Origin of the sequence: Rhizorhapis suberifaciens, from assembly GCF_014200045.1 — a bacterium.
Lineage (GTDB): Bacteria > Pseudomonadota > Alphaproteobacteria > Sphingomonadales > Sphingomonadaceae > Rhizorhapis > Rhizorhapis suberifaciens.
Genome location: NZ_JACHOV010000008.1, coordinates 57,672 through 114,813, shown reverse-complemented (window position 1 = coordinate 114,813; position 57,142 = coordinate 57,672). Strand labels below are relative to the sequence as shown.

Annotated in this window: 52 protein-coding genes and 1 tRNA gene (2 of these 53 only partly in view); 26 read left to right on the top strand and 27 right to left on the bottom strand. The window is 58.9% G+C overall.

Annotated elements, in window-relative coordinates; all coding sequences use genetic code 11:
* The 3 genes in view from HNQ99_RS11270 to nadC are tightly spaced (at most 54 nt apart) and all read left to right on the top strand, a layout consistent with a single transcriptional unit that may run on beyond the window.
* A protein-coding gene (locus HNQ99_RS11270) for an MBL fold metallo-hydrolase (RefSeq protein WP_184475753.1) crosses the window boundary here: on the top strand, positions 1–654 show its 3' portion. It extends 213 nt beyond the left edge of the window; 654 of the gene's 867 nt are visible here — the last part of the coding sequence; its start codon lies off the left edge, out of view; it ends in the stop codon at positions 652–654.
* Between the two features lie 48 nt (positions 655–702).
* Positions 703–1,713 carry a quinolinate synthase NadA gene (gene nadA, locus HNQ99_RS11265; protein ID WP_184475752.1) on the top strand — a complete coding sequence of 337 codons (1,011 nt, stop codon included), beginning with the start codon at positions 703–705 and terminating at the stop codon, positions 1,711–1,713.
* 54 nt (positions 1,714–1,767) lie between these two features.
* Positions 1,768–2,613 (top strand): carboxylating nicotinate-nucleotide diphosphorylase, encoded by an 846-nt coding sequence (gene nadC, locus HNQ99_RS11260; RefSeq protein ID WP_184475751.1) that lies wholly within the window; start codon positions 1,768–1,770, stop codon positions 2,611–2,613.
* A 3-nt stretch (positions 2,614–2,616) separates the two neighbouring features.
* On the opposite strand, the gene HNQ99_RS11255 is transcribed toward nadC, so the two are convergent.
* The 4 genes from HNQ99_RS11255 to HNQ99_RS11240 all read right to left on the bottom strand — a co-directional run bounded on the left by HNQ99_RS11255 (position 2,617) and on the right by HNQ99_RS11240 (position 7,908).
* Entirely contained in the window at positions 2,617–3,039 is a 423-nt protein-coding gene (locus HNQ99_RS11255) for a DUF4112 domain-containing protein (RefSeq protein WP_184475750.1), read from the bottom strand.
* A 17-nt stretch (positions 3,040–3,056) separates the two neighbouring features.
* A complete protein-coding gene (locus HNQ99_RS11250) occupies positions 3,057–4,532 on the bottom strand; it encodes an ABC transporter substrate-binding protein (protein ID WP_184475749.1) in 1,476 nt (491 codons plus the stop codon).
* A complete protein-coding gene (locus HNQ99_RS11245) occupies positions 4,532–6,004 on the bottom strand; it encodes a peptide ABC transporter substrate-binding protein (RefSeq protein WP_246414913.1) in 1,473 nt (490 codons plus the stop codon). The genes HNQ99_RS11250 and HNQ99_RS11245 overlap by 1 nt, the downstream gene beginning before the upstream one ends.
* Positions 6,005–6,159: 155 nt before the next feature.
* Positions 6,160–7,908 (bottom strand): tetratricopeptide repeat protein, encoded by a 1,749-nt coding sequence (locus HNQ99_RS11240; protein ID WP_184475747.1) that lies wholly within the window; start codon positions 7,906–7,908, stop codon positions 6,160–6,162.
* A 794-nt stretch (positions 7,909–8,702) separates the two neighbouring features.
* Between HNQ99_RS11240 and HNQ99_RS11235 the strand changes: the two genes are divergently transcribed.
* The 4 genes from HNQ99_RS11235 to HNQ99_RS11220 all read left to right on the top strand — a co-directional run bounded on the left by HNQ99_RS11235 (position 8,703) and on the right by HNQ99_RS11220 (position 15,106).
* On the top strand, positions 8,703–10,508 hold the full coding sequence (locus tag HNQ99_RS11235; protein WP_184475842.1) for an ABCB family ABC transporter ATP-binding protein/permease: 1,806 nt from the start codon (positions 8,703–8,705) through the stop codon (positions 10,506–10,508).
* Positions 10,509–10,583: 75 nt separating this feature from the next.
* Positions 10,584–12,350: a DNA helicase RecQ gene (gene recQ, locus HNQ99_RS11230; protein ID WP_184475746.1), complete on the top strand. Its 1,767-nt coding sequence runs from the start codon at positions 10,584–10,586 to the stop codon at positions 12,348–12,350.
* 63 nt (positions 12,351–12,413) lie between these two features.
* Positions 12,414–12,842 (top strand): TIGR01244 family sulfur transferase, encoded by a 429-nt coding sequence (locus HNQ99_RS11225; protein WP_184475745.1) that lies wholly within the window; start codon positions 12,414–12,416, stop codon positions 12,840–12,842.
* A gap of 269 nt (positions 12,843–13,111) precedes the next feature.
* Positions 13,112–15,106: a TonB-dependent receptor plug domain-containing protein gene (locus HNQ99_RS11220; RefSeq protein ID WP_184475744.1), complete on the top strand. Its 1,995-nt coding sequence runs from the start codon at positions 13,112–13,114 to the stop codon at positions 15,104–15,106.
* A gap of 119 nt (positions 15,107–15,225) precedes the next feature.
* Here the strand turns inward: HNQ99_RS11220 and HNQ99_RS11215 are convergent, their stop codons facing one another.
* A complete protein-coding gene (locus HNQ99_RS11215) occupies positions 15,226–15,582 on the bottom strand; it encodes a hypothetical protein (protein ID WP_407692316.1) in 357 nt (118 codons plus the stop codon).
* Positions 15,583–15,849: 267 nt separating this feature from the next.
* On the opposite strand from HNQ99_RS11215, the gene HNQ99_RS11210 reads away from it, so the two are divergent.
* The 3 genes from HNQ99_RS11210 to HNQ99_RS11200 are packed head-to-tail and all read left to right on the top strand — an operon-like array spanning position 15,850 to position 17,879.
* Positions 15,850–16,341, top strand: coding sequence for a hypothetical protein (locus HNQ99_RS11210; protein WP_184475743.1), 492 nt, complete (start codon positions 15,850–15,852; stop codon positions 16,339–16,341).
* A complete protein-coding gene (locus HNQ99_RS16970) occupies positions 16,338–16,817 on the top strand; it encodes an ImmA/IrrE family metallo-endopeptidase (RefSeq protein ID WP_184475742.1) in 480 nt (159 codons plus the stop codon). Before HNQ99_RS11210 ends, HNQ99_RS16970 begins: the two co-directional genes overlap by 4 nt.
* Positions 16,818–17,879 (top strand): beta family protein, encoded by a 1,062-nt coding sequence (locus tag HNQ99_RS11200; protein WP_184475741.1) that lies wholly within the window; start codon positions 16,818–16,820, stop codon positions 17,877–17,879. It abuts the gene before it with no gap.
* Positions 17,880–17,995: 116 nt separating this feature from the next.
* On the opposite strand, the gene HNQ99_RS11195 is transcribed toward HNQ99_RS11200, so the two are convergent.
* The 3 genes from HNQ99_RS11195 to uvrA form a co-directional block, all read right to left on the bottom strand.
* The gene (locus tag HNQ99_RS11195; protein WP_184475740.1) at positions 17,996–18,178 is read right to left on the bottom strand and encodes a hypothetical protein; all 183 of its coding nucleotides are present in this window, start codon (positions 18,176–18,178) and stop codon (positions 17,996–17,998) included.
* A gap of 135 nt (positions 18,179–18,313) precedes the next feature.
* A complete protein-coding gene (locus tag HNQ99_RS16665) occupies positions 18,314–18,958 on the bottom strand; it encodes a helix-turn-helix domain-containing protein (RefSeq protein ID WP_246414912.1) in 645 nt (214 codons plus the stop codon).
* 169 nt (positions 18,959–19,127) lie between these two features.
* Positions 19,128–22,097, bottom strand: a complete 2,970-nt coding sequence (gene uvrA, locus HNQ99_RS11180) for an excinuclease ABC subunit UvrA (RefSeq protein WP_184475739.1) — start codon at positions 22,095–22,097, stop codon at positions 19,128–19,130.
* A gap of 140 nt (positions 22,098–22,237) precedes the next feature.
* Between uvrA and HNQ99_RS11175 the strand changes: the two genes are divergently transcribed.
* Complete coding sequence (locus HNQ99_RS11175) at positions 22,238–22,432, top strand: hypothetical protein (protein ID WP_184475738.1); 195 nt, start codon at positions 22,238–22,240, stop codon at positions 22,430–22,432.
* A gap of 101 nt (positions 22,433–22,533) precedes the next feature.
* Here the strand turns inward: HNQ99_RS11175 and HNQ99_RS11170 are convergent, their stop codons facing one another.
* A complete protein-coding gene (locus HNQ99_RS11170; RefSeq protein WP_184475840.1) occupies positions 22,534–24,312 on the bottom strand; it encodes an ABC-F family ATP-binding cassette domain-containing protein in 1,779 nt (592 codons plus the stop codon).
* Between the two features lie 113 nt (positions 24,313–24,425).
* Here HNQ99_RS11170 and HNQ99_RS11165 point away from each other — a divergent pair, with 113 nt between their 5' ends.
* Positions 24,426–25,577: a cupin domain-containing protein gene (locus HNQ99_RS11165; RefSeq protein WP_184475737.1), complete on the top strand. Its 1,152-nt coding sequence runs from the start codon at positions 24,426–24,428 to the stop codon at positions 25,575–25,577.
* Positions 25,578–25,593: 16 nt separating this feature from the next.
* Here the strand turns inward: HNQ99_RS11165 and HNQ99_RS11160 are convergent, their stop codons facing one another.
* The gene (locus HNQ99_RS11160; RefSeq protein WP_184475736.1) at positions 25,594–26,157 is read right to left on the bottom strand and encodes a pseudouridine synthase; all 564 of its coding nucleotides are present in this window, start codon (positions 26,155–26,157) and stop codon (positions 25,594–25,596) included.
* A 201-nt stretch (positions 26,158–26,358) separates the two neighbouring features.
* On the opposite strand from HNQ99_RS11160, the gene HNQ99_RS11155 reads away from it, so the two are divergent.
* From HNQ99_RS11155 to HNQ99_RS11145, 3 genes are all read left to right on the top strand, one after another.
* A complete protein-coding gene (locus HNQ99_RS11155) occupies positions 26,359–26,748 on the top strand; it encodes a hypothetical protein (protein ID WP_246414911.1) in 390 nt (129 codons plus the stop codon).
* A 26-nt stretch (positions 26,749–26,774) separates the two neighbouring features.
* Positions 26,775–27,443: a response regulator transcription factor gene (locus HNQ99_RS11150; protein ID WP_184475734.1), complete on the top strand. Its 669-nt coding sequence runs from the start codon at positions 26,775–26,777 to the stop codon at positions 27,441–27,443.
* A 123-nt stretch (positions 27,444–27,566) separates the two neighbouring features.
* Entirely contained in the window at positions 27,567–28,874 is a 1,308-nt protein-coding gene (locus HNQ99_RS11145) for a sensor histidine kinase (RefSeq protein WP_184475839.1), read from the top strand.
* A 17-nt stretch (positions 28,875–28,891) separates the two neighbouring features.
* Here HNQ99_RS11145 and aroB read toward each other — a convergent pair whose 3' ends face one another.
* Entirely contained in the window at positions 28,892–29,995 is a 1,104-nt protein-coding gene (gene aroB / locus HNQ99_RS11140; protein ID WP_184475733.1) for a 3-dehydroquinate synthase, read from the bottom strand.
* The gene (locus tag HNQ99_RS11135) at positions 29,986–30,531 is read right to left on the bottom strand and encodes a shikimate kinase (protein ID WP_184475732.1); all 546 of its coding nucleotides are present in this window, start codon (positions 30,529–30,531) and stop codon (positions 29,986–29,988) included. Before HNQ99_RS11135 ends, aroB begins: the two co-directional genes overlap by 10 nt.
* 110 nt (positions 30,532–30,641) lie before the next feature.
* Here HNQ99_RS11135 and HNQ99_RS11130 point away from each other — a divergent pair, with 110 nt between their 5' ends.
* From HNQ99_RS11130 to HNQ99_RS11120, 3 genes are all read left to right on the top strand, one after another.
* On the top strand, positions 30,642–30,803 hold the full coding sequence (locus HNQ99_RS11130; protein WP_184475731.1) for an LptA/OstA family protein: 162 nt from the start codon (positions 30,642–30,644) through the stop codon (positions 30,801–30,803).
* A 1-nt stretch (position 30,804) separates the two neighbouring features.
* A complete protein-coding gene (locus HNQ99_RS11125) occupies positions 30,805–32,634 on the top strand; it encodes a hypothetical protein (protein WP_184475730.1) in 1,830 nt (609 codons plus the stop codon).
* Positions 32,635–32,749: 115 nt separating this feature from the next.
* A tRNA-Arg gene (locus HNQ99_RS11120) sits at positions 32,750–32,826 on the top strand.
* Between the two features lie 75 nt (positions 32,827–32,901).
* Here HNQ99_RS11120 and HNQ99_RS11115 read toward each other — a convergent pair.
* The 3 genes from HNQ99_RS11115 to HNQ99_RS11105 form a co-directional block, all read right to left on the bottom strand.
* Positions 32,902–33,345, bottom strand: coding sequence for a cupin domain-containing protein (locus tag HNQ99_RS11115; RefSeq protein WP_184475729.1), 444 nt, complete (start codon positions 33,343–33,345; stop codon positions 32,902–32,904).
* Positions 33,346–33,469: 124 nt separating this feature from the next.
* On the bottom strand, positions 33,470–33,856 hold the full coding sequence (locus HNQ99_RS11110) for a hypothetical protein (protein WP_184475728.1): 387 nt from the start codon (positions 33,854–33,856) through the stop codon (positions 33,470–33,472).
* A 153-nt stretch (positions 33,857–34,009) separates the two neighbouring features.
* The gene (locus HNQ99_RS11105) at positions 34,010–34,711 is read right to left on the bottom strand and encodes an outer membrane protein (RefSeq protein ID WP_184475727.1); all 702 of its coding nucleotides are present in this window, start codon (positions 34,709–34,711) and stop codon (positions 34,010–34,012) included.
* 789 nt (positions 34,712–35,500) lie between these two features.
* Here HNQ99_RS11105 and HNQ99_RS11100 point away from each other — a divergent pair.
* Complete coding sequence (locus HNQ99_RS11100; RefSeq protein WP_184475726.1) at positions 35,501–35,710, top strand: dodecin; 210 nt, start codon at positions 35,501–35,503, stop codon at positions 35,708–35,710.
* Positions 35,711–35,776: 66 nt separating this feature from the next.
* Here HNQ99_RS11100 and HNQ99_RS11095 read toward each other — a convergent pair whose 3' ends face one another.
* A complete protein-coding gene (locus HNQ99_RS11095; protein ID WP_184475725.1) occupies positions 35,777–35,920 on the bottom strand; it encodes a hypothetical protein in 144 nt (47 codons plus the stop codon).
* 147 nt (positions 35,921–36,067) lie between these two features.
* On the opposite strand from HNQ99_RS11095, the gene HNQ99_RS11090 reads away from it, so the two are divergent.
* From HNQ99_RS11090 to fixJ, 4 genes are all read left to right on the top strand, one after another.
* Positions 36,068–36,694, top strand: a complete 627-nt coding sequence (locus HNQ99_RS11090) for a glutathione S-transferase family protein (RefSeq protein WP_184475724.1) — start codon at positions 36,068–36,070, stop codon at positions 36,692–36,694.
* 81 nt (positions 36,695–36,775) lie between these two features.
* Positions 36,776–39,424, top strand: coding sequence for an alanine--tRNA ligase (gene alaS / locus HNQ99_RS11085; protein ID WP_184475723.1), 2,649 nt, complete (start codon positions 36,776–36,778; stop codon positions 39,422–39,424).
* Between the two features lie 150 nt (positions 39,425–39,574).
* Positions 39,575–40,387, top strand: a complete 813-nt coding sequence (locus HNQ99_RS11080) for a universal stress protein (protein ID WP_184475722.1) — start codon at positions 39,575–39,577, stop codon at positions 40,385–40,387.
* A gap of 185 nt (positions 40,388–40,572) precedes the next feature.
* Positions 40,573–41,226, top strand: a complete 654-nt coding sequence (gene fixJ, locus HNQ99_RS11075; RefSeq protein WP_184475721.1) for a response regulator FixJ — start codon at positions 40,573–40,575, stop codon at positions 41,224–41,226.
* 40 nt (positions 41,227–41,266) lie between these two features.
* On the opposite strand, the gene HNQ99_RS11070 is transcribed toward fixJ, so the two are convergent.
* From HNQ99_RS11070 to HNQ99_RS11060, 3 genes are read right to left on the bottom strand one after another with little or no spacing between them, the layout of a single operon-like run.
* Positions 41,267–41,956 (bottom strand): ABC transporter ATP-binding protein, encoded by a 690-nt coding sequence (locus HNQ99_RS11070; protein WP_184475720.1) that lies wholly within the window; start codon positions 41,954–41,956, stop codon positions 41,267–41,269.
* Positions 41,953–43,203, bottom strand: a complete 1,251-nt coding sequence (locus HNQ99_RS11065) for an ABC transporter permease (protein ID WP_184475719.1) — start codon at positions 43,201–43,203, stop codon at positions 41,953–41,955. Before HNQ99_RS11065 ends, HNQ99_RS11070 begins: the two co-directional genes overlap by 4 nt.
* Positions 43,200–44,210 (bottom strand): efflux RND transporter periplasmic adaptor subunit, encoded by a 1,011-nt coding sequence (locus HNQ99_RS11060; RefSeq protein ID WP_184475718.1) that lies wholly within the window; start codon positions 44,208–44,210, stop codon positions 43,200–43,202. Before HNQ99_RS11060 ends, HNQ99_RS11065 begins: the two co-directional genes overlap by 4 nt.
* 155 nt (positions 44,211–44,365) lie before the next feature.
* On the opposite strand from HNQ99_RS11060, the gene HNQ99_RS11055 reads away from it, so the two are divergent.
* The 3 genes from HNQ99_RS11055 to HNQ99_RS11045 all read left to right on the top strand — a co-directional run bounded on the left by HNQ99_RS11055 (position 44,366) and on the right by HNQ99_RS11045 (position 48,837).
* Positions 44,366–47,239: a M16 family metallopeptidase gene (locus HNQ99_RS11055; RefSeq protein ID WP_184475717.1), complete on the top strand. Its 2,874-nt coding sequence runs from the start codon at positions 44,366–44,368 to the stop codon at positions 47,237–47,239.
* 286 nt (positions 47,240–47,525) lie between these two features.
* The gene (locus tag HNQ99_RS11050; protein WP_184475716.1) at positions 47,526–48,275 is read left to right on the top strand and encodes a hypothetical protein; all 750 of its coding nucleotides are present in this window, start codon (positions 47,526–47,528) and stop codon (positions 48,273–48,275) included.
* A gap of 76 nt (positions 48,276–48,351) precedes the next feature.
* Positions 48,352–48,837 (top strand): AHH domain-containing protein, encoded by a 486-nt coding sequence (locus tag HNQ99_RS11045; RefSeq protein WP_184475715.1) that lies wholly within the window; start codon positions 48,352–48,354, stop codon positions 48,835–48,837.
* Here the strand turns inward: HNQ99_RS11045 and HNQ99_RS11040 are convergent.
* The 8 genes from HNQ99_RS11040 to miaA form a co-directional block, all read right to left on the bottom strand.
* Positions 48,834–49,805 (bottom strand): NAD(P)H-dependent flavin oxidoreductase, encoded by a 972-nt coding sequence (locus HNQ99_RS11040; RefSeq protein ID WP_184475714.1) that lies wholly within the window; start codon positions 49,803–49,805, stop codon positions 48,834–48,836. The two genes, HNQ99_RS11045 and HNQ99_RS11040, sit on opposite strands and share 4 nt — an antisense overlap.
* 135 nt (positions 49,806–49,940) lie before the next feature.
* Positions 49,941–51,626: a 2-isopropylmalate synthase gene (gene leuA / locus HNQ99_RS11035; protein ID WP_184475713.1), complete on the bottom strand. Its 1,686-nt coding sequence runs from the start codon at positions 51,624–51,626 to the stop codon at positions 49,941–49,943.
* Between the two features lie 284 nt (positions 51,627–51,910).
* Positions 51,911–52,528: a YceI family protein gene (locus HNQ99_RS11030; RefSeq protein WP_184475712.1), complete on the bottom strand. Its 618-nt coding sequence runs from the start codon at positions 52,526–52,528 to the stop codon at positions 51,911–51,913.
* Between the two features lie 115 nt (positions 52,529–52,643).
* Positions 52,644–53,663 (bottom strand): ketol-acid reductoisomerase, encoded by a 1,020-nt coding sequence (ilvC, locus tag HNQ99_RS11025; RefSeq protein WP_184475711.1) that lies wholly within the window; start codon positions 53,661–53,663, stop codon positions 52,644–52,646.
* A 94-nt stretch (positions 53,664–53,757) separates the two neighbouring features.
* A complete protein-coding gene (gene ilvN, locus HNQ99_RS11020; protein WP_184475710.1) occupies positions 53,758–54,273 on the bottom strand; it encodes an acetolactate synthase small subunit in 516 nt (171 codons plus the stop codon).
* A complete protein-coding gene (locus tag HNQ99_RS11015) occupies positions 54,274–54,597 on the bottom strand; it encodes a hypothetical protein (protein WP_184475709.1) in 324 nt (107 codons plus the stop codon).
* On the bottom strand, positions 54,594–56,339 hold the full coding sequence (locus HNQ99_RS11010) for an acetolactate synthase 3 large subunit (protein WP_184475708.1): 1,746 nt from the start codon (positions 56,337–56,339) through the stop codon (positions 54,594–54,596). The genes HNQ99_RS11015 and HNQ99_RS11010 overlap by 4 nt, the downstream gene beginning before the upstream one ends.
* Positions 56,340–56,432: 93 nt before the next feature.
* Positions 56,433–57,142 carry the 3' portion of a tRNA (adenosine(37)-N6)-dimethylallyltransferase MiaA gene (gene miaA / locus HNQ99_RS11005; protein WP_184475707.1) on the bottom strand. It continues 250 nt past the right edge of the window, so only the last 710 of its 960 coding nucleotides appear in the window; its start codon lies beyond the right edge, outside the window; its stop codon occupies positions 56,433–56,435.

The window sequence follows — 57,142 nt, the reverse complement described above, 5'->3', positions numbered from 1 at the left end:
ATCATGACCACCCACACCCATAGGGATCACAGTCCTGCCAGCCGTCCTCTGGCAGAAGCTACAGGCGCTGGCGTCATCGGCTGTGCGCCGCTTGCCATTGAAGATGACGGCCCGCGTGCTGATGCGGCCTTCGACAGCGACTATGCCCCTCACAGGGTACTGCTGGATGGTGAGTGTATCGAAGGGACAGGATGGACCCTTCAGGCCGTGGGCACGCCGGGCCATACCTCCAACCATCTCTGCTTCGCTTTGCTGGAGGAAAAGGCATTATTTACCGGCGACCACGTGATGGGCTGGTCGACCAGTGTCATTTCTCCCCCCGATGGCGACATGGCGGCTTATATGGCGAGCATGCAAAAGCTACTGGGCCGTGACGATGCGATCTATTATCCGGCTCATGGCGAGCCTGTAAATCATCCGCAGCGCTGGGTTCGCTCGATGATGGGCCATCGCAAGCACCGCGAAGGGCAGATTCTGCGGCATTTGCGCAACCATGAAGCTGCGTCCATCGTGGAAATAGTGGAAAAAATGTACAAAGGCGTCGATCGACGCCTTCACGGCGCGGCGGGGCGTTCGGTGCTGGCCCACCTGTTGGACTTGCAGGCACGACATCTGGTGATCAGTGAAAAAGATCAGTGGAAAATTGCTGCATAATCGCACTGAAATCCTATATCGGCGTTGAAAATGCATTCGGAGGAAAAGATGGACGCACGTGGCGGAATGGGCGGCAGCCTGGCGGGGCTCGACCTGCTCGCCGAGATCGACCGGCTGCGCAAGGAGCGGAACGCCGTCATTCTGGCGCATTATTATCAGAAGCCGGAAATTCAGGATCTGGCCGATTTCGTGGGAGACAGCCTTGATCTTTCCCGCAAGGCGCAGGCGACCAATGCTGACGTGATCGCGTTTTGCGGTGTTCGTTTCATGGCGGAAACGGCGAAAATCCTTTCGCCTGAAAAGACAGTAATACTGCCTGACATGGACGCCGGCTGCAGTCTTGAGGATTCCTGTCCACCCGATAAGTTCAAGGCCTTCCGGGAGGCCCATCCGGACCATATCGCACTCAGCTACATAAACTGCTCCGCCGAGGTGAAGGCGCTTTCCGATATCATCGTCACCAGTTCCTCCGCCGAAAAGATTTTGGCGCAAATACCGAAGGAACAGAAGATCATCTTCGGTCCCGACCGGCATTTGGGCGGCTATTTGTCCCGCAAAATGGGACGCGACATGCTGCTTTGGCCGGGCGTCTGTATCGTGCATGAGGCGTTCAGCGAGACCGAACTTTTGAAGCTGAAAGCGCAATATCCCACCGCGCCGATTGCCGCTCATCCCGAATGCCCCGCGCATATCGTGGATCATGCCGATTATGTTGGATCGACCAGCGGCATTCTTGCTTTTGCGAGCCAAATTCCGGGCGACACCCTGATCGTAGCAACCGAACCGCACATCATCCACCAGATGGAAAAGGCGATGCCCCACAAGACTTTCATCGGAGCTCCGGGGGCGGACGGGAACTGCAACTGCAACATCTGCCCCTATATGGCGCTCAATACGCTGGAGAAGCTATACCTTGCGCTGCGCGATCTCCAGCCTCGGATCGAGATGGAGGAGGGATTGCGTCTCGCCGCGAAGAAGAGCCTCGATCGCATGCTGGAGATGGCGGCAAGCACGGTCGGCCAGGGCGATGTCGGCAGGCCAATGGCAGGCGGCGCATAATTTGTAATCGGACGTCGCTCTCTCTTTGGAAAACGACGCATAAGGGGAAAGAGAATGACCCTCACCCTCGACAGGTTCGACCTGGCGGCTTTTGTTCAATCCACTCTGGCTGAGGATCTGGGCGACAAGGGCGACATCACATCAGCAGCGGTCATCCCGGCCGAAGCGATCTTCACTGGTGTCATGGATAGCCGGAACGCCGTTACGGTTGCTGGACTTTCCATCGCCGAAGCCTTTTTCCGCGCGCTTGATCCGGACGTAGAGATTGAACTGCTGGCCGCGGACGGTGACAGCGTTGCTGCCGGCACAGAGCTGATGCGACTGAAAGGCAAGGCGAGGGCGATGCTGACGGCAGAACGGTCGGCTCTGAACACCGTTCAACACCTGACCGGTATCGCTACCATGACGCGGCAATATGTGGACCGGATCGCGGCGACAGGAGCCACGCTGCTGGATACACGTAAAACCATACCCGGCCTGCGCATGCTGGAAAAATATGCCACGCGAATGGGCGGAGCGACCAATCATCGTCTGGGACTGTGGGATGCAGCGATGATCAAGGATAATCATGTGGCGGTGGCCGGATCAGTTGAGGAGGCAGTGCGCCGGGCGATTGCAGCGGGAATTGAAAGGATCATCGTGGAGGTCGATCGGACGGACCAGATCGAACCCGCCCTTTCGGCGGGCGCTACTCACTTGTTGCTAGACAATATGGGTCCCGCCATGCTTCGTCAGGCCGTGACGCTCGTCGCTGGCCGGGTGCCGACCGAAGCCTCGGGCGGAGTCCGGCTGGATACGATTGAGGACATTGCCCGTACCGGGGTCACCTTTGTCAGCGTGGGCCGCTTGACCCAGTCGGCTCCTGCTGCTGACATCGGCTTGGACTTTACCGCCCTCTGAGCATTACGCCTCAATAATGACCCCGCCGGGGTGGTGCTTGTCCAGGTGCCGTTTGATGATGCGAAGGTTCTTGCTGTTTGATTTGAAAAACAGATCGAATGCATCCCCGACGAACGGTATCGCCCCCAATGCAGTATCGACGCCTACATTCGCGGCCATGCGCGCAAGCTGAAATTTCGACATGCCCAGATTGCGGGCCTCCCAAATAATCCACGCGCCCATCGCTGCCGTCGCTATATCGCCGACCACCGGAACAAGGCCGATGATGCTGTCCAGGCCGACCCGGCGTCGCGTACCTGGAATGGTGAATACGCCCTCTAGCAGGGCTTCCATCGCCTCGATACGGGACCTGATCGAAGCCGGGTCTCGACCCAAGCCTGGCATTCGCCGGGTGAGTTCGTCCAACTGTTCCTGGGAAATACGCATCCTATGCTCCTTCAGCCCTATTTGGGCTCCGGCAGCAAATGGTTCAATGGATGCTGACCCCTAGAACTCGGTTGAAAGCCCCGCAGACGCCTGGACACCAGCGACCAACGAACAGGCGCCGCCAGTGGTATATAGCCGCCATGGGCCATCATCATCGTTTCGGTCTCGCCAAGCTTGCGTACCGCCTCGTCGATATTCTGGGCCTGCTGAGCCTCCTTCAAACGCTGATCTGCCTCAGCGCTGCAGGACAGTTTGTGGACGCAGCTAATTCGTCCGAGATACCAAAGCGCGCTGTCATAAGGTGCAACCTCGTCTATAAGGGCCAAGTCGGCCTGGTCATTTGACCCGACACGCACGGATGGCACGCCTATTCTGGCGAAATCGGACGATACCATGCCGAACAAAAGGTTGCTCCCGGGTCCTGGGGGCAAGGCAATCCGCAATGGTTCTATTGGACCATTCCGGCTCTTCCACCCGGATATCACAACCCCCGCATAATCCCGCCTCGCGTCGATACTTAGGTCGGCCCAACGGGGCCGTAGGGGCGGGCGAGGCATGGGAAGCCCATCAGGGAGCAGCGAGTCCGAAACTGCCCATCCGGCGAGGGAGAACAGTGTTGGAAGTCGCTCGCGTTCAATCGCCATTGAAAGCGCCTCCCGATTTGCAGCCTGACTTAGAAACCCCTCTCCGTCCAGAATTGCAAAGCCGAACAGCCCCTGGACCGGATCCACCCTGATCGCCCGGGTTTCCACATCGGCAAAGTTCAACAATGGCAAGTCTGTATAGCGCCCCCCAAGGACGAGAGCGGCCTTCTCCTCGCGAAAACGGACGATTGCGATCGCCATGCGTTCCGCGCGAAGGACTCGGTTGGCCCGGCGTGGAGGCTTGCGCCCGGCTTCTTCCCCGGCGTCGAAGTCAGCAGGAGTCAGCATCCAGCTTTGGTCCCGCCTGTCGCGCCGATAGGGGCCCGCTCCTCCATTCTTGCCGGTAATACCCATTTCCGGCTGCGCCAGTATTTGCAGGAAATTGGGCCGAGGCGCTGAGAGGCGGACCTCGACGACCTCACCGGTCATGGGGAGGATTTCCTCCACGGCATCCAAATCACCACTTAGCCAGGAGCTGCGGGCAACTCTTACCCGCGCGGAAAGAATATGTGCCACCTGCTTGGATGTAATTTTTTCACCGTCGGGCCAAAGCGCATCCCTGAGACGGAAGATATAGCTTTTTCCGCTATCAAGGACGATCCAGCGTTCCGCCAGCGCAGGCTGGATGTCTCCGCGTGCGTCAAACGCCACAAGCCCTTGGGCCGTAGCCTCCATCATCAGTCTTGCTGCAGGACGAGGCAGCCGATCAAGGGGGGTGGCCAGATCGCTGGCAAATCCCACTACGCTGACAACCACAGGGCCCGTATCCTCGTCTCCTGTGCAGCTTCCCAAGGCGAAAGCGCCGGTCAGCATTGTAAGAATCAGCCGAAGAACTAGGAAAAATCGCATCAGAATCCCTGCTGTAACCGTAGGGTATAGCTTGGGTGTATATTGCCGGGGTTGTCTCGCCAACCCGCTATTCGGGACGAAACCAGAGCGCGACTTACGTAAAAATAAAGCGGCAGGATCGGGGCTTCGTCGACTAACATCCGCTCGGCAGCTCTCATTTTGCGGCCTCTTAGTCCTGGATTGGCTTCGCTCATTGCAGCATCGAGCGCTGCATCGAAAGCAGGGTTGGCATAGCCGGAATAATTTATAGGACCAGCGTCGGAACGGTGAACCGTTAGGAAATTCTCGCTTGCCGGAAGGTCGGCAATCCAGCCGGAACGTGCAAGCTGGAAATCCCCAGCGCGCAAGGCGGCAAAATGCAGCGCCGCTTCACTATTCAGCAAGGTTGCTTCAACCCCTAAAGGTTTCCACATCGCCGACAAGGCGACAGCTACACGCCGATGATCCGTATCGCTGTTGAATCGAATTTCAAAGCGCAGGGGCCGTTGTGGTCCGTAACCCGCGGAACGAAGAAGCCGGCGTGCTTCGGTGAGTCGGCTTTCCCTAGATCGATCGGCCCATGAAGGACGGAAGCTATGCAAACCGTCCAAACCAGGCGGAATGATCCCCCAAGCGGGAAGGTTGCCGATGTTCAGCAGGGGCCCTGCAATCCATTCGCGATTCACGGCCATGCTGAGCGCTCGACGAACACGGGCATCGCTGAAGGGCGGCTTGCGAGTATTAAAGGCGAAATAATACGCCCCATAATAGGGGGCCACATGTATGGCATGCGGAAGGTTCCGGTTCAGCCATTGAATACGGCTTGCGGGAAAGTCACTAGTGACATCGGCTGCTCCCGCACGAAATTGCCGTAATGCGGTCAAGCTGTCATCGACGGGCATCCAATCCACATTGCGAATGGGCGGCTTTCCGTCGTGCCAGTTGGAATTGGCCTCCAACCTTATGCGATCGTTGAGCGTCCAACTCACCAGCCGGTAAGGTCCGCTTGCCACGACGGGGCGATCGGCTGTCCAACGGTCTTTCATTATTTCGATACGGTGGATGGGGAGGGCCGCCATTGCCGGATGAGCCAATAATGAGGGTAAGGAGGGGGCGGGCTTATGAAGAACGATCTGCACTTCCAAAGGTCCAGCCGGACGCACGTCCTTGATCATGGCGAAAAGGGGCCGATGCGGAGAGGCCGTCTCAGCCGCATTCAAGCGTTGGAACAGTCGCGCGAAGATTTCGGCGCGAATGGGTGTGCCGTCGGAAAAGCGCAGATCTTTGCGTAGGAAAAAGCGCCAGTGCAAACCGTCTGGACCGGTGGCCCAATGTGACGCCAGTCCTGGCACGGGCTTTCCCGCCGCATCAAAACGAGTCAATCCTTCGAACTGATCGGAGGCTATACGTAAGGAAACAAGATCAGAATATTTCTGAGGATCCAGCCCCTTGGCTTCGGCATCTGCCAAACGGACGATCCGGTCCCGAGACAAGCGAGCGCCCTCCTGGCTCCCGCATGCGGCCAATAGAGGGATTATCAAAATGATCGGGAAGGCCGAAAAGCGAGGGACCATGAAGCCACACTAACGGCGGCCGTCAATCTTTACCATTTCAATCGAAGCGGTGCGGAATTCTTTCCCAATGCCGGTTAAAGGGCTGAAATAAGGCCCGCTTTCACCAATAGCATGCCCGTCCTTCGGGCCAAGTTCGGATTGACCAGCAATCGGTTCAATATCTCTAGAGGCCTAAGATCCGCATTATGCGGCGCAGCAGACAGTTCGCGCCAATATCGCGCCGCCCGCGCCCGGTTGCCGCTCTGAGCGTAAGCCAATGCCAATGTCACTGAGTAGAGAGGCCTCTGCGTGGGCGTGGCGGTGGGAAGACTTAAAGCCAGATCGAGCGCCGCGCGCGCTTCTCCCCGCTCTCCCATGGCTGCTACGATCGGGATCGCGAAAAAAGCAGGAAGTTGGGGGTCCAGTTGGCGGGCGAGCGTTAGAAATTTCTCATCCTCTGGATCATCGCATTGAAATAGAATCATTCCTAAGCGCGCATAATATTCCGGTTCATAGGCGTTTAATTCGATGGCGCGGCGGCCCAGATTTTTGGCCAGAGGACAGCGGCCGGCTTTTGTAGCCAAGGTAGCTGAAATCATATTCGCTTCAGCAGAATAGGGGGCAAGCAGCAGCGCCCGATTGGCCTGAGCCTCCGCCTCCGCTCGCAATGTTCGAGCGCGCTGGGGGACAAACTTCGCCAGCCGGGCGTTCACGGTCGCGGAGGCGGCGAGCGTTGCAGGAACAGAGTTTCCTTCCAAGGCGAGCGTTTCGTCCAGACACTTGCGTGATGCTTCCAGCACTTCCTTGCTATACCAAATGCGGTACTCGGCAGCCTTTAACAGGCAGGCATAGCCGGGCGGGGCCGTAGAACCAAGATTCTGGCGCTCCTGGGCAGCAATGACGCCGAAACTGCCAATGAGATTTGCTACGGACGTGCGGAAACGGGCTTCGAGATCCGGCTTAGGTTTCGTCAAGGGAATATGATCAGTCCAGATACGGTCTCCTGTTCGGCCGTTCCACAATGTAAGATAGAGTTCATCGCCCCGCGTCCCCGCAAGAACGCTTTGAAGGCGATAGCCATAGTCTTCTTCGGCTTCCGAATTTCCACTGCTGATCCTGGTTTCGTCCGCTGAATGGACATTGACAATCCAGGATCGATGAAGGGCATCGCCCAGCATTTGGTCGACTGATGAACTGAGGCCGGCAGGAGAGTTGACGCTGCGCTCCACTGGCAACAACAGCATGTTTGGCGGCTGCGTCAACGCTTCTGATCCGGCTAAAAAGGGGCGATTGGCGAATACCCAATAGGCTGCCAGAAGAGCTAATGCCGCACCAATGGCCTTTAAGGGACCAACGCGGAACGCACCGGACCTAGACTGGCTCGTGTCTGAGGAGGAAATCGGTGAACCAGTCCCAAGAGTAACCGAAGACAACACTTCCTGGCTGGTCTGTCGCCAAGCGAAATTTTCAGGAGTTCTGTCAACGCGCTCCGGACGCGGATGAACAGGATTAAGATATACCCGATATGCACCGCTAGGAATAAGTAGGCGCTCGCCATTGGGAAAACCGTTGCGCGCATAGTGGGCATCCAGCATGCGACGAAGCCGCCCCACCTGAACACGAGGATAGCTATCGGTCTGAGCATCGAAGTCGGGTTCGCGGCCAAGCCCGTCCACGGCGACGCTATAGGCTTTTAACTGATCGCCATTCCCAACCAGCGTCTGGTCAACAAGGAAACGAAGCAAGCGCCGCATGACGGGTGAGCGGGAAAACTCTTTCGACTCAAAAATCCGATCCATTTCGGATGCGAACCTGAAGCGATTGGTCGCGGATTCTTCGCCCATTTGCCGCTTTTCCCTCGTCGACAATTCTCAATGTTAGATGATGCGAGAGCGCTAAGTATCGGTTACGCCACAATATTTTAATGTTACCGGTAAATTTTGGCAATGCAATGCCGTTTGTCTTTGATGGGCCAGTGCCTGGCGGGATGCAAAAAAGGTCTCATCAAGTTGGTGTCCCGGGCTCGCAAATAACGGACCGTTATAGGACGGCGAAAGGATCGGTCGCATGAAATGGAACAGTTCGGCGCGGGCCGAACGCCGCAAGGCTAAGCTGGTTGCCGGTGGATGGGCGAATAATCCCCTTACCTGTCGCATCCTGAGCAACGCAGGCTTTTCCATAACCCCCGATCTTCCGAATGGGACGGAAGGAAGTTGTGGCACGTCCGATCCGGACGATGTTCTGCCTAACTCGAAGACAAAACCGCCTATGTAACGGTGACATCGCGCCTGATACTCCTAAGTCTTGGGCCAAGAGACGAGAATGCAACATGTTGCTGGTTAGCTTTGTGTCCGGAGGCAATGAACACTGGGTGCAGGGTTGAGCTGGTGACAAGACACACGGAAGCATCTGGCGGGACTTTGCTGTGTATCTGGTCGCATGGTTCGGTCGGTAGTCGGATGGCCGTGTAAATAGGCAGGAAACCAAGAGTAGCCCCGCTCCCCACACGGCGTTACCCTGGTCTGCCTATAACCTTCCCTGAGCCGGGAGCAGCTTATCCCCACAGTGCTGCTGCCGGCTCAGGCGAGCTTTACGGGAATGAGTGGACTTTGGCGTCGCGGAGATTACATCGCGTGATATGCCGCCTGAACCAATAGCCGATAACCAATTAGTTCCGCCAGTGTTGGCGACCTTAAAGCGGTTCCTGATCTATTTGTGGCCCGCAGACGCTCCTGCACTGCGCCGGCGAGTTGTAGTAGCACTCCTTTTTGTGGTTCTCGGCAAGGCCGCCGGATTGGTGATGCCATTTGCCTATAAAGGGGCAATCGATCGAATGGCTCCCGGCCTGCAGCCGGCCGTCGGATTGGCTATTGCCCTGGTCATTGCCTATGCAGGCGCGCGTTTTACGTCGGTGCTGTTCGAGAATATCCGCAATGTCGCATTCGAACGTGTTGGGCAGGAAGCGACCCGGCGGCTGACCGAGCACGTCTTCGGTCATCTTCATCAGCTTTCGCTGCGATTCCACCTTAACCGAAAAACCGGCGCGGTTACCAAGATCATAGAGCGTGGAACAAAAAGCATTGATGTGATGCTCTACTTCCTGCTGTTCAACATAGCGCCTACGGTACTTGAGCTGGCGGCGGTTTGCGTGATCTTCTTCATGAAGTTCGGGCCGGGCATGGTCGGTGTTACCCTGGTCATGGTTGTGCTCTATATCTGGTACACGCGGGTAGTGACCGAATGGCGGACCAAGCTGCGCCGGGACATGGTCGATCTGGACACCACGGCATTCGCGCATGCGGTCGACTCCCTTCTGAATTTCGAAACGGTCAAATATTTCAACGCCGAAAAGCGAGAGGAAGCCCGCTTCAGCAGTGCGGTGCGGACCTATGCCGATGCAGCGGTCAAGAGTGAAAACAGCTTGGCCCTGCTCAACATTGGCCAAGGTCTCATAACGAACCTGATGATGGCAGGGGCGATGGGCTATACTGTTTGGGGCTGGAGCGTTGGAAAATTCACTACAGGCGATGTGGTATTGGTCAATACGCTCCTTGCTCAGCTCTTTCGGCCGCTCGACTTGCTCGGAATGGTTTACCGCAACATCCGACAAGGCTTGATCGACATGGAAGCCATGTTCCAGCTTATCGATACGCCAACGGATGTCGTCGATGACCCCAATGCCCCGCTGCTCCAGATCGAGGCAGGGGAGGTGCGCTTCGAAAATGTGCATTTCAGCTATGGCGACCGAAAAATCCTGCACGGTTTGGATTTCGTTATTCCCGCTGGCCGAACCCTTGCCATCGTTGGACCGTCGGGCGCCGGTAAATCGACAATCGCGCGGCTGCTGTTTCGTTTCTACGACGTGGATGCCGGACATATCCAGATCGATGGCCAGAATATCGCCAAGGTGACTCAGAGTTCCTTGCGGCAACAGATAGGAATAGTGCCGCAGGACACCGTCTTGTTCAACGACACCATCGGGTACAATATTGCCTATGGCCGCGCGGGTGCTGACCCGGAGGAGATCGAGACGGCGATGAGGGGAGCGGCCATAGCCGGGTTCGTCCATTCGATGCCGCAAGGTCTTGATACCCGAGTAGGAGAAAGGGGCCTCAAGCTTTCGGGGGGAGAGAAGCAACGCGTCGCCATTGCTCGCACGCTGCTAAAAAACCCGCCCATCCTTATTCTGGATGAAGCCACCAGCGCACTCGACAGCCGCACGGAAGCGAATATTCAGGCCACGCTCAATGCCATTGCCAAGCGACGCACCACCATCATCATCGCGCACCGTCTTTCCACGGTGGTTGATGCTGATGAGATCATAGTCCTGGAAGGCGGCAGGGTCGCAGAACGTGGCACGCATTCGGACTTGCTGGCCCGTGCCGGTCTTTACGCGGCAATGTGGATGCGGCAGGCGGCGGAGCGCGAGGTGGAGGAAGCCTGAAGCGCTTTCACCCTGTTGCCGTGAAGGTCGATATTCTGACTTCCTCCTCTGCCGTTGCGCCTCTATCAGGCAGCCATGCCCGTCGATCCACTGTCCATTCTCCATTCCATTTTTGGGTTTTCTGCGTTCCGAGGTGTGCAAGCCCAGGTGGTGCAGCGGGTTTTGTCTGGTCAGCACTGCCTGGCGATCATGCCCACAGGCGCAGGAAAGTCGCTTTGCTACCAATTGCCAGCGGTAGCGCTGGACGGCTGTTGCGTCGTTGTTTCTCCCCTGATTGCCCTGATGCACGATCAGCTTCGGGCGGCGCACGCGGTGGGCATCAGAGCGGGCAGCCTTACATCGGTCGATGCCGACTGGCGCGAAACGCAGGCGCGCCTGCGCTCTGGTGACCTCGATCTCCTCTATGTGGCGCCGGAGCGCGCGTCGGGGGAGGGGTTTCGTGATTTGCTTCGATCCGCAAAGATCACGATGTTCGCAATCGACGAGGCGCATTGCGTTTCCGAATGGGGACATGATTTCCGGCCCGACTACCGAATGCTTCGGCCGTTGCTGGATGAATTTCCGTCGATCCCGCGCCTGGCGCTTACCGCAACAGCAGATGCGCATACCCGCACGGATATTCTTGTCCAACTGGGCATTCCAGCGGCGGGCATGGTTATTTCGGGCTTTGACCGTCCCAATATTCGATACACGGCTCATGCAAGGGATGGACTGTCGCGCCAGATTGCGGACCTGGTCGCCCGCCAGCCCGGACCCGGCATCATATATGCACAAACCCGCATCGGGACGGAGAAGATGGCCGCCAGCCTCGCGTCCAGCGGGCGCAAGGTGCGTATCTATCATGCGGGCCTTCCGGCCGAAGAACGTCGCGCCAATCAAGCCGACTTTATCGCCAGCGAAGACATGGTGATGGTCGCCACCATCGCCTTTGGCATGGGGATCGATAAGCCGGACGTCCGGTTTGTGGCTCATGCGGGCCTCCCTAAATCCATCGAAGCCTATTATCAGGAAAGCGGACGCGCTGGCCGGGACGGTGAACCTGCCGAGGCTCATCTTTTTTGGGGTGCGGACGATTTCGCAAAGGCTCGCCAACGCATTTTCGAATTGGACGAGCCGCGGCAGGCGGGGGAGCGGGCGCGCATCTCTTCGTTGGGGGCGCTGGTCGAAACGGCGGGATGCCGTCGCGCCATTCTGCTTCGCCATTTCGGGGAGTCGCCGCCCGAAAAGTGCGGCAATTGCGACAATTGCCTCAATCCCCCTGCCGGCGTTGATGCAACCGAACTTGCTCGCAAGATTCTGTCCGCCGTTTACCGGACGGGGCAAAGCTTCGGCGCAGGTCATATAGAGGCGGTGCTGACCGGTTCTGCAAATGAAAAAGTGACCCAACGCGGCCACGATCGTCTGTCCGTTTTTGGTATCGTCGAGGGCGAGGATGTCCCGCTTATCAAGCCCGTTTCTCGTGCGCTGCTGTTGCGCGATGCATTGCAGGCGAACGAGCATGGCGGTTTGGAGCTTGGTCCCAACGCCAGGCCGGTCTTGCGCGGCGAGCAAATAGTGACGCTGGTCGTCCCTCCCAAACGTCAACGCCGCGGCCGCCGCGAGCGCGACCTTAATCCGATAGATGACCCGCTGTTCAGCGCCCTGCGCGCTTGTCGCCGGGAACTGGCGCTGGAGGCGGGCGTCCCACCCTATGTTATCTTTCACGATAGTACGCTTCGCGAAATGGCCGAGCGAAAACCTTTGAACATGCAAGGGCTGTCGCAGATTTCGGGTGTCGGAACCCGCAAGCTGGAAGCCTATGGCCAAGCCTTTCTGGACACGATTGCCGGATATGCACGCTGAACGTGCTTGCGCCGAAGGGGGGCAATGCCGATAACGCGCCAAACCCAATAAAGGACCTACGTCATGCTCAAGATTCTTACTGATGACATCTTTGTCGCACCGCAGATTTCCGTGGCAGACATCGCAGAGGCAAAGGATCAAGGGGTCACAATGGTCATTAACAATCGACCGGATCATGAATCCCCTGATCAGCCCGAAGGCACTGAGATAGAGGCTGCCGCCCGCGATGCCGGCATGGATTATGTAGCCGTCCCGGTCACCCATGCCGGCTTTGCCCCTTGGCAACTGGACGAGATGGAGAAGGCATTGGCCAATGCAGAAGGCAAGGTTCTGGCTTTCTGCCGCTCGGGTACGCGCAGTACGCTTTTGTGGGCGCTGACGCGCGCCAGGGCGGGAGACAATTGTGACAAGCTTAGCGCCACCGCCGCGAGGGCCGGTTATGATTTGAGCCCGGTGCGTGCAATGATGGACGCCTTTTCCGCTGGGAAATAGGGGGTTTTTTCTCATCGAGGGATTGTAAATTGAGGCGGGGGCATAGCCGCTCGTTTTTTGCCCAATGAAGAGTAGGCGGCAAGATTTCTCATGAATTCCGCAGGGTAAGGTGACCATCGACGTCAGGCGCACCGAAGTTTCCGGCAATATGATCATGATCGATCGCTTGCATTTGCAGCTTGCGGTCGCTGCCTTTGGGCAGGCCGTTTGCCCTTGCGCGCCAAGGAAAAATAACAGCAATGCCGGCAAGGCATATCAGTGAGGATAAAATGAAAAAATGGCTTTTGGGCGCAGCGGTCGGCGCCCTGTTTCCCGCAAACGCGTCGGCGCAGGATGCAGACGGCATTATTGTGATTGGCGAAGGACTCCCGCTGCCGCCGGGCAGCCCCGCTTATGGCAGCGTTACAATTGAGCGCGAACGTTTGACGAACGATGCCAGCAACAGGATAGAGGATGTCCTGCGGGACGTTGCAGGCTTCGCCCAGTTTCGGCGCAGCGATAGCCGTTCCGCCAATCCATCGGCCCAGGGGGCGACGTTGCGGTCGCTCGGTGGCAATGCGTCCAGCCGCGCCCTTGTCTTGCTTGACGGTGTGCCGCAAGCTGATCCGTTCTTCGGATATGTTCCTTTCAACGCCCTGGTGCCTGAACGGTTGTCGTTGATCCGAGTGACACGAGGGGGCGGGGCAGGCGCATTTGGCGCGGGGGCCGTGGCGGGAACCATCGAAATGGCGAGCGCGGGTCGAGACATGCTGCCCGATATTTCGGCAGGGGCGTTTTACGGCAGCCGCGATTCCACCGAGGTTTCGGCAACGGTAACGCCGGATCTGGGCGCTGGATTTATGTCGTTGTCCGGACGATGGGACAGGGGGGATGGCTTTTTTACCACCCCAAAGGACCAGCGGAACGCATTCACCGTCCCCGCCGCCTATGATGGCTGGTCGATTGGAATGCGTGCCGTCGCGCCGATTTCCTCCGATATTGAGGTGCAGGCACGGGGCCTGGTGTTCCGGGATGAGCGCACACTGCGCTTTGCCGGAGCCGACAGCAGTTCGGAGGGGCAGGATGCTTCGGTTCGCCTGGTGGCCAAAGGACCCTGGCAGGTAGATGCACTTGCCTATCTTCAGTCGCGAAATTTCTCCAATATCGTGATCAACAGTTCGGGCCGCAAAACGCTGGATCAGCGCAACACGCCTTCGACAGGTGTGGGCGGGAAAATCGAAGTGCGGCCGCCGGTCGGACAGGATCATGTTCTTCGCATCGGCGCTGACCTGCGCCGGGCCGATGGGGACATGTACGAAAATGCCTTCAATGCGGGGACTGGGCAGCTGACGACGCAGCGGCATGCCGGTGGCCAATCGACGACATTGGGTTTCTTCGTTGAGGATGATTGGACGCTCGGCAATTTGGTGCTCACAGGTGGCGGGCGGGTCGATCGCTGGACGATTACCAATGGCTTTTTCCGGGAGCGAGATGCGGCGGGAGCGCCGGTTACCAATGCCCGGTTCGCCGACCGGGACGGGTGGCGAGCGACCGGACGCGCAGGCTTGCTGTTCAACCTCACGCCCGCTCTCGCTCTGCGAGCGGCGGCCTATACGGGCTTTCGCGTGCCAACATTGAATGAGCTTTATCGTCCATTTGTTGTCTTTCCTGTCCGGACCCAGGCCAATGCCGAACTTGACCCCGAGCGTTTGGAGGGCATTGAGGCGGGCTGGGACGTTCGGCCCATTGAGGGAGTGAGCATGGGCTTCACCGCCTATTACAACCGTCTGGAAGGCGCGATTTCCAATGTGACGATCGGCCCCGACCTGCGCCAGCGCCAGAATGTCGACGCCATTGTGGCAAAGGGCTTCGAACTGACCGCGCAGGGGACGTTCGCCGATTTCCTCCTCTCCGCTTCCTATGCCTATAGCCATAGCGAGGTTAAGGCGGACGGCGTGCAGGCAGCGTTGGACGGCATGGCTCCGGCCCAAAGCCCGCGGCATATGGCGAGCGCTACGTTTGGGTGGGCCCCTGCGTCCGGGCCAGCGCTGTCGGCGACCGTGCGCTATGTCGGCAAGCAATATGAGGACGACCTGCAGACCGACGTGCTGCCGGACGCTGTCACGGTGGACGGGATGGCGAGCATTCCGGTGAGACATGGCCTTCGCCTGGTTGGACGCGTGGAAAACCTGTTCGATGAGGAGGTGGTGACGCGCAATGTCGGGGGAAGCATGGACCTTGGCACGCCCAGGACCTTCTGGATCGGGTTACGGTTCGAGCAGTAATCCTGGCAAGGAAAGCGCTACGCCACTAACACTCCTGTCATGACGCGCCCTCAGCAATCGCCGTTTCCGCCGGGAGAAAAGCCAAAAAAGGCGTCGCGAGCGCATGCGGCGGCGGCGATCTAGGGGGTCGCCCGCATCGGGGCGATCATGTCGAGATAGGCCGCGATATCCTGCGCCGCGATGCGGGCGAGGGCGGCGTCCGTCCCCTCGGCGGGCGCATCGGCCATGCGGTCGAGCCGCCCGAGCACGGACATGGCGAGGCGGTTGTCATTGCGGCGGCGGACAATCTCACCATTTTCCTCGTCGCGGGTAATGACATCCTGCTGCCCCTCGATCGCGCGGGCGAGGAGATCGTCCGCCAGACGCGCGCGGGCGATCAGGATCGCCGCGTCCCAGCCAAGGCGGAAGGCCGCACCATCGGCCCGGATGCGCGCAGGTTGTAGGCCGAACGGTGGCTGAGCCCCACCGCCTCGCACCCGGCGCGCACCACGCCGGTGGCGGCGAGGGTTTCCAGAAACTGCCGCTGGCGTGCAGGGCTCCAGCCATCCTTGCGGGCTTGCTGCGCGGGCGGGGGTAGGATGCGGGTTTCGAGCATGTCGGGCCTCCGGGATGAGTGGGTTTGCGCGGAGGGTACAATAGCGCGGGGGATGCAGGACAGAACAAATGGGGAATCGCGCGGGTATGGGACGGACACGCAGTTCCGCGAGACAGCGGGGAGCCTCGCCTGAATTCTTCGAGCGTGAATGAAAATATTTTGTGGGCTTGCACTTCTCTATCGTATTACATTACATAAACTGTTGCGGTTGTTCTCTTTATGTTCTATTGGTAGATGTATGAACCAGGCGCGAAATGTGCTCTCAACGGTTGTTCTATTGCTGTCGGGAGCAGCGCTGCTGTATGTCATTGAGGCTGGCTCCAATCTGGAGTTGACACCCAAGGGCGATATTTCTGCCGCTGACTTTATCAGCATAATTTTGACAGCGCTCGGCGTCATCTTGGCTGCTCTTGCTATTTTCCTAGGTGGCCTTGCAATCATAGGTTGGGCAACTTTTGAAGAAAAACTCAAGCAAAACTCCGAGGAATTCTTAAAAAAGAGGTTTAGTCCAGAAGATGAACGCTATGTGGATTTGATAGAAGAGCTTAAAGAGGATGTTAGGCGTGAAATGAACTTAAGAAAACAGCCAAAAACAGAAGATATAGAGAACATTAGCCCCTTTGATCCAGATGCAGTATGACAATTCCAGAAAAATATCGTAATATTTTAGAGTCGCACCTGGGTGAGGTCCCTGTCAAGCTAGGGGCTCTCGCAAGGGATTTGGGCATTGAAGTTTTTAAGTCATCGCTTCCCCCGGGCATATCTGGATTAATTGAGCCGTCCGATACAGCGGAATGTGGCTATCGGATACGCCTCAATCGTCACGAGATGACAGAAAGGCAGCGATTTACACTTGCTCATGAGATCGCCCATTTCCTACTCCATCGGCAGGATATTGGAGGCGGGGTCGTTGACGACGTCATGTATAGATCTGCGCTCAGTAATCGAAAAGAAGTGGAAGCAAATAAACTTGCTTCTCAGCTAATTATGCCTGACAAAAGTGTTCGAGAGGCATTGGGGCGTGTGAGTCATCTGTCTGTTGACGAACGGGTAGAGAGGCTAGCATCGGAATTCAGAGTTTCTCAGGCAGCGATGAGAATTAAGCTGGGGGTATAAATGCTTGAGGGACGGAGGTATGTGCCTCTTTTGCATGCACGCTTGGCCGAGATGAGGGCTCTAAGGGAATTACCGTCAGGTACAAAGAATTTGATTTTTCCGGTAATTCGTGTTCGACCATGGTTAAATGCCAAGTATCTTTCCAAAGTATTTGACGTAATATCGGACTCTTTGGGAGAACGAGGATACGGCCTTGATTTGGATGCTAGTAAGCGGAATCCTGATATTGACAAGCCAGCTTATAGGGAGTTCGTAGGTCTCTTCAATTCCGCTAGGGGGTATTCAGCATATTACGATTGTGTTGCAGAGGCGCCCAATCGCATTCCGGTTTTGCGGCGAGAAGGCCACCAAACTTTGGAGCTACAACATCAACTGAACCGCGTTGGAAACCTTGAGCGCGGACTCGTTGTGAGGGTGGAGGCGAATAATCCCGGCGATTATTCGCAAGTTGCTGAGAATTGTTTTGCTAGAAATTTGGAAAACGTAGTCTTTGTCATAGATTGCGGATGGAGAATAGACGTTCTTCAGCAATCAAGTAATTGCACATCAATTGTAAATGAAATTCTTGAAATTAATGATGCTTTCGAAATCGTTGTGGCTGGAAGCAGTTTTCCGCACGCTTTCAATGGCATGGGTCCAAAGCGAAAATTTGCCGTCAACGAACGCGTTCTATTTCAGAATGTTAGACGAAATGTAAATAAGGGCCGGTTGTACTATGGGGATTGGGGTAGCACTCGACCGCCCACAGACCCTGTGCCTATGACCAACGTGCCCCGCATAGATATAGCTGATCGCAGCGACTGGACTGCTTTCCGCAGTGATAATGGTGAAACTTACCCGGATATAGCCGAAAGAATCACCGACGACCCTGATTGGGATGGCGATACTGGATTGTGGGGTAACTACATGATCAAGTCGACAGCGGAAGGGCTAGACCCAGCAATCCGCGCTCCGGCCATGGCGGCAGCCGTAAGGGTCAACATTCATATGCATATGCAGGCCCATTTTGATGATCCTGATGGAATAGAAGTTGTTGACGAACCCGTAGGTGAAGATTTGTAACTGGTGAGCGATTAATCAATTTCTTCACTCCACTACCACATTGCTGTTGCCCTGGTCCACCAAACGTGGGGGACTCGCGGAGGTTGCAGAAGGTCAACGACAGTTTACTAAATTGCTCACCCCTTTCCGCCAGCAGCCTTGATCGCCTTGAGCAGCGCCTTCTTGCTTTCCGTCCGGCGCTTGCCGCTGTTGCGGGGCATGTTGATTTCGCCAAGCGCTTCGCGGCGGCGTGCGAGGTCGCGTTGGAATTCGTCGAAGGGGATGGGTTCTCGATCCGGCTTGAGGTTTTGAAATGCCACGGTTGCTCCTTTCGAGGCCGTCATAACCTTTTTCGTCATTCCCGCGAAGGCGGGACCGCTCCTGAACTTTTTGCTTGGTGTGGGGCCGGGGGGTGGGTCCTCGCCTCGCGGGAATGACGGATGGCTGACGGTAGCCTATGCCGCCTCACCCAAAGTTTTCGCCACGATTTTCGGGTCGCGCGCCAGCATCGCCAGTAATATGCGCGCGGGACCTTCGGGGGTGCGGCGGCCCTGTTCCCAGTTGCGCAGGGTGGCGATGGAGACGCCGATTTGGCGGGCGAAGGCGTCCTGCGTTGCGCCGGTGCGCTTGCGGATGGCGGCGATGTCCATCGGGGCGGGGGCGTGGTGGACGCGCAGGCCCTCGACATGCTCGCCACGCGCCCAGCGGCGGGCCTCGTCGATGCTTTTCAGCAGGTCCTCGAAATCTTCGTCCTTCATCGTCTTACTCCGAAATCCTCGTAGTCCCTCAATTGCCGCTATGAGCCGCTTCTTCTGCTCGCTGCTGAGATCGTCGGCCTCATTTTTGGCGAATGCCAGCATCAGCACCGTCGGATAGTCAGGGGAGTGGAACCAGTAGACTATTCTTCCTCCGCCGCGCTTGCCGCGTCCTTGCAGGGCAATACGCATTTTCCGGAGGCCGCCGGTGCCCTTGATGACCACGCCTGCTTCCGGGTTTTCGGATATGACATCCACAACATGATCGCGCTCAGCTTCCGTCATTATCCGCTCTGCCCTTGAGAGGTAGAGCGAGGTTTCGACCACGGTGATACGGGCGGTCATGTAGCGAGGTGCATACGCCAATGGCGTAGTATTGTCAAGATTTTGCTCCCCCTCTTGCCATAAAAGCGGCGTTGAGCCGCTTTTATGGCTGAACCCACACCCAACTGCGCCTAAGCGCCTTTGGCGCTAAGGTTCGTAACCTCTCCCTTGAAAGGGAGAGGGTTTGCTGTCACTCTGCGGCTACCTGCTTCTTCTCCAGCATTGGCTTGAGATACGCCCCGGTAAAGCTCCTCGGGTTGTTCGCCACCTTTTCCGGCGGGCCTTCGGCGACGATTTCGCCGCCCTTGACGCCGCCTTCGGGGCCTAAATCGATTATCCAATCGGCGGTTTTGATGACGTCGAGATTATGTTCGATCACGACCACGCTGTTGCCCTGGTCCACCAGGGCGTGGAGGACTTCGAGGAGTTTGCGGACGTCTTCGAAATGGAGGCCGGTGGTGGGCTCGTCCAATATGTAGAGGGTGTTGCCGGTGGCGCGGCGGCTGAGTTCCTTGGCGAGTTTTACGCGCTGGGCTTCGCCGCCTGAGAGGGTGGTGGCCTGCTGGCCAACCTTTACATAGCCAAGGCCCACTTCGGCCAGCATCGCCATCTTGTCGCGGATGGGGGGGACGGCCTTGAAGAATTCGACCGCGTCCTCGACCGTCATGTCGAGCACGTCGGCGATCGATTTGCCCTTGAACTTCACCTCCAGCGTTTCGCGGTTGTAGCGCGCGCCGTGGCAGACATCGCAGGTGACATAGACGTCCGGCAGGAAGTGCATCTCTATCTTCAGCACGCCGTCGCCCTGACAGGCTTCGCAGCGGCCACCCTTCACATTGAAGCTGAAGCGGCCGGGCTTGTAGCCGCGCGCCTGCGCTTCGGGGAGGCCGGCGAACCAGTCGCGGATGTTGGTGAAGGCGCCCGTATAAGTGGCGGGGTTGGAGCGCGGGGTGCGGCCGATGGGAGACTGGTCGATGTCGATGACCTTGTCGCAATATTCTAGGCCGGTGATCTTGTCATGCGCGCCCGCGATGATGCGCGCGCCGTTGAGCGCGCGGGCGGACGCGGCGTAGAGCGTGTCGACGGTGAAGCTCGACTTGCCCGAGCCCGAGACGCCGGTGATGCAGCAGAAGGTGCCGAGCGGGATGCTGGCGGTGACGTTCTGCAGGTTGTTGGCGCGGGCACCGTGGACGGTGAGCTTCTTGCCGGACCCCTTGCGGCGCTTGTCCGGCAGGGGGATGGCGCGGGTGCCGTTGAGGTAATCGGCGGTGAGGCTGTCCTGATGCGCGAGGAGGTCGTTGAGGGTGCCCTGCGCCACGATCTCTCCGCCGTGGACGCCCGCGCCGGGGCCCATGTCCACGATGTAGTCGGCGGTGCGGATGGCGTCCTCGTCATGCTCGACGACGATGACGGTGTTGCCAAGGTCGCGCAGGCGCTTCAAGGTGATGAGCAGGCGGTCATTGTCGCGCTGGTGCAGGCCGATGCTGGGTTCGTCGAGGACGTAGAGGACGCCCGAAAGGCCGCTGCCGATCTGGCTGGCGAGGCGGATGCGCTGTGACTCGCCGCCCGAGAGGGTGCCGCTGGTGCGGTCGAGATTGAGGTAATCGAGGCCGACATTGTTGAGGAAGCCGAGGCGCTCGATGATTTCCTTCAGGATGGCCTTGGCGATCTGGTTTTGCTGGTCGGTGAGGTGCTGGGGGAGGGATTGGAAGAAGGCAAGCGCGTCCACCACCGAGCGCCGGGTGGGGATGGAGATATCCTCCCCCGCGATCTTGACCGCGAGCGCCTCGGGCTTGAGGCGGGCGCCGTTGCAGGTCTCGCAGGGCTGGGCGGTCTGGTACTTGCCAAGCTCCTCGCGCATCCAGGCGCTGTCGGTCTGCAGCATGCGGCGGTTCAAATTGCCGATGACGCCTTCGAAGGGCTTGCTGACCTCATAGGTCTTCTTCCCATCCTGGAAACGCAGGGTGACGGGCTTGCCTGCGGTGCCGTGGAGAATGATGACCTTCACCTCCGGGGGCAAATCGGCCCAGGGGGTGTCGAGGGAGAAGCCGAACTCGCGGGCGAGGGAGCCGAGCACCTGCATGTAATAGGGGCTGGGCGGGTTGGACTTGGCCCAGGGGACGACCGCGCCTTTCTTGAGCGAGAGAGCTTCGTTGGGGACGACGAGCTGGATGTCGAACTCCAGCTTCTCGCCCAGGCCATCGCAGGCGGGGCAGGCGCCCTGCGGGGCGTTGAAGGAGAAGAGGCGGGGCTCGATCTCCGATATGGTGAAGCCGCTGACGGGGCAGGCGAACTTTTCGGAGAAGACGATGCGGTTGGAGGGGAGGGATGCGCCCTTAAGATTCCCCTCCCGCTTGCGGGAGGGGTTAGGGGTGGGCGTGTCGCTCCCGTCATTCGTTACAGGCCCACCCCCGGCCCCTCCCGCAGGCGGGAGGGGAGAAGAGTCCACTAAATCCACATAGGCGAGGCCATCGGCGAGCTTCAGCGCGGTTTCGAAGCTGTCGGCAAGGCGGGTTTCTATGCCATCCTTCACCACGATGCGGTCGACGACGACCTCGATGTCATGCTTGTACTTCTTGTCGAGCGCAGGGGCTTCCTCGATGTCGTGGAATTCGCCGTCGACGCGGACGCGGGTGAAGCCGGCCTTCTGCCATTCCGCCATTTCCTTGCGGTACTCGCCCTTGCGGCCGCGCACGACGGGGGCGAGGAGGTAAAGGCGGGTGCCCTCAGGAAGCTGCATAACGCGGTCGACCATCTGGCTCACTGTTTGCGCCGCGATGGGGAGGCCGGTGGCAGGGCTGTAGGGAACGCCGACGCGCGCCCAGAGCAGGCGCATATAATCGTAGATTTCGGTGACGGTGGCGACGGTGGAGCGCGGGTTGCGGCTGGTGGTTTTCTGCTCGATGGAGATGGCGGGCGAGAGGCCGTCGATATGCTCGACATCCGGCTTCTGCATCATTTCAAGGAACTGGCGCGCATAGGCGGAAAGGGATTCGACATAGCGCCGCTGCCCCTCGGCATAGATGGTGTCGAAGGCAAGGGACGATTTACCCGAACCCGACAGGCCGGTGATGACGATCAGCTTGTCGCGCGGCAGGTCGACATTGACGCCCTTCAGGTTGTGCTCGCGCGCGCCGCGCACCGAAATATGAGTCAGCATGGTGCCGTTTGTTCCAGATTTGTTCGCATGGGGCAAGGGGTGTTCGCCCTCAAATGGCGATGGGTACGCGCAGACGCAAGCGGGAACCTTCCCGAGTTGGGCCACGTTGGAAGATGGACTTTCCGACAAGGAGAAGGACCATGGGCGACGACAAGGTGCAAGGTGAAGGCAATTACGACGCGGCCCGGGAATATGACGAAAAGGTTCGCCAGCATGCCGCCGACCCTGAGCGCGTGAAGAAAGAGGCCGAGGCTGCGAAAAAAGCGCTGGAAGGCGACGAAGGCGACGAACTTCGCAAGGCGGAGGAAGAGGGGAAAGGGCACGCGAAGAGGTGAAAGCTGAGGTCAGGCGATGCTGACCATGCGCAAGCGTGTCCCGACATCGCTCGACACGAAATAGGCATTGATGCAGCTTTAATGCCACGAGCGCCGAATGTTCAGCCTCCCAGACCCTCCAGCATTTCGGCAAGTTCCAGCCAGCGCTCCTCGGCAGCGTCCTTGGCGGCGCGGGCCTGTTCGACTGCGATAGAGAGGGCGGCGAAGCGATCGGGGTTCTTGGTGTAGAGATCCGGGTCGTGTAGGAGGTTTTCGTCGCGGGCGATCTGCGCCTCCAGTTCCTCGATACGCTTGGGCAAAAGTTCGTAGTCGCGCTGGTCCTTGTAGCTGAGCTTGGTTTGCTGGCGTGGGGGCGGTGGAGCGGCTTCGGTTTTTTTGGCTGAGCCCTTGGCGTTGCGGGGACGGCGCTTGGCCTCCCAATCCTCATAGCCACCGGCGACGACATCCACCTGGCCGCTGCCGTCCAGTCCCAGCGTCACAGTGACGGTGCGGTCGAGAAAATCGCGATCGTGGCTGACGATAAGGACAGTGCCGTCATAGTCGGCGATGACCTCTTGCAGTAGGTCCAGCGTTTCAAGGTCCAGGTCGTTGGTGGGCTCGTCGAGCACGAGAAGGTTGGACGCGCGAGCGAATTCGCGGGCAAGGAGCAGGCGGGAGCGCTCTCCGCCCGAGAGGGTTCCGACCTTGGCTTCCACCAGCGTCGGTTCAAACAGGAACTCCTTCAAATAGCCCTGAATATGCTTTCTCACGCCGCGCACGTCGATCCAGTCGCCGCCGTCCGCGAGAACGTCGCGCACGCGCTTTTCGGGCGCCATCAAGCTGCGCTGCTGGTCGATGATGACGCCGTCCAGCGTCTTGGCCTGCGTGATCTTGCCATCGTCGGGTTGGATTTCGCCGGTGAGAAGCTTCAGCAGCGTCGTCTTGCCAGCGCCGTTCGCTCCTACGATACCGATCCGGTCGCCGCGCTGGATGCGAAGCGAGAAATGCTTGATAATGGCCCGGTCGCCAAATCGCTTCGTGACATTCTCGGCGACGATGACGCTCTTGGTCTTCACGTCGTCGGAGGCAATGGCGAGCTTGGCGGTGCCGGCGGGTCCGATCATGGAGGCCCGCTGCGCCCGCATTTCATGCAGCTTGGCAAGGCGGCCCTGGTTACGCTTGCGCCGGGCGGTGACGCCGCGTTCCAGCCAATGGGCCTCAATCTTAAGCTTGGCGTCCAGCTTGTCGGCGGCACGGGATTCTTCGGCATAGACTTTTTCCATCCACGCCTCAAAACCGCCGAAGCCGATCTCGTTACGGCGCAGATTACCCCGGTCCAGCCAGAGCGTCTGGCGCGTGAGGCGCGTGAGGAAGGTCCGGTCATGGCTGATGACGATGAACGCGCCGGTATAGCGGTTGAGCCAGCTTTCAAGCCAATCGATGGCAGCGAGATCGAGATGGTTGGTCGGCTCATCCAGCAGTAGCAGGTCCGGCTGGCTGGCAAGCGCGCGGCAGATGGCGGCGCGGCGGCGCTCCCCGCCCGAGGCGGTCCTGGCGGGACGCATGAGGTCGATGCCGAGCTGATCCGCGATTGCCTCCACTTCATGGCGGGGCGGGGCATTTATGCCGCCGCAAGCAAAGTCATGAAGGGTTTCGAAATTGGTGAGGTCGGGATCCTGCTCCAGCATGACGACGTGCGTGCCCGGAACGATGCTGCGCAGACCCCTGTCGGGATCGATGCTGTTGGCGATGAGTTTTAGCAGCGTTGTCTTGCCCGCGCCGTTGCGGCCAATGAGCGCCAGCCGGTCGCGCTCCCCGACATACAGATTGAGACCCTGGAACAGCCAGCCGCTGCCTTGGATTAAGCCGAGATCTTCATAGGAAAGTATAGGTGCCGCCATTGCGCGGGAGGTAGGGGGGATTTGGACGGCGCGCAAGGTCGTCCGTCCTGCTCGCTTTGACAGCGTGGGCTTATACCGGCAAGGCAATGGGAACAGGCGCCTGCGAGTATTCTATGCAATTCATCAACTTCGATATTGACGGTTTCCTGCGCGATTATTGGCAGAAGAAGCCGCTGCTGATCAAAAATCCATGGATGTCGTGGAGCAATCCGCTCGATCCCGACGAACTGGCAGGGTTGGCCTGCGAAGAAGACGTCGAATCGCGCCTCATCACGCAGAGCCGCGACAGGTGGAAGGCCGAACATGGTCCGTTGCCGGAAGCGCGTTTCAGCAAGCTCGGCAAAAAGCCGTGGACGCTGTTGGTGCAGGCGGTCGATCATCATGTGCCGGACGTTGCCGCGCTCATCGCTCCGTTTCGCTTCATACCCAATTGGCGCATCGACGATGTCATGGTGAGCTATGCGACCGATGAAGGCGGCGTGGGTCCGCATTTTGATCAATATGATGTGTTCCTGATCCAGGGGTCGGGAAAGCGTCGCTGGCAAGTCGGCGGATTGTGCGATGCTGCCACCCAATTGTTGCCGCACGATGATTTGCGCCTGCTTGCCCATTTTGAGGCGACCGACGAATGGGTGCTCGAACCCGGCGATATGCTCTATGTGCCGCCGCGGGTAGCGCATAATGGTGTGGCGGTTGGCGATGATTGCATGACCTATTCGGTTGGCTTTCGGGCTCCTTCGCGCAGCGAACTCATCGAGAATTGGTGCGATGATCTGGTGGGGGAGATGCAGGACGATGATCGTTACGAGGATCAGAACCTAGGGACGCAAGGCAATCCCGGCGAGATTTCGGAAGACGCCATCGCAGCGCTGCACGCAATGGTCACTGAGGCAATGCGCGACCGTGAGGCGTTTGCGCGTTGGTTCGGGCAATATAGCAGCAAGCCCAAATATCCCGACATGGATTGGCAGCCGGAACAAGTCCTTCAGATCGAGGACATAGGCGGATTTGTTGCCGACGACGTTCCGCTGTCCCGCAACCCGGCCAGCCGCTTTTCCTTTATCCGGCAAGGGGAGGATTGCGTGCTGATGTTCGTCGATGGCGAATGTTTCGAGTGCGTCAAAGAAACCATCGCATTGGCAGAGCAAATCTGTGCGCAGGATCGCGTCAGTATCGATCCGGTCCTTGGAAGTTCGGAGTCAGCAATGGGCTTGATCATGAAGCTGTACAATCAAGGCAGCGTGGCTTTCGATACGGAGGGTTGAGAGCAGGCGCTTTGGCTCATCGCGCCTGAACCGCAATTGGCGCTTCCCGCCATTTTCCGGACTGGAGCCCTTCGAGCGTCCAGTCGCCGATGCTCCATCGCACCAGCCTCAAAGTCGGATGGCCGATGGCTGCCGTCATTCGGCGCACTTGCCGGTTGCGGCCTTCCCGAATTGTCAGCTTGAGCCAGCAGTCGGGCACGCTTTTACGGAAGCGGACCGGCGGATCGCGGGGCCAGAGCGCGGGGTCGGCAATGCGTTCGACTTTCGCCGGCCGGGTCAGGCCGTCTTTCAAATGGAGGCCTTGCCTCAGTTGGTCGAGGCTTGTCTCTTCGGGATCGCCTTCGATCTGGACGAGGTAGGTTTTCGGCATCTTGAATTTGGGATCAGCGATCCGCGCCTGCAGCTTGCCATCGTCGGTGAGCAGGAGCAGGCCCTCGCTATCAAGATCGAGCCGCCCCGCAGGATAAACGCCCGGTACGTGAATAAAATCCGTCAGGGTTGGGCGTGTCGATTCCCTGCCGCGATCCGTGAATTGCGAAAGCGCTCCATAAGGCTTGTTGAACAGGATCAAACGCGACATGGTCCCTTTTATTCTCCATTACTGCGCCTGACCGCTCCAGCGGCCGAAAGCGGTTGGCGGGCATTGACATATTCATGTGATGGCCGTCACCGATGCAAAAATGCCATAGTCGCTGAAAATCCAGCGGATATTAAACCTTTCATCGAGATTTCAGCCCCATTCACCACCTGTTCAATCCCTTTGCCCTATGCCATGCCCATCATGATGCAAAGGAAAACCCTTCTCCTGCCAGGCTTTCTGGCTGCCGCTATCGTCGTAACGGCCATCTCTTGCCCTGCGGCCGCTGACGACCAGCGGGGCCGGGGGAAAGGCAGGGGAGCCGAACGGGGTTATGAGCGCAGCGAGCTGATGCGCGCCGCGCCGCGCCGCTATGAACAGGATGCCGCTCGCCGGGCGATGCTGGATGGAGATGTCATGCCTTTTTCCATCATCAAGCGCCGTGTTGGGCGGGAAATGGACGGCGCCAATTATCTGGGTAGCGAGTTTGACGACCGGCGCGGGGAATATCGGCTGAAATATATGCGGGAGGGCCGCGTTGTATGGGTTGATGTCGATGGCCGTTCAGGCGATATCGTCCGGCGTTCGCGCTGAAAAGAAAAACATGATAAAGGGCTGATATGCGGCTGTTGATTGTTGAAGACGAGCCCAATCTGGGCCAGCAACTCAAAAATACCCTTGAAGGCGCGGGTTATGCCGTGGACCTTGCCACTGATGGCGAGGAGGGGCATTTTCTCGGCTCCACCGAAAGCTATGACGCGGTTGTGCTTGACCTCGGCCTGCCGGAGATTGACGGTCTGACCGTGCTCGACCGCTGGCGCAAGGATGGGCTGAGCTTTCCGGTGCTGGTGTTGACGGCGCGCGATAGCTGGTCGGACAAGGTCGCGGGCCTCGACGCCGGGGCCGACGATTATCTTGCCAAGCCATTTCAGAGCGAAGAGCTGATCGCGCGGTTAAGAGCGCTGATCCGGCGCGCGTCTGGCAATGCGTCAAGCGAGTTGATGGCGGGCGATGTTCGGCTCGACACCCGTTCGGGCAAGGTGACCTTGAAGGGCGAGCCGGTGAAACTCACCGCGCAGGAATATAAGCTGCTATCCTACCTGCTGCACCACAAGGGCAAGGTGGTGTCCCGGACCGAACTTATCGAGCATATCTACGATCAGGATTTCGACCGGGATTCCAACACGATCGAAGTGTTCGTGACGCGCATTCGCAAAAAGCTTGGGCCGGACGTGATTACGACGATCAGAGGTCTGGGCTACAGCCTAGAAGAGCCGGCGGTGGGGTGATCGCGCAATTGTGCTCCTGCGCAGGCGGGAGCGCTCCTGAACACCCACGAGGGATAGCAAGCTAAGGTGCAGACCGAACCCTCGCCAAGTCCCAGCCGGGCCACCGGATCGCTCAGCCGCCGCATGATCGGCATTGCGGCGTTGTGGATCACGCTGCTGCTGATCGGTGGAGGGATGGCGCTGGACCGGGTGCTGACGCAGGCGATCACGCGCAGCTTCGACGATGGTCTGAACTATGTGCTGACGGCGATGATGAGTTCAGCCGAGATTGGCCCCGATGGCGAGGTCCGTCTGATCCGGCCCCTTGCCGATCAGCGCTTCCTGGAACCAGGCAGCGGCATCTATTTTCAAATCAGCGGAGCCGGATTCGATGACTTCCGCTCCCGTTCGCTATGGGACCGGGCTCTTCAGGTCGACCATCGGCACAAGGACATGCGGGCGCATGTCTATGACAGCAAACAGTTTCCCGGCGAGGACCTGCGCGTCATGGAACGGACGGTGCGGCTGCCTGGATCCAAAGTGGGATGGAAGTTCATTGTGGCGCAGGCGCGGGACAGCCTGGATGACCAGATCAGCGCCTTGCGCTCGACGCTGGTAAAGAGCTTCGCGATATTGGGCATCGGCCTCATCATCATGGCGGCGCTGCAGACTTTTTACGGACTGCGCCCCCTTCGACGGGTTCGGAAGGAAATCTCCCGCATGCGGGCGGGGGACAAGGGACGAGTGACAGAGCCGCTGCCCGACGAGATCATGCCGATGGTGGAGGAACTGAATGAGCTGCTCGCCCATAATGAACGCCAGGCAGAAGAGGCCCGGCGGCACGCAGGCAATTTGGCCCATGCGTTGAAAACGCCGCTCACGGTCATCATGAATGCGGCGACGGCGCAAGCTCCCGACCTGGGAGATACCGTCATTCGCGAGGCCGCGACGATGCGGCGGCAAGTGGATCACCATCTTGCGCGGGCGCGGGCGGTCGGTCGGCGTGGGTCAGCGCATTGCCGCGCTGAGGTCTGGCCGAGCGTGGAGGCGGTGGAGCGAGCGGTGCGGCGTCTTTATCCAGAGGTGCGGCTGGACGTCGACGGCGACAAGAACGCGGCTGTTCGCGTCGAACGGCAGGATCTGGACGAAATGATTGGGAACCTCATCGAAAATGCCGCGAAATATGGCGGCGGCAGTGTGTTCGTCACCGTCCGGCCCAATAGTGAAATGGTCGAGATCATTGTCGAGGACGATGGCGCGGGGATTCCGAAAGAACAGCGCACGCGGATATTCGACCGGGGCGTCAGGTTGGATTCGGCCAAGCCGGGGACCGGCTTGGGCCTCGCCATCGTCAGAGACGTGGCGGAAATTTACGACGGCGGCGTTTCGCTTGAGGAGAGCGAGGATCTGGGCGGGCTGCTGGCAAAGTTGACATTGCCTCAGGCGGTTTGAAAACTGCGGTTCGGGCCCTAGCTCTGCTCTTCGTCCAGAAACGCCGCCACTTCGGCGAGGTCAACATTCCTTTCCAAATAGGTCTCGCCGATTCCCCGCGCGAGCAGGAAGGGGAGCTTGCCGCCCGCCATTTTCTTGTCATGCATCATATGAGCGACCAGCGTTTCGCCCGGAGCGGAGACATGGGCGCTGTCGAGATCATAGGGCAGTCCTGCCGATTTCAAGTGCTCGGTTACCCGCGCCGCGTCATCCTGACTGCAAAGACCCTGCCGTGCGGAAAAGCGGAAGGCGAGGGCCATGCCGGCTGCGACACCTTCGCCGTGGAGCAGCATATCGGAAAAGCCGGTCTCCGCCTCGAGCGCATGACCGAAGGTGTGACCGAGATTCAGAAGAGCTCGGCGGCCGCTGGTTTCGCGTTCGTCCTCGCCGACGATGCCGGCTTTCGCCCTGACGCTTTTTTCAATGGCGACGGTGCGCGCCGCCATGTCGCCGGCGATCAGGGACCCCCCATGTTTTTCGCACCAGGCAAAGAAATCCGCGTCGTTGATGAGGCCATATTTAACCACCTCGGCATAGCCCGCACGCACTTCCCGCACCGGCAGACTGTCGAGCGAGGAAGGATCGATCAGCACGAACGAAGGCTGGTGAAAGGCGCCCACAAGGTTCTTGCCCGCGGCGGTATTGATCGCGGTCTTTCCCCCGACAGAGCTGTCGACCTGCGCCAGCACAGTGGTGGGAATCTGGACGAAGTTGCAGCCTCGTTTCAGAATTGCGGCGGCAAAACCCACAACGTCGCCAATCACGCCGCCGCCAAGGGCAATGATATGGTCGCTCCGTTCAACGCCAAGGTCCAATAGCCTGTCGAGAAGAACCTCCAGCACTTCCCAGCTTTTCGATCCTTCGCCGGGGGGCAGGATGATGGGTTCCACCCTTATCCCCCCATGGGCCAGGGCATTCACCAGACGGGGCAGCTGTGCCCGCGCCACATTTTCGTCGGTGACGACCACCAGCCCGGCATTGCGGACAAAGCCGCCAAGATGCCCCGCCGCATGATCCAGCGCGCCTTCCGCGACTAAGATGTCGTAGCTGCGATCACCAAGGCTGACCGGGATTATTGCCATTTTTCCAAAGCTTCCATGATTTTCTCGACCGTCGCCTCATGCGGCCCGGCCCTGCTTTTGATGTGGATCGGCGCCAGTGCGTAAACGGGGTTGCGTATTTCCGCCAGCTGTTCAAGCACGATGCGGGGATCCTTGTCCTTCAGCAGCGGACGGCCGTCACGGCGGGAGACGCGGTCGACAAGGACGTCGATGTCAGCGTCAAGCCAGATGGTGATTGCATGCTCCAAAATCTCGGCACGGGTTTCAGCTTGCATGAAAGCGCCGCCGCCCGTCGCAATAACCTTGAGATCGCCGTCCATAAGCCGGGCAATGACGCGCCGTTCCCCATCGCGGAAATGGCCTTCGCCGAAGCGTTCGAAAATTTCCTGAATGTTCATGCCAGCCGCGACTTCGATTTCATCGTCGGCATCCACGAAGGGAATGCCTAGACGTGTCGCCAACCGTCTTCCGACTGTCGATTTTCCAACGCCCATCATGCCGATCAGCACAATGGGACCCTTGATCGCCGGGTTGAAGGATTTCAGGTTTCGTTGCATGGCAGGCGCGGCTATACAGCGCCGTGCACGTCGGGCAAATCGTCTTTTTATTTGGTTACGCCGCTCAAGGAGGCTGGAATTCAGCCCCCAACAGGCGGTAGGGAAAGTCCATGAGAAATAGAAGAACCAACCGCAACATCCGCCCAACCATCATCTGGATCGTCCTGATCGCATTGCTTGCAGGGGCGATATGGTATCTCTGGCAAAGGGGTGGGGAGCAGCCGCAGGCTCGCGTCGAGAAGGTCATCTCACCGGACAGGTTCACGCAATAATATGGCGATCAGCCGCCGAAGCCGAAATCTGCTGATTGCAGGCATAGCGACGATTGCCCTGGCCATTCCTGCGATCGGCCAGGACGCACCCGAATCATTGCTGCCGCCGGGCTTTGGAGAGGCTGTTCCACCTGATGAAGGCGCACCGCCTGCCGTCACGCCCGCCCCTGCTCCTGGCAAACGACCAGGGGAGAAACCGACGGAAGATGAAACCGCTTCGCTGCCCGAACTGCTGCTGACGCCGGGTGAGGAAGGCGAGGGCGACGAGGATGAGGAAGTCGAGAATGTCGAGCTTGCGCGGCAGAAGTACGACCTGCCGCCCTATGCCAGGCGCTCGATGGACCGGATCGGGGTGCTTACGCCACGGACCAAGGGGCTTGCGCCTGATGCCTTTGGCCGGGCGGGTGGACATTATCTCGGCATATTGATGCAGAAGACCCGCGCGCCAATCGCGTCGCGCTGGGCCTCCATCCTGCTGCGCCGGGCATTATTGTCCAGCACGAACACGCCCGCCGGGGTGAATGGCGCGGACTGGATTGCCGACCGGGCATGGTTGCTGTTGCGCATGGGGGAGGCGGATGCAGCCCGTATGCTGGTGCAAACGGTCGACAGTCTGGATTATACGCCGCGGCTCTATGCCATAGCGATGCAGACCTATCTGGCGACAGCCGATCCTGCGGGCCTGTGTCCGCTGGTGGCTCCGGCGCTTCGCACCAGCGACGAGCCCGGCTGGGAGATGAGCCAGGCCATCTGTGCTTCTCTCTCGGGGGATCAGGGGCTGGCAAGCGCCGTGCTGAATCAGGCTGAACGGCGCGGAACGGCACGGGGAATTGACTTCCGCCTGGCCGAAAAGGTGGTGGGCGCGGGTTTCAACAGCCGCCGTTCGGTGAATATCGAATGGGAGGGCGTCGATCAACTGACCGTCTGGCGCTATGGTATGGCGACGGCGACAGGGATCGAGATTCCCGACCGGTTATGGGCGGGGGTAAGCCCGCACGTTCAAGCATGGAAGGCTCGTGCGGCTTTGCTGCCTCTGGCGTCCCGCATCAATGCCGTAAATGTGGCGGCTCGGCTCGGGGTGTTTTCCAACGCGGCGGTGGTGGATTTCCAAAGCCGTCTTGCCGAAGATGAAGATGCGCCGGAGGACATTGTTGAAAATGCCCGCAGGTTGCGCGACGCCTATACTGGCGACGCCGCCCAGCGATTGGACATAATGCGGTCCTTTTGGACACCCAACGGCAATGGGGCGGACTATGCCGGTTATGTCGCCATGGCGCGGGCGGCGGCGCGCCTGCCGATTACCACTGACGTGGGCGATGATATTGCTCCCCTGATTGCATCGATGCTGGCCGGCGGCTTTGATCGCAATGCGGCGGCATGGAGCAATGTCGTCGGGCAGATTGACGGGCAGCCAGCTCAAGATGCCTGGGCTCTGTTGGCCCTGGCCTCGCCCGAGTTGCGCGTCGGCAGCGACTATGACCGGATCGATGCCTATCGCGATCAAGATGGCAGCGCCAATTTCATCAAATCGCGTATGTTGGTCGCGGGCCTAGCGGGCCTGGGCCGCATGAGCTTGGCCGACATGAACCGCATTGCGCCGGATATCGGCCTGCGCGCGGGATACCGGTCTCGTTGGACACGAGCCATTGACGAGGCTGCCCGTCGCGGTGAGCCAGGAACCGTGGCGGTGTTGGCGGGCGTCGGTATGCAAGTGTCCGATTGGAGCCGGTTGCCGCCCGAACATCTATTCCACATCGTGTCCGCGTTGCGGCGCGTGGGCCTTGAGCCCGAAGCCCGCATGATCGCTGCAGAGGCGATTGCGCGGTTGTGAATGTTGGATCGACGAAGTTTTGGCGGGTCGGAATGGCGAGCAGACATTTCTTCGATAATGCGCAAAAAAGGGGGTTGCCAGAAGCGCTGCCCCCGCCTATCTGCGGCATTCCCAAGCGCCCGTAGCTCAGCTGGATAGAGCATCAGACTACGAATCTGAGGGTCGGGCGTTCGAATCGCTCCGGGCGCACCATTTTCCATAAAATTCGAAGACTCAGGGCAAGTCTTTTTTGCGCAATCCGCTTTAATCCTTGCTCAGAACTCCCGGCTATTGCTTTCGGGGATCGTCGGCTGGATTGATGTAGTTGATCGCGAAGGGGCCCTCTCCGGAGATTTGCACTACCGCTCCTGTCTTCGTCGTTGCGTAGTGGTGCATCTTTGCCTTCGCGACGATGAACCCGCCTGCCGTGAGGGTGGTGGCGGTGGCGGGATCTACCTTGTCGCCCATGCCAAGCATCAATTCACCGGTGATGACGGTGACATTCTCATCCGTTGGATGCCAATGTGGAGGGATGGTATAGCCCGCGGGCATCTTGGCGCGGATCACAAAGAATCCCGTTTTTCCAGGATCGCCTGAGAGGATGGTTGCCTGTGATCCATCTGGCAAGCCCGGGGGCGCGGGGCCCCATGCCTCTTTGCCGCTTTGGACCTGTGCAATGGCGGGAGAGGCAAGTGCGAGCACACTGTTCATGAGTACAAGGAATCGTCGCATGGCAAGTCTCCTAGCCAGCGTAGAATAGCACATTCCCGGGATGGCAGAAATGCACATCTCTATTTGGGCTGCGCCTTAGCTCAACCTTGGCGCGGCCTTCCTTTTTCGCATGAACCGAAGATCTTCAATCCCGGTAATAATCATAGTCCCGGTCGTAATAGCGGTCGCGGTCATTGTTGGAGGCAATCGCCGCGCCCAAGGCCAAGCCGATTATGCCTGCTGCCAGCAATGCTCCGTCATCACCTCTGTCATAGTCACGATAGTAGACGCGCGGATGTCCGCGATAACCATAATATCCGCGAGGATAATAATGGCGGCTATCCCGATAGCCGTACCGATAGTGGTTGCGATAGCGCCCCCGGTCATGGTCACGGTAACGGTGCCGGCCAGAGTTCCACCGATGTTCCCGATAATCCCGATAGCCGTCGGGCCGCGCCTCTACCGGCACTGCCGTCGCCATAGCACTGGCGAGGGTGCATGCGCCCACAATGGTTTTTAATATACTCCGCATAGCAATGCTCCCAAATGAGAGACTGTGGCCGGTAATCGGCTCGCAGTGCGTCTCACCTTCATTATGCCAGGCATGATGAACGGGAGCAGAACGTGGTCTACAGCAAAGGCCATCAGGAGTGCCGGCCCCGCGCAATGCAGGGCCGACCCATTGTTAGAAGCGGATACCCAGTCCCGCCACGACCTGATGGCGATCAAGATCGATGTCCACGGAATTCTCGTCGGTGAAGAAGTCGTCATCGAAGGACAGGTCATCATATTTGGAATAGCGGTATTCAAGCTTTACATAGGCGCTGGAGCCGACGCCCAAACTGTCTCCAAGCAGATGTTCGATTCCTGCGCCAATCCGATAGCCGTCAACCGTCTGATCGGCGTCGGTGGTGAAGTCCACATCGTCATCGGCATCAAGGTCATCTATGGCGGCATTGACCTTTGTGCTTGTGTACCCGCCCTTCACATAAACAAGGGTGCTGGGCATGACACGCATGCCGACCCTGGCACCGACATAAAGGTCGCGGCCGATGCTGGCGCGAAAGGCGAACGGAGCGTTGATTACTTCATCGGCGTCCTGCTTGCCGGTCGAATCCGTGAATTCTCCCTCTACGCCCGCAACAAACCCTCCAAGGTCGAAATCGAAACCAGCGCCGACGCCATAGACAAAACCGTCTATGGACTGGTCGATATCCTCGTCGCTATCCTCGTCAATGTCCACATCGCTGCCGTTGCGAAGCGTGTCATAGCCGCCCAAGGCTTCGATCCTGAAGCCGGTGAAGGGAGATGGTTCCTGTGCTTGCGCCGGCATCGCGGTGATCAGGGCTCCGCTGGCCAATAAAGTGGTGATCAAAACCTTTTTCATGATTCACTCCCATGGTTGATCGTTGGTCGTAACAACCCCCCGATTTATAAAGGTCGCAGTCCACCCCTGACGGCCTTGCCTGGAGCTGGCCGCCTTCGTCCATGTCACGGCAATTATTGGGAAAAGTTCCCTCCCTTATCGCCAAAGCGTTCCGAGAAAACGACCGCGGTTCCCCTATGTTCCGGTATCTGGCGGACAAATAGATGTCGTCAAAGCGACCGGATGAGATTCATTTTTAAAGTAATGGGTTAGAAATTGTGGTGATATCTGGAGCCGAGGATGATGATGCCATTCGGCCCGAGGAAGTCTCTGTCGTAGTGAGGCTCGACCGGGGAAATGAATAATTTTAAGGTTACATAATAACGGATTAGTCATATCCCAATTTGGGACAACGGAATCTTGAAACCTTATTTCAGGTCAATAGTATAAAGGATGCGACTAAAGGTCATCCCACTGGAACTCGGTCATCCGGCCGAGTTCCTTTTTTGCGATCAGTGACTTTGGAGCAACAGCGAGGGGGAGAAATCAAAACGCGTCCCTCGACACCTTCACCAGAATAGCTGGCTCACAGGTCGGGGGACGCGCTCAACCTTGCCCTGAATTCCGGATTTTTGTCGATCCGGCTCCCTCAATCCGATCATTTTCGGTGAGGGGTTCTGGCAAGACCAATCTCTCATAGCACATGTTGGCGAGTCGCTCAAAAGCGTTTCACAGGCGCTGCGTTCCTCGTGTGCAGTAGGAATATCTGTTATATTGCGATGGTTTCCGCACATTTCAGAGGAGTCACCAATGGAAGAACATGTCTTCAAGGTCACCGAGATCGTTGGAACCTCGTCTGAAAGCATCGAAGACGCCGTCCAGAAGGCGATCGAACGGGCTAATCGATCGTTGCGCAACCTTGGCTGGTTTGAGGTGGTGAAGACGACAGGACATGTGAAACAAGGGCTCGTCGAACAGTTTCAGGTCACGCTGAAGGTCGGTTTCACGCTGGAAGAGTGACTTAAGGCGGTCCGGCGGGTCAATGAAAAGGGGCCGAGGTCGGCCCCTTTCCAGTTCATTCAAACATCAGCGCTGTTGGTCAGAGCCGGGCTTCCGGTCTTGCTGGCGCTTTTCCTGGCCCATTTGGCCCTGACGGTTTTCTTGCTGCTGCTGTTGTTTACGGCGGCTGTCTTGGTCGCGTTGCGACTTGTCGCCTTGTTTATTAGCCATGACGGCATCCTCCATTGCCCCGGAATTGGGACAGAAGTTTAACCACCATTCTGACGGTCCGGTTCCGGGATGAGGGGGCGGCCTTGTGGTTTTTGAACAATAACTGATATGTCAGTCGCAATTCATCCCCTTTGAGGGAGTGTCGTAATGACGATCATCGTCCATCATCTTCAAAACAGCCGATCCCAACGCGTCCTGTGGTTGTTGGAAGAATTGCAAATGCCCTATCGCGTAAAACGGTATGAACGCAACGCGCAAACGCTGCGCGCGCCGGCTTCGCTTCGGGAGGTGCATCCCTTGGGTCGCTCGCCCATGATCGAGGACGGGCCGCAGCTGATTGCGGAAACCGGGGCCATCGTGGAATATCTGATCGAGAAGTCCGACGGCCGGATGGGGCCGCCGCCGCATCGCGAAGCCGTGTTACGCTATCGTCAGTTCCTTCATTATGCCGAAGGATCGATGATGCCGCCGTTGATGACGCTGCTTGTCGTTGGCCGCCTGGGGCTGCTGGGGAAACCTGCCAGAAAGACGGTGCAGGGCATGATGGACGAGCATCTCGACTGGCTGGAATCGGAGTTGGCGAAGCGCCCCTATTTTGCGGGAGACAGCTTTACCGCCGCCGATATCATGATGAGCTTCCCCCTTGAACTGAGCCGCGGTCGTGCGGGCCTGGATGACTCCCGGCCCAAGCTTGTTGAATGGCTTAACCGCGTGCATGCGCGTCCGGCTTATAAAGCGGCGCTCAAGGCGGGAGGGGCATATGCCTATGCATGAAATCGGAAGGATGGCGGCGAACGAAAATAGCGCCCAACCGTAATGCTTGTGCGACGGGTTTCTCTCGCCTAAATCGCCCTCATGACATCGACTAACGACATCCGCCGCTCCTTCCTCGACTATTTCGCGTCGCAGGGGCACATGCCCGTGGCGTCCGCACCGCTGGTGCCGCACAATGACCCGACGCTGATGTTCGTGAATGCGGGCATGGTGCCTTTCAAGAATGTCTTCACCGGTCTTGAAAAGCGCGATTACACCACCGCGACATCCTCGCAGAAGTGTGTGCGGGCAGGCGGCAAGCACAATGACCTCGACAATGTGGGCTATACAGCGCGCCACCATACCTTTTTCGAGATGCTGGGCAATTTCAGCTTTGGCGATTATTTCAAGGAACAGGCCATTCACCATGCCTGGACCCTTATTACCAAGGAATGGGGAATTTCGCCCGAACGCCTGGTCGTCACCGTCTATCATGACGATGATGAAGCTTTCCGCCATTGGCAGAAGATCGCCGGAATGCCCGCCGATCGGATCATCCGCATCGCGACGTCGGACAATTTCTGGTCGATGGGCGACACGGGGCCTTGTGGTCCATGTTCGGAAATATTCTATGACCATGGTTCGCATATTCCCGGCGGTCTTCCGGGCAGTCCCGATGAGGACGGCGACCGCTTCGTCGAGATCTGGAACCTGGTTTTCATGCAATATGACCAGCAGCCGGGCGGAGAACGCATCACCCTGCCCAAGCCCAGCATCGACACCGGCATGGGGCTGGAGCGGATTGCCGCTGTCCTTCAGGGCGTTCACGACAATTATGACACCGACACTTTCCGTGCGCTGATCGAGGAGTCGGGCGAACTTACAAAGACCGCCATCGACGGTCAGCATAAAGCGAGCCATCGCGTTATCGCGGATCATCTGCGCTCTTCGGGTTTCTTAATCGCAGACGGCGTGCTGCCGGCCAATGAGGGTAGAGGTTATGTCCTGCGCCGCATCATGCGCCGCGCCATGCGCCATGCCCATCTTATCGGCGCGGCCGAGCCGTTGATGCATCGCCTGGTCGGCGGCCTGGTTGCGGAAATGGGCGGGGCTTATCCCGAACTGATCCGCGCTCAGCCGCTTATCCAGGAAACCTTGCTGCGGGAGGAAACCCGTTTTCGTCAAACCCTGGAAAAGGGGCTGCGGCTGCTTGACGACGCCACGGCGGGCATGAAGTCGGGCGACACGCTTCCGGGCGAGACGGCATTCAAGCTCTACGATACGTTCGGCTTTCCCTATGACCTCACCGAAGACGCGCTGCGGGCGCAATCGCTTGGCGTGGACCGGGCCGGTTTCGATGCAGCCATGGCGCAACAGAAAGCCGCGGCCCGAGCCGCCTGGAAAGGGTCGGGCGAAAAGGCTTCGGATGAAATCTGGTTCGACATTGCTGAAAGTGCCGGAGCCACTGAATTCACTGGCTACACCTCGACAGAAGGAGAGGGGCAGGTCGTCGCCCTTGTTCGCGATGGAGCAACCGTGGACACCGCCTCTACAGGCGAGGAGGTGATCGTTGTCACCAACCAGACGCCATTTTATGGAGAAAGCGGCGGCCAGATGGGTGATGCAGGAACCATTTCCGCCCCATCTGGACTTGCGGCTGAGGTCGGCGATACGGCCAAGCCGCTGGGCCGTCTTCATGCCCATCAGGCCAGGATAGCCGCGGGGAAAATTGCGGTAGGGGATACGGTACATCTGAGCGTCGATGCCGAACGCCGCAACCGCATCCGCGCTAACCACAGCGCTACCCATCTTCTGCACGCGGCGCTGCGCCACCGTCTGGGGGGGCATGTGACGCAGAAGGGCAGCCTTGTTGCGGCGGACCGCCTGAGGTTCGACTTTTCACATCCCGAAGCGCTTACGCTCCATCAGATCGTCGAGATAGAGGCGGATGTTAACGCACAGATCCGCGGGAATGAGCCAGTCACGACGCGGCTTATGACGCCGGAGGATGCCATTCATGCAGGCGCAATGGCCCTGTTCGGCGAGAAATATGGAGACGAGGTGCGCGTTCTGTCCATGGGACAGGCGACCGACAAGCACTATTCGGTGGAATTGTGCGGCGGCACCCATGTATCCGCCCTTGGCGATATCGCTCTTTTCAAGATTGTGAGCGAAACTGCCGTTTCCAGCGGGGTCCGACGCATCGAGGCGCTGACCGGCGAAGCGGCGCGGCTTTGGCTTACCGAGCGCGAGGACAAGCTGAAGGCGGCGGCGGCGGCATTGAAAACCGCGCCTGACGAAGTCCCCAGCCGCATCGCCGCACTCGTCGAGGAACGTCGCAAGCTCGAACGCGAGCTGGCCGACGCAAAGAAGGCGTTGGCGCTGGGCGGCGGAGCGAAAGGCACCGAAGCTGCGGGACCGGAGAAGGTGGGCGATGTGAACTTTCTTGGCCAAGTGATCGAGGGCCTGGATCCCAAGGAGCTTCGCGGCCTGGTGGACGAGAACAAGACAAAGCTTGGCAGCGGCGTCAGCGCCCTTGTTGCGGTGGTCGACGGTCGGGCATCCATCGCCGTGGGCGTGACCGACGACCTTAGCGCAACGCATAGTGCCGTGGACCTTGTCCGCGTGGGGGTCGAAACCCTTGGCGGCAAAGGTGGGGGCGGGCGTCCCGACATGGCTCAAGGCGGCGGTCCTGACGGAGCCAAGGCCGCTGCGGCTATCGAGGCGGTGAAGGCGGCGCTGGCGGGTTGAAACGGTCATGGCGGATCATCTGCATCGATTTGCATTCCGTGAAGGGCCGGCCTTCAACTGGTCTGAAAGCTTGCATCTGTAATTCGGCTTAGTTACCCTTCCGATGCCCTCGCTTAGACCGGCCATTGGCCGGGCAAAGGAAGATAAGCGATGAAATCGGTTCTGCTGCATATCAATCGCGACAGCGGGCAGGAGTCCCGCCTGCAGGCGGCGCTTGACCTGGTAAGGGCGCAAGAGGGCCATCTCACCTGCCTTCAAGTGACGCCCATCCAGCAATATGTCGCCATGGATCCTTTTGGCGGTTCCTTCGTGCTTCCGGCCAATCTGCAGGAACTGAGGGCCGAGGAAGCCGATGAACGTTCTGCTTTGGAGGAACGCCTTCGCCGGGAGGGGATCTCCTGGGATTGGCAGCATTATAATGGCGACCTGGTGCAGACGCTGTTGAGCGCCTCTCGCCTGGCGGACGTGACTGTCCTTACGCGAACCATGGCGGCCCCCAAGGATCCAGGCTCCCCCCTTCCAATTGCGGCGGACGTTGCCGTCCATGCACGGGGCGCGATTTTGGCCGTGCCGCCAAAGCTCGCCTCCTTTGACTGTTGCGGGTCGGCGGTTATTGCCTGGAACGGTTCTTATGAAGCGGCCCATGCGTTGCGTTCGGCGGTCACCTTGCTGGCCCAGGCGCAGGAAGTGAATATCCTCACCGTCGAAGAGGATGATAGCGGCTTCCCCGCCACTGACGCTTCGGCCTATCTTTCCCGCCACGGCATAGCATCCGAGCTTCATGAATGGGCGCGCGCCGGCCGCACGGTAGAGGAAACGATCGCCAAGGCGATAGGGGAACTTGGTGCTTCCTATCTGGTCATGGGTGCTTATGGGCGCAGCCGCCTTCGCGAGACGTTATTTGGTGGCGTGACCAAACATCTGATGGCCGAATGCCGCGTGCCATTGCTGCTCGCGCATTAGAACCCGACCGCCTTAGCTAGAGCCGTTCGTCCCGGGCGAAGTCGAGGGCCGTCAGCCTGGACCAACATGTTTCGACTTCGCTCGACACGAACGGAAGTGATCAGCCTGCTTATCAAGCATTAATAGTCATTGAGATTGCACGCGAAAACAGGGGACGTTAGGTTGCCTCCAGCAGGAGGCGAATAATGACCGATAAGCTGCTTGTGCACGTCGTCGACGATGATGAAGCGATACGCCGTTCCATCTCTTTCCTGCTAAGGACCAGCGGCTATACGGTAAGTCTATATGCTTCCGGTCGGGAATTGCTGATGAATGCCGCAAGGCTGGAGCGCGGTTGCATTCTGCTTGATGTCCGTATGCCGGAGATTGACGGCATGGAGGTGCAGCAGCAGCTGCGTCAGTCGGGCATCATGCTGCCCGTCATCATCATGACGGGCCATGGCGATGTGGACATGGCTGTGCGCGCAATGAAAGCGGGAGCGAGCGATTTTATAGAAAAGCCATTCGAGCGCGCTGCGCTACTCGACGCGCTGGAGGCGGCCCGGCAAAGGCTGGAGGTGGACAAGCTTTCCGATCGGCGCTGCGAGGATGCGCGGAACCGCCTCAACATCCTGACGCCAAGAGAGCGGGATGTTCTGAAGGGCATGGTGGACGGCTTGCCCAACAAGACCATTGCTTATGATCTAGGGATCAGTCCGCGGACGGTGGAAATTCATCGTGCGAACCTGATGCAGAAGCTGGAGGTGCAGAGCCTGTCAGAGGCTCTGCGAATAGCATTTACAGCGCGGCTTTTTGAAGAACCCGGCGAAGGAAGTGCGGCTGTGGGTGATGGTGGGTAGGTTTCTCAGAGGGATACAGGTGTTTTCCGAGGCTCCGCCTTTAAGTCCGTTGCTCGACCCCTATGATCCGTCCGTCCAGCATGTTGATGCGGACGTCCGCCGCCCCTGCCACATCCATGTCGTGGGTGACGCATAGCACCGCTCGGTCCTGATCGCCGGCAAGCATCTGAAATATCTCGACCACGCGTTTTGAATTTTCGCTGTCCAAATTGCCGGTCGGCTCATCACCCAATATGATGGCGGGATCATTTGCCAGGGCGCGGGCGATTGCCACCCGTTGACGTTCGCCTCCGGACATGCGGTCGGGCGTTTTTCCGGCCTTTTCCCGAAGCCCGACCCATTCCAGCAATTGCAAGGCTCGCGCATCCGCGGCGTCACGGCTGAGGCGGCCGAGTTTTCGCATCGGCAGAAGGATGTTCTGCATCGCTGTGAATTCCGGGAGCAGGAAATGGAACTGAAACACAAAACCTATGCTTTCCAGCCGAAGCTGAGCCCGTTCGTCGCCATTGAGTAAGGTGACGTCGCGGTGGCTGATCAGGAGCTTGCCCTCGCTAGGCCGATCGATGAGGCCGAGCAGATAGAGCAGCGACGACTTGCCGCAACCTGAAGGGCCGACAATGGCCGTAAAGCTGCCCTTTTCAACCTTAAGGCTGGCGTCGCGGACCAATGTGACGGGCGGTTCACCAGGTAGAATCCGGGTAAGGCCCTGCGCCTCAAGCAGTCCGCTCATGCGGCTCCCCTCAATATGTCTACGGGGTCAACCTGAGCGGCTTTGCGCGCGGGGAGCCAGGCGGCAATCACGCCCGCAAAGAGGGAGGCCATTCCAGCGATCAAATATTGCCGGCTTCCTCGGTCGAGCGGCAAATATTCTGCGTCTCCGCTGATGCTGAATTCCACAGAACCCAATATCTGCATCAGCCCAAAGCCGAGAAGCCATCCCAAAGCAATGCCGATCAGGGCAAGAGCCATGCCTTCGCAGACGAATATGAGCTGCAGATCGGCCAGCGAGAAACCCATGGATCGCATGATAGCGATGTCGCGGCGCTTGTCGGCAACGCTGTTCGAAACGACGGTATAGATGCCAAAGCTCGCAACCAGCAGGATCGCGGATACCACGCTGTACATGATCACGTTGCGGGTCACCAGCAGCGACAGGAAGTCGCTTGATCGTTCCTGCCAGCTTTCCGCCTTGTAGGAAAAGCGTTTTTCCAGGCGTGCCGCGATTTGGCTTGCTTCATAGGGATCAGCAAGTCTTACGCCTATCCGATTGATTATAAAAGGCCGCGCCAGCATGGATTGAGCTTCACGCAGAAGCACATATCCGGAGGAAGGGCCTATCTGCGTTTGTCCTCTTTTGAACAGCGCGACGATGCGCAATGACCTGGTGCCTCCGGACGCCGAGGTTGCGCCGACGATGTCGCCCATGCCAACTGCAAGCCGTTCGGCCATTTCTTCGCCAAGCACCACGCCGCCCTGAGTGCGTTCAAGATCGCGCAGATGTCCGGTGCGAAGCCTATCTTCTATATCACTGATTTTGCTTTCGATATCCGGTTCTATGCCAATGATCGAGAGCGGTTCCTCGCGCCCGCCCACGCGGAGCGTGACGCCGCCGCTGAGGCTTGGAGAAGCAATGGCTCCGGGCAAGGCATTCACGGTTCTAAGGATTTCCTGCCAATTCCTTAGGCCTCTTACCTCATTGCGGATCTTGAAGCCGTGCAGTTCGACGGCGCCTTGCCGATATACTCTCAGTCCCGGTTGGGGCGGCGGGCTACGCAATTCGTCGGAGATGATGATGTGGGGCGCGGCGTCGATGAGCGTCGTTACAAAATCGCGCTGGCTACCCATCATCAGGGCGGAGACGGCCAGGAAGAAACCCACGCCGATGGCGACGCCACTGACGGCCACCACCGTCTGCCGCGTGCGGCCCGCCAAATGGCGGAAAGCAATGTCCAGCAGCAAAAGGGGCGAGCCGATCATTGGCGCTTTGCCTTGACTTTGTCCCCCTCGTCCAGATCGTCGGGGGGATCAAGAACCACCTGCTCGCCTGCGCGCAAACCCCTTAGAATCTGAACCTCTTCTGCGCCCGTGATGCCGGTCCTTACCCGCCGGAGCTTTGCCTGACCGCCGACGACAACCCACAGCCGCCCTCCATCGACAGCCGATGCGGGCACAAGCAGGGCGTTGGGCGCTCGTCCGGTCACCACATTGACTTCAAGAGTCAGGCCCAAAGGCAAGGCTGGCGCCCGCTCCAACAGCAGCCTGACGCGAAAAGCCCTTTCGGTTGGATCACCTCCAGGCGTGATTTCACGGACCCGGCCCCGGATGATGCGCCCAGGATAAGCCTCCGTCGACATCAGCGCCTCCTGGCCGGGCCGGATGCGGGGAACGTCGCGTTCATCGACGGCGGCAGTGATCCGCATCTTCGCCGGATCGCCCAAAGTCATGAGGATCCGGCTGGGCGAGGCCAAATCGCCGGGCTCAACGTCGCGCTTGAGGACAATGGCGTCGATGCCCGCCCGGATGACATATTGACCACGGCGCGCTGCGAAGGTCTGCTCGGCGGCCCTGGCACTGTCAGCGGCCGCTATTGCTTCGTCCCTGGCGGCTCTTGTGACCCAGCCCTGGCGGTAGAGGGCCAGGACGCGGGCTTCATCGCGCACTGCCCTGATCCGTTCAGCTCCTGCCTGGTGCATGGAGGCCCGTTGCTCGTCGTCGGCAAGGCGGACAAGCGCCTGACCGCGCCTGACGTGCTGACCTTCCTCCACCAGCACTTCCATAACGGGGGCGGTCACTCGCGCGGCAACGCTGACCGGCTGTTCTGGCTCCACAAAGCCCGTGGCATAGACCAGTTCGACGGCGGTTCCGGTTCTTGCTGTGGCCACCTTCAGCTCGCGCGGGCCGCCCTTCCAGAGAAGATAAGCGGCGAGCAGGACGAGGATAACAGCCGTGACCGCAATCCATTTCCAGCCAAGGCGGTCCCGCATGCCCAAAACCCTGTTTTGCCCCTGTCGGTCAAAAAGATACACCGGATCGACGTACAGGAACAGTTCGCCGCACCATCGGCATATGACCGCCGGAAGGGACAAGACGCCGCTGCCTATTCACTGGCCATCAATGTTGCGGCTGGATATAAAGCGGAATGACTTTGAAAATGAGGCGCGCCGCCATATTCGTCCCGGCTTTGGCAATGCTGTTGGCAGGGACAGCTCCCCCGATTCCGGTACAGGCGCAACAGGTCTCAGCGCCGCTCAAGCAGAAAACGCCATGGCTTTACCAAGGCAGCGATGTTCCGGTGGACGCGGCCTGGCTGTTTGGCGAACTGGAAAACGGTATTCGCTATGCCGTACGGCACAATGGCGTGCCGCCCGGACAAGTCTCGATCCGCGTGCGCGTGGACGCAGGATCGCTGATGGAAGAGGATAATGAGCTAGGCTTTGCCCACTTCCTGGAACATCTGACCTTTCGAGGGTCCAAATATGTGCCGGACGGTGAGGCCAAGCGCGTGTGGCAAAGGCTTGGCGCGACCTTCGGGAGCGATAGCAATGCGCAGACGACGCCCACCCAGACCGTCTATCGCCTTGATCTTCCCGATGCGAGCAGCGGCGGGCTTGATGAAAGCATGAAGATATTGGCCGGGATGATCACCGAGCCGACCATCAACGATGCCAGCGTGAATGCCGAACGGGCGGTGATTTTGGCCGAGAGGCGGGAAAGCTATGGTCCCCAAGTGCGTGTCGCCGATGCGACGCGCGGGCTGTTTTTTGCGGGACAGCGACTTGCCATGCGCAATCCGATAGGGACCGAGCATACGCTGGCACAGGCGACTGCCAAGGGACTGAGCGCTTTTCACGATCGCTGGTATCGCCCGGAAAATGTCGTGATCTCCATTTCCGGAGACGGCGATCCCAAGCTGTTCGAGCAACTGATCCGCAAATATTTCGGGCCCTGGAAAGCGGAAGGTAAAGCGCTGCCCATTCCCGATTTTGGAAAGCCTGATCCCAATCTTCCCATCAGTGAAGTGGTGGCAGAGGCTGGACTGCCCGCAACGCTCAGCCTTGCCTGGCTGCGTCCCTGGGCGCTGAAGGACGACACCATCGCTTATAATCGTGAGCGGCTGACCGACATGCTCGCCCTGCAGATGATCAATCGCCGTTTGGAGGCACGCGCCAGGGCAGGGGGCAGCTATATTCAGGCGAGCGTTGCGCAGGAAGATGTAAGCCGTTCCGCCGATGGTACTTTCATCAGCATTTTGCCGCTGGGCGAAGACTGGTCTGCGGCGCTGGCGGACGTGCGCGCTGTAATCGAGGATGCCAAAGCCTCACCCGCGACCCAGGGGGAGATCGACCGCGAGTATCGGGAGTTCGAAGCGCTGCTCGCCATGTCGGTGGAAAATAAGGACACGGAGGCTGGATCGAAACAGGCCGACGACATTGTTGGAGCGGTCGACATCCGCGAAACGGTGGCCGCGCCTGAAACCGCACTTGCCATATTCCGTGAAATGAAGCCCAGCCTGACGCCTGCCAAGTTGCTGTCGTCCACGCGGGAGATGTTCAACGGCACGGCAATGCGGGCAATCCTGACCCTGCCGGCGGAACAGCCCGACGCGGAGGGCAGGCTCGCCATGGCGCTGAAGACGCCGGTCGATCCCGCCAGTAATGTTCGCCTTACAGGCGCGCCGATCACGGCCGCCGCGCTTCCCAAATTGGGCGCGCCGGGGAAAGTGGTGTCTCGCGAGAAGCTATCCGATCTTGGGATCGACATGATCAGTTTTTCAAATGGGGTCAAATTGTCGCTTTTCGCCAATGGGGCGGAAAAGGAAAAGATCAGGATCAATGTGCGCTTCGGCCATGGCTACCAGGCTTTTTCACCGGTAAAACCAGTGCCGAGCTGGGCTGGCGGCTATGCGCTGATGGCGAGCGGAGTAGGCGAGCTGGGGCAGGAGGAGCTTGACCGGCTCACCACCGGCCGCCGTATAGGAATGCAATTTGGCATTGACGACGACGCGTTCGAGATGAGTGCTGTCACTCGATCCGCCGACCTGGAAGACCAGTTGCATCTGCTGGCGGCGAAGCTTGCCCAGCCGCGTTGGGATGCAGCCCCGGTGCAACGAATGAAGGCTGGCATATTGGCGGCTTATGACGCCATGGCGAATTCGCCAGGGAGCGTGCTCGCCCGCGATTTGACCGCGATGCTGCGTGATGGCGATGTGCGATGGCGGACGCCCAGCCGCGCCGAAATCAGCGCGCTAACGCCGGAGGCCTTCCGAGCGACCTGGGAGCCGATCCTGAAAAGCGGGCCTATCGAAGTCCAGATCTATGGCGACATCGATGCGGAGCGGGCCATTACGCTCGTGGCCAAAACCTTCGGCGCATTGCCGCCGCGCAACGACAAATCAATAGATCGCACCAACTTGCGGACCGGTTTTCCCGCGCACAATGCCAAGCCGGTGGAACTGCGCCATACAGGGGCCAAGGATCAGGCGGCAGCGGTCATGGCCTGGCCGACGTCAGGAGGCTTTGCCTCGGCCCGGGAGGGACGGCAGCTTGAAGTTTTGACGCAAATCTTCAACGACCGCCTTTTTGAAGGGCTGCGTTCTCAGGACGGCGCCGCCTATAGCCCAAGCGTGGACAATATGTGGCCCTTCGCCTTTGACAATGGCGGTTATATTGCCGTTACCAGCCAGTTGAAGCCCGACAAGATCAGCTATTTCTTCGCGCTTATCAATCGCATAGCCGCCGACCTTGCCGCAACGCCAGTCAGTTCCGATGAGTTGCAAAGAACCGTCGCCCCCATGCGCCAATTATTGGCGCGAGCCAGTACCGGCAACTCCTTCTGGATGTCGCAGATGGAAGGAGCCAGTTTCGATGGCCGACGGATCGCGATCATGCGATCCATGCCGCGTGATTTGCTTCAAGTTACACCTGCTGAAATCCAGATTTTAGCGAAGAAATATCTTGTCCCTGGCAAGATCTGGTCGGCGGTGGTGCTGCCCAATGGAGTAGAGGCTGAGTAAATTGCACCGACATGGGGAACGATCGGCGCCGATATGGAAACGGTCCGATTCGCTTTTGGCGGCATTCTCCCGGCATCGTTTCGTACCCGTTTCATGCGCAGCTTGCCGGAAGGTCCGAAATTATGTCCATTCCGGATATAAAACTACTTGGCCGATTCCCGCCAATTTCTCGAATAAACTTCAGATAGCTAGTGGTCCTGTCGGAAATACGCGTCAGCATTAGGGTCTGATTAAACCGCTGGTCTCTAGTTTCCGCCCTCAGGCTAATGGCAAAGACGGAACGGCAATGATCAGAGATCGACCTCATATGTTTGTCGGTATAAAAAACGGTCCGGCGGCCTTGGCATCCGGGCGGGACAATGATCCCGGATCCAGCCTCCTGCATGACTGCGCGGCGTATTTGCCCTCATCGGTCGAGGCGAAGGTCGTTTCTTCGGATGCATCGCTCGATTGGTCGGTATTCCGCCATTCGGCCGCGCCCTATCTCGCGAACTTCGATTTTTCCGAGACGCGGACGTTATTGCGCCTGTCCTTGATGGGAAGTGAAGGGCAAATGCCTCCCCTGGAAGAAGCAGTCGAATTGGCGCGAGGAGCACTGGAGTTGTCGGACCGCTTGCCTGCGGACGTGATCTGTTGGCCCTACGCACAGTTGCTCAGCGGCATCGATCGAGTCAAAGATTCCGTGGCGCGGTTTCTATCCGCCCGGAATGTCCCGGTGCTGGAGTTCGTTCGAATGTCCCTGGCAGCCGACAATACGGTCACCAGCACCGGCCTTTACTATTTCTGTGGACAGGAAATCCGCTTGCGGTCTGTAGGCGATATGTCGGCCGCCGGGTTGGTTCGCCGGGCTTGCCGGATAGCTGCGGACGCGATGCTTCATGGGCCGTATGAACGGCCGGAGGCATTTGCAGGACTGGCGGCCGGTGAACAGGTTGAAATTCAACCGGAGCCAAAGAGCATCTGGCGCAGGAGACCACAGTGGCTTTCTGTCAAATGTGACGTGCGTTCGGCAATCCTCTCCGGAATGGACCTGTAACAGCGCGCAAAATCCTCGTTCCCGGCCTTTTTGGCCTTCCTCTCGCGCATCGGGGCGCCGGGGGAAGGGGGGACGAGTGGAAATTGCCTTTCGCCGCGTCAATCGGCGTGGCCAATCGAATTATAAGCCGGAGCGTCAACGCCACCATCTATTGCCTATGGCCTTGATGCAGCGGAAGCAGTTCCGGTATTTCTTCAGGGACTTAATGGCTTCCGGCTTTGTATTCGACGACTTTACGACCAACGGCATATTATTGCCGACCACGGAAGCCGAAGCCCTGCGCGCCCGGCTGCCGCTGCACCGAGGGCCGCACCCGCGCTATAACGCGTTGATCCTGATGCGGGTCGAAACGATACGTGCGGGTTACGCACGTTCGCGCCGACGCCTTCAGGATCGCATGGACGGCCTGCAACGCCTAAGGCTGCTGCAAAATGTCATCCGGCGCAGCCTGATGGGCGCCTCTGCCTTCCCGGTCAAGCTCCATCTGCGCGATCCCATGCATAATGGCCCGGGATTCGAAACGATGGACCAGATGATTGAGAAGGCGTGGGCGAAGCGTTAGCTCAGCTTTTCCAGAAGTTCCGACTTTGCCGCTTCATATTCCGACTTCAGGCGCGCTACGCGCCTTGCCACAGGCTCGACGACGTCGATGGCGCCAACTCCCTGGCCAGCGCCCCAGATATCCTTCCAGGGCTTGGCAGACTTACTATCATCCGTACTCATATTCATTTTGGAAGGATCGCCTTGCGGCAGTTTCGCGGGATCCAGACCTGCTCGCTCGATCGACTGGCGCAAATAATTGCCATGAACGCCGGAAAAATAGTTGGAATAAACGATATCGCCGGAATGCGCCTCCACAATGATATTCTTATAAGCTGCCGGAGCGTTGGCTTCCTCTGTGGCGATGAAAGCAGAACCGATATAGGCGAGATCCGCGCCCAATGATTGAGCCGCAAGGATGGACCGGCCACAGGCAATCGCCCCCGATAGCGCCACGGGTCCATCAAACCAGGCCCTGATTTCCTGCATCAAGGCAAAGGGCGAAGTCGTACCGGCATGCCCGCCCGCCCCCGCCGCAACGGCGATCAGTCCGGTCGCCCCCTTTTCTATAGCTTTGTGGGCGAAGCGATCGTCGATGACGTCATGAAAGGCTATCCCGCCCCAACTCCGCACCTCATGATTGACATCTTCGCGCGCGCCGAGTGACGTAATGACGATGGGGACCTGCCATTTCCGGCAAGTGGCGAGATCCTGTTCCAACCGGTCGTTCGATTTGTGCACGATCTGATTGACCGCGAAAGGTGCGGCGGGCTTTTCCGGATGGTCGCGGTTCCAGTCGGCAAGCTCTAGAGTGATCTGGTGCAGCCATTCGTCCAATTGGCTTTGCGGCCGCGCGTTGAGGGCAGGAAAGGATCCAACAATCCCGGCCTTGCACTGGGCTATGACCATTTCCGGACCAGAGACGATGAACATCGGCGAAGCCATGACGGGTAGCGAGAGGTTATTGAGCAGAGGGGAGGGCAGGGGCATCGGCATCTTCCATTTTCTCGTTGGCATTCCTGCAAAAAATGCTCAAGCCTTACCTCGGTCGAACGATAGGCTTGATTTTCCGCTTGGCAGGAACGGAAATGTCAGGCTGACGGGAGCCGATGCCCCCGTCCAGCCCTAATGTGAGCGAGCGGCGAGTCCGTTGGCAGCAGACAATATGGCTTGCACTGAGGCGGTAGCGATGTCAGCGTCCATCCCAACTCCGAAGATTTTTCGACCGTCCGCCGCCTTGCATTCGACATAGGCCGCAGCCTGAACGTCTGAACCATGACCTATGGCGTGCTCGCTATAATCCTCGACTTCAAAATCGATCCCGCAGCTTTCGCGAAGCGCAGCCAGCACCGAAGAAATAAGTCCATTCCCGCGACCGCTGACAGTCTGTTCCACGCCGTTCATGGCGATCTTTCCAACGAAAAGCCGGTTCGACCCGCTTGCGTGCGGCGACTGAGACTCCTGATAATCGATCAACTTGAAAGGCTGGTCAGAGTCCAGGCAATAATAGCTTTGGAACGCGGACCAGATGTCGCCTGCAACCAGTTCACGGCTGGTCTGATCCGCCAGATCCTGTACGACCCGGCTGAAGTCCGCCTGCATCCGCTTGGGCAGTTTCAGCCCCTTGTCCTGCTGAAGCACCCAAGCCACGCCGCCCTTGCCCGACTGGCTGTTGACGCGAATGACAGCTTCATAGGAACAACCTATGTCCGCCGGATCGATAGGCAGATAGGGCACGTCCCAGACCTGATCGTTGCGGGCTTCCTGAGCGGCGAAGCCCTTTTTGATCGCGTCCTGGTGAGACCCGGAAAAAGCCGTGAACACCAACTCGCCAGCATAGGGGTGGCGGGGATGTACCGGCAACTGATTGCAATAGGTCACGGTCTGGACGATTTCTTCCATGTTGGAAAAATCCAGGCCGGGATGTACGCCCTGAGTGTACATGTTGAGGCCGACGGTCACGAGGTCGCAATTGCCGGTGCGCTCGCCATTGCCGAAAAGGCATCCCTCCACCCGGTCGCCGCCCGCCATCAGGCCCAATTCAGCCGCGGCCACGCCGGTGCCGCGATCATTATGGGGGTGGAGTGAAATCACGACCTTGTCCCGGTCGCGAATATGGCGGCAGAACCACTCGATTTGGTCGGCATAGATATTTGGGGTCGCTGCCTCGACCGTGGCGGGCAGGTTGAGGATGATGGGCTTCTCACGCGTCGGCTGCAATATGTCCATCACTGCCTCGCAGCATTCGAGACTGAACTCCAGTTCGGCAGTGGAAAAGGTTTCCGGCGAATATTGGAAATGCCAGTCAGTATTCGGCCGCCTTGCCGCTTCGTCCCGAATGATCTTTGCCGCCTCGATGGCAATTTGCTTGATCTGGGGGCGGTCCATGCCGAACACGATCCGCCTCCACGCCGGTGAGACGGCATTGTAGACATGCACGATCGCGCGATGCGCTCCATCAAGGCTTTCAAACGTCCGTTCGATAAGGTCGCGCCGGGCCTGGGTGAGCACCTGTACGGTGACATCGTCGGGAATGTCGCCCGACCGCACCAATCCATTGATGAAATCGAACTCTGTCGCCCCGGCCGATGGAAAGCCGACTTCGATTTCCTTCAACCCCAGCTTCACCAGGAGATTGAAAAAACGCGTCTTCTTCTCCGTATCCATGGGATCGATAAGGGCCTGGTTGCCGTCGCGCATGTCCGTCGAAAGCCAACGGGGGGCTTTGATGATAGTACGGCCGGGCCACTGCCGGTCAGGCAAGTCCACTTGCGGAAAAGGGCGGTATTTGACTGTCGGGTCCTGCAACATGTCTTGGTCGACTTCTCTTCAAAGGCCAAACGCTCGCAATATCTGGGCGGCGCCGGCTGCTGTTTCAATCTGGAAGCTGATTGGCCCTTAGGCTGTGTGGGCTGGGCAAGGCAAGACTTGCAGCACCATCGGCACGCCTAAGGGCGTGTAAGTCGTAGCAGAAGGAAGATCGGAGCCGCAGCGTTCGACATGGTGCAGCTCCTTAGGCTTATTTCAGGAAGAAAGTCCATTCTTTTTATTGAAGTGGAAGGCCAGGCGGTTTCCCGCCTGACCAATCCAATTTTTCATTTCTCAAATGCTACCGTAATCGCCAGCTTCACCTCGTCCGAAACAAGCGGAATAAATTTGGTGATGCCAAAATCGCTGCGCTTTATCGTTGTGGTGCCAGAAAAACCGATATTCAGCTTCTTATTCATAGGGTGGGGACCGGCGCCAACAAACTGCGCTTCGATCATGACCGGTTTCGTGACGCCATGCAGGGTCAGGTTACCGGCAATGTCCGCCGTCGTGCCATCCACTGTGACGCTGGTCGAAACAAATTTCGCTGTTGGAAATTTGGCGGTATCGAGGAAATCCGGCGTTTTTAAATGCTTGTCGAGATCGGTCGAGCTGGTGCGGACCTCATCCATGGGTATTTCGATGGAAAGGCTGGCCTTTTCTGGCTGCTTGGGATCGATGGTCAGCGAACCCTTAGGCGTTCCAAACAGGCCGACATAGTTGCTGAAACCCAAATGATTCACCGTGAACGCAACCTGTGTGTGGGCGGGATCAACGGCATAGGTCCCAAACTGCACGCGGGCGGGATCGGGCGCGCCTGGAAGGCTCGGGGCGTCCTGCGCAACGACAGGGCCAAGCGCCAGCGTAGTCAAAGCCAATGCCGAGGTTGCGAAAATTTTGCGCATGGGAAGGATTCCTCTTATATGATTAGGGCGCCGCATTTGTATGCGACGCCCCCGAAATCTTCCAGTGCCAAAACCGAAACGACAGGTTTCGATCTCTGTTTCGGTCATGGAAAGATCAGTTCTTTTCCTTGTCGACCAGCTTGTTGGCGCCGATCCATGGCATCATGGCGCGCAATTGAGCGCCGGTCTGCTCGATCGGATGCTCAGATTGCAGCTTGCGGTGGGCCTTCAGCTCCGGATTGCCCGCACGGTTGTCGAGCACGAAGCGCTGCACGAACTTGCCCTTCTGGATGTCGTCCAGAACGCGCTTCATCTCTGCCTTGGTGTCGCTGGTGATGACGCGCGGCCCAGTGTGATAGTCACCATATTCGGCGGTGTTGGAGATCGAATAGCGCATGTTGGCAATACCGCCCTCATACATGAGGTCGACGATCAGCTTTACTTCATGGAGGCACTCGAAATAGGCCATTTCGGGAGCGTAGCCGGCTTCCACCAGCGTTTCAAAGCCCGCCATGATGAGGTGCGACAGGCCGCCGCACAGCACCGCCTGCTCGCCGAAGAGGTCGGTCTCGCACTCTTCCTTGAAGGTGGTTTCGATGATGCCCGAACGGCCGCCGCCGACGGCGGAAGCGTAAGAGAGGGCCACGTCATGAGCATTGCCCGTTGCGTCCTGCGCGATGGCGATGAGGCAGGGCACGCCGCCGCCGCGAACATATTCGCTGCGCACGGTGTGGCCGGGGCCTTTGGGGGCGATCATGAACACGTCGATGTCCGCGCGGGGCTCGATCAGGCCGAAATGGACGTTGAGGCCATGGGCGAATGCCAGCGCCGCGCCGGGCTTCAAATTGTCGCGCAGGTCTTCGTTGTAAATGCCCGCCTGATGCTCGTCGGGCGCGAGGATCATGACAATGTCGGCCCATTTTGCAGCCTCGGCATTGCTCAGCACTTTGAAGCCAGCGCCTTCGGCCTTCTTGGCTGTAGCCGAACCCGCGCGCAGCGCAATGGCGACTTCAGCAACGCCGGAGTCACGCAGATTCTGCGCATGGGCATGGCCCTGGCTGCCATAGCCGACAATGGCGATCTTCTTGCCCTTGATCAGGCCAATGTCAGCGTCACGATCATAATAAACACGCATGTTCGTACTCTTCCTTAACTCGCTCTACCCATCCCTCCCCGCTACAGGGGGAGGATACGAAATCTTAGCCCGGCATGGCCGAACTTAGATGGTGTCAGGCGGCTTCCTTGCCGCGTGTAATACCGACAATGCCGGTGCGGGCCACTTCGACAAGGCCCACATGGCGCATCAGGTTTACGAAGGTGTCTACCTTCTCCGATCCGCCGGTAATTTCAAAGATGAAGCTTTCGATGGTCGCGTCCACAACGCGTGCGCGGTACACGTCCGCCAGGCGCAATGCCTCGATCCGCTGATCGCCCGCGCCGGCCACCTTCACAAGGGCCAATTCCCGCTCCACATAAGGGCCGTTTTCGGTAAGGTCGGTCACCTTGTGAACAGGCACCAGTCGATCAAGCTGCGCAATGATCTGGTCGATGACGCGCGGCGGGCCGTTGGTGACGACGGTGATACGGCTGATCTTGTGATCTTCGGTAATGTCAGCGACCGTAAGGCTTTCGATATTATAGCCACGCGCCGTGAACATGCCGGCGATCCGCGCCAATATGCCAGCCTCGTTCGCGACCGTCAGCGTCAAGACGTGGCGCTCGCTCAGTTCTTCCTTGATGTGCATTCAATCTTCCTCGCGGGGCAGGGACAGCATGGCGGTCATGGCATAATGCCAGTCGCCGTCCTGGCGATGGGCCACGCGTACGGGGAAGCCCACCACGGCATCGAAAATTCGACGAAGATGCTCTCCGACATAGCGCGGGCCCAAAAGGAGAGTCCGGATATGTTTGTCATGAAATTCGATCGGATGGTCCAGGGTCACTTCCCATTCCTCATTTTCCTCATCGGCATAGTCGATCGTCCATCCGGTAAGTTCGCTTGTCCCGTTCGTGCGTTCGAAATCCCAAGGCTCTGTCACATGAAGGCGGAGCCGCAGGTGCTGCGTCATACGAGTGCCTTCGCCTCATCGTCCATGGTGCCGGCGACGTCTGAATCCGCCAGGATCATGTCGGTATGAGCCGCGCCCGACGGGATCATCGGGAAACAGTTCGACAGCTTGGCGACGTGGCAATCCACCAGCACGGGACCCTTTGTCTCAATCATCTGTTTGATCCCCGCTTCCAATTCCTGCGGGCCTTCGATCCGGATGCCCGTCCAGCCATAGGCTTCGGCAAGCTTCACAAAGTCGGGCAGGCTGTCGGAATAGCTTTCCGAATAGCGGCTTTCATAGGTCAGTTCCTGCCACTGGCGAACCATGCCCATATATTCGTTGTTGAGAATGAAGATCTTGACCGGCAAGCGATATTGGATCGCGGTGCCGAGTTCCTGGATGTTCATCTGAATCGATGCGTCGCCCGCAATATCCACGACCAGCGCATCCGGGTTGCCGAGTTGCGCGCCAATCGCTGCGGGCAGGCCATAACCCATGGTGCCAAGGCCGCCGCTTGTCAGCCATTTGTTGGGATCGTCGAAGTGGAAATGCTGCGCGGCCCACATCTGGTGCTGGCCAACCTCCGTCGTGATGATCGGGTTCTTTCCCTTGGTTGCTTCAAAAAGTGCGGCGATGGCCCGTTGAGGCATGATCTCTTCGCCGGTTTCGCGATAATCAAGCGAGCGCCGAGCGCGCCAGCCGTCAACGCGGCTCCACCATTCGGTCTGGTCCGCCTTCTGGTGGCCGTTAGCCTTCCATAGGGCAATCATGTCCGCCATGACGCTGCCGACATCGCCGATCACAGGCAAGTCGACGACGATATTCTTGTTGACCGAGCTTCGGTCGATATCGACGTGGATCTTTTTGCTGTGCGGCGAAAAGGCGTCGAGACGCCCGGTAACGCGATCGTCGAAACGAGCGCCCAGCGACAGGATCAAATCTGCCCGGTTCATCGCCATATTGGCTTCATAGGTGCCGTGCATGCCCAGCATGCCCAGCCATTGCGGTGAGGAGGCGGGGAATGCGCCCAACCCCATCAACGTGCTGGTGACGGGCGCGCCGGTGAGTTCGGCCAATTCGCGGAGCAACTTGCTCGCCTCAGGGCCGCTGTTGATGACGCCGCCGCCTGTATAAAGGATCGGCCGTTCGGCCGCCGCGAGCATGGCAACCGCTCTGTCGATGTCGGCGGCAGGGGCCTTCACCTGCGGGCGATAGCTGACATGGGCGATTTCGCCCGGATGCTGATATTCGGCGGTCGCGACTTGCACGTCTTTGGGAATATCGATGACGACCGGGCCCGGACGGCCAGATGTGGCGATATGAAAAGCTTCATGAATGACATGGCCCAGCTTTCCCGGGTCCTTCACCAGATAATTATGCTTGGTGCAGTGGCGCGTCAGGCCGATGGTATCGGCTTCCTGAAAGGCATCGGTGCCAATGAGGTGCGTTGCGACCTGGCCGGTGATGACGACCATAGGGATCGAATCCATCAACGCGTCGGTGATGCCGGTAATCGCGTTGGTTGCGCCAGGGCCGCTGGTGACGAGCACGACCCCCGGCTTTCCCGTGGAGCGGGCATAGCCCTCCGCGGCATGGGTCGCCGCCTGTTCATGGCGCACAAGGATGTGCTTGATCGTCGGATGATTATAGAGGGCGTCGTAAATGGGCAGCACCGCGCCGCCCGGATAACCGAAGACGGTATCTACACCCAGATCGGCCAGCGCATGGACCAAAATGTCAGCGCCGCTACGCTCAACCACCACTAATCTCCTTCACAAAGACGCGCCTTGCTGCAGTGCAGCCGGAAAGGCAAGGTGGTCGCGTCTATTTATAAGAAAATGCCTTGTCAACACCTAATGTTGTAACTTTCTTACAATATATGGCATAATTTTGTCATCAATCGCTGTGTCCCGCCGGGGCCAAGTACTGGGAGGCTGATGCGAAAACCATGTATATTGCCGTTTGGCATATTGGCGGGTAGCGATCTGGCCGCGCTCGATCATCTGTTCCCGGCCCATTTGGTTTCCAAGCCACGCCGCGATCTCGCGGACGCCTATGGCGCGCATGACCGGAAGGTCCGGCGCCAACTCCCGCGCCAATAACTGCTGCACTTCCTCGACAGCTCCTTGTTCGAGCATTAATTCAAAACGCCGGTCGCAACGATCAAGCAGCCAATTTCTGGGCGGCAACAACAAAATGGGGCGCAGCGCTATGCTTTCGGCTATGCCGCCTTCCATATGCCGGTGCCACCAGCCAAGCGTCCGACCAGTCGATCTTATCACCTCCAGGGCCCGGGCAATCCTGTTTGTGTCGCCGGGAGCAAGCCGGGCAGCGCTTTGGGGGTCTTCCTCTTGCAAGGCGGAATAGCCCTGACCAGCGGCAAGCGAACGGACCTCCGCACGAATAGAAGGGTCAATCTCGGGCACTGGCGCAATCCCATCCAGCAGGGTCCGGATGTAAAGTCCCGTTCCGCCGACGAGCACGGGCAGCTTGCCCTGCTCATGCGCTACCGCAATTTCGCGTTTGGCATCTTCCGCCCAGCGGGCAGCCGTACAGGCCTCGC

Coding starts and splice junctions, on each gene's coding strand:
- aroB (WP_184475733.1), bottom strand. CDS start 29,995: ATGGCAATAATCCCGGTCAGCCTTGGTGATCGCAGCTACGACATCTTA.
- HNQ99_RS11105 (WP_184475727.1), bottom strand. CDS start 34,711: ATGAAAAAGGTTTTGATCACCACTTTATTGGCCAGCGGAGCCCTGATC.
- HNQ99_RS11100 (WP_184475726.1), top strand. CDS start 35,501: ATGGAAGAACATGTCTTCAAGGTCACCGAGATCGTTGGAACCTCGTCT.
- HNQ99_RS11235 (WP_184475842.1), top strand. CDS start 8,703: ATGCCGCCTGAACCAATAGCCGATAACCAATTAGTTCCGCCAGTGTTG.
- HNQ99_RS11125 (WP_184475730.1), top strand. CDS start 30,805: ATGGCGATCAGCCGCCGAAGCCGAAATCTGCTGATTGCAGGCATAGCG.
- recQ (WP_184475746.1), top strand. CDS start 10,584: ATGCCCGTCGATCCACTGTCCATTCTCCATTCCATTTTTGGGTTTTCT.
- HNQ99_RS11145 (WP_184475839.1), top strand. CDS start 27,567: ATGATCGGCATTGCGGCGTTGTGGATCACGCTGCTGCTGATCGGTGGA.
- ilvN (WP_184475710.1), bottom strand. CDS start 54,273: ATGCACATCAAGGAAGAACTGAGCGAGCGCCACGTCTTGACGCTGACG.
- HNQ99_RS11040 (WP_184475714.1), bottom strand. CDS start 49,805: ATGCCCCTGCCCTCCCCTCTGCTCAATAACCTCTCGCTACCCGTCATG.
- HNQ99_RS11055 (WP_184475717.1), top strand. CDS start 44,366: ATGACTTTGAAAATGAGGCGCGCCGCCATATTCGTCCCGGCTTTGGCA.
- HNQ99_RS11090 (WP_184475724.1), top strand. CDS start 36,068: ATGACGATCATCGTCCATCATCTTCAAAACAGCCGATCCCAACGCGTC.
- HNQ99_RS16665 (WP_246414912.1), bottom strand. CDS start 18,958: ATGACCGCCCGTATCACCGTGGTCGAAACCTCGCTCTACCTCTCAAGG.
- alaS (WP_184475723.1), top strand. CDS start 36,776: ATGACATCGACTAACGACATCCGCCGCTCCTTCCTCGACTATTTCGCG.
- HNQ99_RS11255 (WP_184475750.1), bottom strand. CDS start 3,039: ATGCGTATTTCCCAGGAACAGTTGGACGAACTCACCCGGCGAATGCCA.
- HNQ99_RS11225 (WP_184475745.1), top strand. CDS start 12,414: ATGCTCAAGATTCTTACTGATGACATCTTTGTCGCACCGCAGATTTCC.
- HNQ99_RS11240 (WP_184475747.1), bottom strand. CDS start 7,908: ATGGGCGAAGAATCCGCGACCAATCGCTTCAGGTTCGCATCCGAAATG.
- HNQ99_RS11095 (WP_184475725.1), bottom strand. CDS start 35,920: ATGGCTAATAAACAAGGCGACAAGTCGCAACGCGACCAAGACAGCCGC.
- HNQ99_RS11170 (WP_184475840.1), bottom strand. CDS start 24,312: ATGGCGGCACCTATACTTTCCTATGAAGATCTCGGCTTAATCCAAGGC.
- fixJ (WP_184475721.1), top strand. CDS start 40,573: ATGACCGATAAGCTGCTTGTGCACGTCGTCGACGATGATGAAGCGATA.
- HNQ99_RS11070 (WP_184475720.1), bottom strand. CDS start 41,956: ATGAGCGGACTGCTTGAGGCGCAGGGCCTTACCCGGATTCTACCTGGT.
- HNQ99_RS11160 (WP_184475736.1), bottom strand. CDS start 26,157: ATGTCGCGTTTGATCCTGTTCAACAAGCCTTATGGAGCGCTTTCGCAA.
- nadC (WP_184475751.1), top strand. CDS start 1,768: ATGACCCTCACCCTCGACAGGTTCGACCTGGCGGCTTTTGTTCAATCC.
- ilvC (WP_184475711.1), bottom strand. CDS start 53,663: ATGCGTGTTTATTATGATCGTGACGCTGACATTGGCCTGATCAAGGGC.
- HNQ99_RS11175 (WP_184475738.1), top strand. CDS start 22,238: ATGGGCGACGACAAGGTGCAAGGTGAAGGCAATTACGACGCGGCCCGG.
- nadA (WP_184475752.1), top strand. CDS start 703: ATGGACGCACGTGGCGGAATGGGCGGCAGCCTGGCGGGGCTCGACCTG.
- HNQ99_RS11210 (WP_184475743.1), top strand. CDS start 15,850: ATGAAAATATTTTGTGGGCTTGCACTTCTCTATCGTATTACATTACAT.
- HNQ99_RS16970 (WP_184475742.1), top strand. CDS start 16,338: ATGACAATTCCAGAAAAATATCGTAATATTTTAGAGTCGCACCTGGGT.
- HNQ99_RS11110 (WP_184475728.1), bottom strand. CDS start 33,856: ATGCGGAGTATATTAAAAACCATTGTGGGCGCATGCACCCTCGCCAGT.
- uvrA (WP_184475739.1), bottom strand. CDS start 22,097: ATGCTGACTCATATTTCGGTGCGCGGCGCGCGCGAGCACAACCTGAAG.
- HNQ99_RS11150 (WP_184475734.1), top strand. CDS start 26,775: ATGCGGCTGTTGATTGTTGAAGACGAGCCCAATCTGGGCCAGCAACTC.
- HNQ99_RS11135 (WP_184475732.1), bottom strand. CDS start 30,531: ATGCAACGAAACCTGAAATCCTTCAACCCGGCGATCAAGGGTCCCATT.
- HNQ99_RS11050 (WP_184475716.1), top strand. CDS start 47,526: ATGATCAGAGATCGACCTCATATGTTTGTCGGTATAAAAAACGGTCCG.
- HNQ99_RS11250 (WP_184475749.1), bottom strand. CDS start 4,532: ATGCGATTTTTCCTAGTTCTTCGGCTGATTCTTACAATGCTGACCGGC.
- HNQ99_RS11220 (WP_184475744.1), top strand. CDS start 13,112: ATGAAAAAATGGCTTTTGGGCGCAGCGGTCGGCGCCCTGTTTCCCGCA.
- HNQ99_RS11115 (WP_184475729.1), bottom strand. CDS start 33,345: ATGCGACGATTCCTTGTACTCATGAACAGTGTGCTCGCACTTGCCTCT.
- HNQ99_RS11080 (WP_184475722.1), top strand. CDS start 39,575: ATGAAATCGGTTCTGCTGCATATCAATCGCGACAGCGGGCAGGAGTCC.
- HNQ99_RS11165 (WP_184475737.1), top strand. CDS start 24,426: ATGCAATTCATCAACTTCGATATTGACGGTTTCCTGCGCGATTATTGG.
- HNQ99_RS11015 (WP_184475709.1), bottom strand. CDS start 54,597: ATGACGCAGCACCTGCGGCTCCGCCTTCATGTGACAGAGCCTTGGGAT.
- HNQ99_RS11065 (WP_184475719.1), bottom strand. CDS start 43,203: ATGATCGGCTCGCCCCTTTTGCTGCTGGACATTGCTTTCCGCCATTTG.
- leuA (WP_184475713.1), bottom strand. CDS start 51,626: ATGTTGCAGGACCCGACAGTCAAATACCGCCCTTTTCCGCAAGTGGAC.
- HNQ99_RS11155 (WP_246414911.1), top strand. CDS start 26,359: ATGATGCAAAGGAAAACCCTTCTCCTGCCAGGCTTTCTGGCTGCCGCT.
- HNQ99_RS11200 (WP_184475741.1), top strand. CDS start 16,818: ATGCTTGAGGGACGGAGGTATGTGCCTCTTTTGCATGCACGCTTGGCC.
- HNQ99_RS11130 (WP_184475731.1), top strand. CDS start 30,642: ATGAGAAATAGAAGAACCAACCGCAACATCCGCCCAACCATCATCTGG.
- HNQ99_RS11030 (WP_184475712.1), bottom strand. CDS start 52,528: ATGCGCAAAATTTTCGCAACCTCGGCATTGGCTTTGACTACGCTGGCG.
- HNQ99_RS11060 (WP_184475718.1), bottom strand. CDS start 44,210: ATGCGGGACCGCCTTGGCTGGAAATGGATTGCGGTCACGGCTGTTATC.